General features: G+C 39.3%; 54 protein-coding genes, 1 tRNA gene and 6 pseudogenes (1 of these 61 running past the window's edge). 18 read left to right on the plus strand and 43 right to left on the minus strand.

Going from position 1 to position 57,671, the window contains the following annotated elements:
* Positions 1 to 446: helix-turn-helix domain-containing protein (locus HT693_RS02795; protein WP_172924786.1), on the minus strand; the 446-nt coding region annotated here is incomplete at its 3' end.
* Between the two features lie 206 nt (positions 447 to 652).
* On the opposite strand from HT693_RS02795, the gene HT693_RS02800 reads away from it, so the two are divergent.
* The 6 genes and pseudogenes from HT693_RS02800 (at position 653) to HT693_RS02825 (ending at position 3,072) form a co-directional block, all read left to right on the plus strand.
* Positions 653 to 847 carry a helix-turn-helix transcriptional regulator gene (locus tag HT693_RS02800; RefSeq protein WP_001082471.1) on the plus strand — a complete coding sequence of 65 codons (195 nt, stop codon included), beginning with the start codon at positions 653 to 655 and terminating at the stop codon, positions 845 to 847.
* Between the two features lie 15 nt (positions 848 to 862).
* Positions 863 to 1,404 (plus strand): annotated as a pseudogene (locus HT693_RS02805) (DUF3278 domain-containing protein).
* A gap of 10 nt (positions 1,405 to 1,414) precedes the next feature.
* On the plus strand, positions 1,415 to 1,657 hold the full coding sequence (locus HT693_RS02810; protein WP_000712156.1) for a hypothetical protein: 243 nt from the start codon (positions 1,415 to 1,417) through the stop codon (positions 1,655 to 1,657).
* A 10-nt stretch (positions 1,658 to 1,667) separates the two neighbouring features.
* Entirely contained in the window at positions 1,668 to 1,994 is a 327-nt protein-coding gene (locus HT693_RS02815; RefSeq protein WP_000839388.1) for a hypothetical protein, read from the plus strand.
* A 26-nt stretch (positions 1,995 to 2,020) separates the two neighbouring features.
* A pseudogene (locus HT693_RS02820) lies at positions 2,021 to 2,599 on the plus strand (DUF3278 domain-containing protein).
* Complete coding sequence (locus HT693_RS02825) at positions 2,596 to 3,072, plus strand: glutathione peroxidase (protein WP_138705189.1); 477 nt, start codon at positions 2,596 to 2,598, stop codon at positions 3,070 to 3,072. The pseudogene HT693_RS02820 and the gene HT693_RS02825 overlap by 4 nt, the downstream one beginning before the upstream one ends.
* A gap of 221 nt (positions 3,073 to 3,293) precedes the next feature.
* Here the strand turns inward: HT693_RS02825 and HT693_RS02830 are convergent, their stop codons facing one another.
* The 5 genes and pseudogenes from HT693_RS02830 to HT693_RS02845 all read right to left on the minus strand — a co-directional run bounded on the left by HT693_RS02830 (position 3,294) and on the right by HT693_RS02845 (position 7,926).
* Entirely contained in the window at positions 3,294 to 5,507 is a 2,214-nt protein-coding gene (locus HT693_RS02830; protein WP_138700076.1) for a TIM-barrel domain-containing protein, read from the minus strand.
* 400 nt (positions 5,508 to 5,907) lie between these two features.
* Positions 5,908 to 6,084, minus strand: coding sequence for a hypothetical protein (locus HT693_RS02835; protein WP_000050748.1), 177 nt, complete (start codon positions 6,082 to 6,084; stop codon positions 5,908 to 5,910).
* A 7-nt stretch (positions 6,085 to 6,091) separates the two neighbouring features.
* Positions 6,092 to 6,270 (minus strand): annotated as a pseudogene (locus HT693_RS11845) (helix-turn-helix domain-containing protein); the annotation flags it as partial.
* 45 nt (positions 6,271 to 6,315) lie between these two features.
* Positions 6,316 to 6,816: a DUF4411 family protein gene (locus HT693_RS02840; RefSeq protein ID WP_000281041.1), complete on the minus strand. Its 501-nt coding sequence runs from the start codon at positions 6,814 to 6,816 to the stop codon at positions 6,316 to 6,318.
* Complete coding sequence (locus HT693_RS02845) at positions 6,817 to 7,926, minus strand: ImmA/IrrE family metallo-endopeptidase (RefSeq protein ID WP_172924788.1); 1,110 nt, start codon at positions 7,924 to 7,926, stop codon at positions 6,817 to 6,819.
* A 350-nt stretch (positions 7,927 to 8,276) separates the two neighbouring features.
* Between HT693_RS02845 and HT693_RS02850 the strand changes: the two are divergent.
* Positions 8,277 to 8,426 (plus strand): annotated as a pseudogene (locus HT693_RS02850) (IS110 family transposase); the annotation flags it as partial.
* A 379-nt stretch (positions 8,427 to 8,805) separates the two neighbouring features.
* Here HT693_RS02850 and celB read toward each other — a convergent pair.
* The 9 genes and pseudogenes from celB to HT693_RS02895 all read right to left on the minus strand — a co-directional run.
* Positions 8,806 to 10,152: a PTS cellobiose transporter subunit IIC gene (gene celB, locus HT693_RS02855; RefSeq protein ID WP_000372711.1), complete on the minus strand. Its 1,347-nt coding sequence runs from the start codon at positions 10,150 to 10,152 to the stop codon at positions 8,806 to 8,808.
* A gap of 79 nt (positions 10,153 to 10,231) precedes the next feature.
* The gene (locus HT693_RS02860; RefSeq protein WP_000375180.1) at positions 10,232 to 10,738 is read right to left on the minus strand and encodes a hypothetical protein; all 507 of its coding nucleotides are present in this window, start codon (positions 10,736 to 10,738) and stop codon (positions 10,232 to 10,234) included.
* A gap of 18 nt (positions 10,739 to 10,756) precedes the next feature.
* Positions 10,757 to 11,071, minus strand: a complete 315-nt coding sequence (locus HT693_RS02865; protein WP_001070943.1) for a PTS cellobiose transporter subunit IIA — start codon at positions 11,069 to 11,071, stop codon at positions 10,757 to 10,759.
* Between the two features lie 9 nt (positions 11,072 to 11,080).
* Entirely contained in the window at positions 11,081 to 13,054 is a 1,974-nt protein-coding gene (locus HT693_RS02870) for a PRD domain-containing protein (protein ID WP_000932062.1), read from the minus strand.
* A 123-nt stretch (positions 13,055 to 13,177) separates the two neighbouring features.
* Positions 13,178 to 13,492 carry a PTS cellobiose transporter subunit IIB gene (locus HT693_RS02875; protein WP_001029639.1) on the minus strand — a complete coding sequence of 105 codons (315 nt, stop codon included), beginning with the start codon at positions 13,490 to 13,492 and terminating at the stop codon, positions 13,178 to 13,180.
* Positions 13,493 to 13,621: 129 nt separating this feature from the next.
* The gene (locus HT693_RS02880; RefSeq protein ID WP_000580381.1) at positions 13,622 to 13,861 is read right to left on the minus strand and encodes a SemiSWEET transporter; all 240 of its coding nucleotides are present in this window, start codon (positions 13,859 to 13,861) and stop codon (positions 13,622 to 13,624) included.
* A 51-nt stretch (positions 13,862 to 13,912) separates the two neighbouring features.
* Entirely contained in the window at positions 13,913 to 15,349 is a 1,437-nt protein-coding gene (locus HT693_RS02885; protein WP_000206480.1) for a 6-phospho-beta-glucosidase, read from the minus strand.
* A gap of 189 nt (positions 15,350 to 15,538) precedes the next feature.
* Positions 15,539 to 15,877 (minus strand): annotated as a pseudogene (locus tag HT693_RS02890) (putative quinol monooxygenase).
* A 192-nt stretch (positions 15,878 to 16,069) separates the two neighbouring features.
* Positions 16,070 to 16,823, minus strand: a pseudogene (locus tag HT693_RS02895) (IS630 family transposase); the annotation flags it as partial.
* 145 nt (positions 16,824 to 16,968) lie between these two features.
* On the opposite strand from HT693_RS02895, the gene HT693_RS02900 reads away from it, so the two are divergent.
* The gene (locus HT693_RS02900) at positions 16,969 to 18,177 is read left to right on the plus strand and encodes an ATP-binding protein (RefSeq protein ID WP_119920161.1); all 1,209 of its coding nucleotides are present in this window, start codon (positions 16,969 to 16,971) and stop codon (positions 18,175 to 18,177) included.
* 462 nt (positions 18,178 to 18,639) lie between these two features.
* On the opposite strand, the gene HT693_RS02905 is transcribed toward HT693_RS02900, so the two are convergent.
* A complete protein-coding gene (locus HT693_RS02905) occupies positions 18,640 to 19,503 on the minus strand; it encodes a helix-turn-helix transcriptional regulator (protein WP_172924790.1) in 864 nt (287 codons plus the stop codon).
* Between the two features lie 177 nt (positions 19,504 to 19,680).
* On the opposite strand from HT693_RS02905, the gene HT693_RS12230 reads away from it, so the two are divergent.
* The 7 genes from HT693_RS12230 to HT693_RS12350 all read left to right on the plus strand — a co-directional run bounded on the left by HT693_RS12230 (position 19,681) and on the right by HT693_RS12350 (position 26,359).
* Positions 19,681 to 19,854: a PhrA family quorum-sensing system peptide gene (locus HT693_RS12230; RefSeq protein ID WP_000544605.1), complete on the plus strand. Its 174-nt coding sequence runs from the start codon at positions 19,681 to 19,683 to the stop codon at positions 19,852 to 19,854.
* Positions 19,855 to 20,018: 164 nt separating this feature from the next.
* Positions 20,019 to 20,312 (plus strand): hypothetical protein, encoded by a 294-nt coding sequence (locus tag HT693_RS02910; RefSeq protein WP_000748217.1) that lies wholly within the window; start codon positions 20,019 to 20,021, stop codon positions 20,310 to 20,312.
* Positions 20,313 to 20,318: 6 nt separating this feature from the next.
* Positions 20,319 to 22,520, plus strand: coding sequence for an ABC transporter permease (locus tag HT693_RS02915; protein ID WP_000221426.1), 2,202 nt, complete (start codon positions 20,319 to 20,321; stop codon positions 22,518 to 22,520).
* Positions 22,521 to 22,524: 4 nt separating this feature from the next.
* On the plus strand, positions 22,525 to 23,181 hold the full coding sequence (locus tag HT693_RS02920; protein WP_050208512.1) for an ATP-binding cassette domain-containing protein: 657 nt from the start codon (positions 22,525 to 22,527) through the stop codon (positions 23,179 to 23,181).
* Between the two features lie 113 nt (positions 23,182 to 23,294).
* Positions 23,295 to 25,310, plus strand: a complete 2,016-nt coding sequence (locus HT693_RS02925) for a DUF1430 domain-containing protein (protein WP_000732381.1) — start codon at positions 23,295 to 23,297, stop codon at positions 25,308 to 25,310.
* Between the two features lies 1 nt (position 25,311).
* Positions 25,312 to 25,944: an ABC transporter ATP-binding protein gene (locus HT693_RS02930; RefSeq protein WP_172924794.1), complete on the plus strand. Its 633-nt coding sequence runs from the start codon at positions 25,312 to 25,314 to the stop codon at positions 25,942 to 25,944.
* A gap of 136 nt (positions 25,945 to 26,080) precedes the next feature.
* A complete protein-coding gene (locus HT693_RS12350) occupies positions 26,081 to 26,359 on the plus strand; it encodes a hypothetical protein (RefSeq protein WP_000712962.1) in 279 nt (92 codons plus the stop codon).
* A gap of 508 nt (positions 26,360 to 26,867) precedes the next feature.
* Here HT693_RS12350 and ndk read toward each other — a convergent pair.
* From ndk to rpoB, 3 genes are all read right to left on the minus strand, one after another.
* The gene (gene ndk, locus HT693_RS02940) at positions 26,868 to 27,281 is read right to left on the minus strand and encodes a nucleoside-diphosphate kinase (RefSeq protein WP_172924796.1); all 414 of its coding nucleotides are present in this window, start codon (positions 27,279 to 27,281) and stop codon (positions 26,868 to 26,870) included.
* Positions 27,282 to 27,391: 110 nt separating this feature from the next.
* Positions 27,392 to 31,069, minus strand: a complete 3,678-nt coding sequence (gene rpoC / locus HT693_RS02945; RefSeq protein ID WP_172924798.1) for a DNA-directed RNA polymerase subunit beta' — start codon at positions 31,067 to 31,069, stop codon at positions 27,392 to 27,394.
* Positions 31,070 to 31,101: 32 nt separating this feature from the next.
* Positions 31,102 to 34,713, minus strand: coding sequence for a DNA-directed RNA polymerase subunit beta (gene rpoB, locus HT693_RS02950; protein WP_172924800.1), 3,612 nt, complete (start codon positions 34,711 to 34,713; stop codon positions 31,102 to 31,104).
* 414 nt (positions 34,714 to 35,127) lie between these two features.
* On the opposite strand from rpoB, the gene HT693_RS02955 reads away from it, so the two are divergent.
* Positions 35,128 to 35,198, plus strand: a tRNA-Cys gene (locus HT693_RS02955).
* Positions 35,199 to 35,384: 186 nt separating this feature from the next.
* On the opposite strand, the gene HT693_RS02960 is transcribed toward HT693_RS02955, so the two are convergent.
* The 11 genes from HT693_RS02960 to HT693_RS03010 form a co-directional block, all read right to left on the minus strand.
* Entirely contained in the window at positions 35,385 to 36,716 is a 1,332-nt protein-coding gene (locus tag HT693_RS02960; protein WP_138702136.1) for a hemolysin family protein, read from the minus strand.
* A gap of 261 nt (positions 36,717 to 36,977) precedes the next feature.
* Positions 36,978 to 37,808, minus strand: a complete 831-nt coding sequence (endA, locus tag HT693_RS02965; RefSeq protein WP_001036782.1) for a DNA-entry nuclease EndA — start codon at positions 37,806 to 37,808, stop codon at positions 36,978 to 36,980.
* 38 nt (positions 37,809 to 37,846) lie between these two features.
* The gene (locus HT693_RS02970) at positions 37,847 to 38,035 is read right to left on the minus strand and encodes a DNA-directed RNA polymerase subunit beta (protein ID WP_001036519.1); all 189 of its coding nucleotides are present in this window, start codon (positions 38,033 to 38,035) and stop codon (positions 37,847 to 37,849) included.
* Positions 38,028 to 39,311 carry a UDP-N-acetylglucosamine 1-carboxyvinyltransferase gene (gene murA / locus HT693_RS02975; protein ID WP_000358021.1) on the minus strand — a complete coding sequence of 428 codons (1,284 nt, stop codon included), beginning with the start codon at positions 39,309 to 39,311 and terminating at the stop codon, positions 38,028 to 38,030. Before murA ends, HT693_RS02970 begins: the two co-directional genes overlap by 8 nt.
* Positions 39,312 to 39,334: 23 nt before the next feature.
* A complete protein-coding gene (locus tag HT693_RS02980) occupies positions 39,335 to 39,565 on the minus strand; it encodes a DUF1146 family protein (protein WP_023933289.1) in 231 nt (76 codons plus the stop codon).
* Positions 39,566 to 39,622: 57 nt separating this feature from the next.
* On the minus strand, positions 39,623 to 40,660 hold the full coding sequence (locus HT693_RS02985) for a SepM family pheromone-processing serine protease (protein WP_007284885.1): 1,038 nt from the start codon (positions 40,658 to 40,660) through the stop codon (positions 39,623 to 39,625).
* Positions 40,644 to 41,132, minus strand: a complete 489-nt coding sequence (coaD, locus tag HT693_RS02990) for a pantetheine-phosphate adenylyltransferase (RefSeq protein ID WP_001280764.1) — start codon at positions 41,130 to 41,132, stop codon at positions 40,644 to 40,646. The genes HT693_RS02985 and coaD overlap by 17 nt, the downstream gene beginning before the upstream one ends.
* Positions 41,122 to 41,661 (minus strand): 16S rRNA (guanine(966)-N(2))-methyltransferase RsmD, encoded by a 540-nt coding sequence (rsmD, locus tag HT693_RS02995; protein ID WP_000706960.1) that lies wholly within the window; start codon positions 41,659 to 41,661, stop codon positions 41,122 to 41,124. Before rsmD ends, coaD begins: the two co-directional genes overlap by 11 nt.
* A 64-nt stretch (positions 41,662 to 41,725) precedes the next feature.
* On the minus strand, positions 41,726 to 42,718 hold the full coding sequence (asnA, locus tag HT693_RS03000; RefSeq protein WP_000747993.1) for an aspartate--ammonia ligase: 993 nt from the start codon (positions 42,716 to 42,718) through the stop codon (positions 41,726 to 41,728).
* 111 nt (positions 42,719 to 42,829) lie between these two features.
* The gene (locus HT693_RS03005; protein WP_001016920.1) at positions 42,830 to 43,513 is read right to left on the minus strand and encodes a Bax inhibitor-1/YccA family protein; all 684 of its coding nucleotides are present in this window, start codon (positions 43,511 to 43,513) and stop codon (positions 42,830 to 42,832) included.
* Between the two features lie 54 nt (positions 43,514 to 43,567).
* Positions 43,568 to 44,308 (minus strand): RNA methyltransferase, encoded by a 741-nt coding sequence (locus HT693_RS03010; protein WP_138705181.1) that lies wholly within the window; start codon positions 44,306 to 44,308, stop codon positions 43,568 to 43,570.
* Between the two features lie 33 nt (positions 44,309 to 44,341).
* On the opposite strand from HT693_RS03010, the gene HT693_RS03015 reads away from it, so the two are divergent.
* Together HT693_RS03015 and yidC are read left to right on the plus strand one after the other, a co-directional pair.
* Complete coding sequence (locus HT693_RS03015) at positions 44,342 to 44,620, plus strand: acylphosphatase (protein WP_001174612.1); 279 nt, start codon at positions 44,342 to 44,344, stop codon at positions 44,618 to 44,620.
* 77 nt (positions 44,621 to 44,697) lie between these two features.
* The gene (yidC, locus tag HT693_RS03020) at positions 44,698 to 45,624 is read left to right on the plus strand and encodes a membrane protein insertase YidC (protein ID WP_138705180.1); all 927 of its coding nucleotides are present in this window, start codon (positions 44,698 to 44,700) and stop codon (positions 45,622 to 45,624) included.
* 272 nt (positions 45,625 to 45,896) lie between these two features.
* Here yidC and pflA read toward each other — a convergent pair whose 3' ends face one another.
* The 13 genes from pflA to HT693_RS03085 all read right to left on the minus strand — a co-directional run.
* Positions 45,897 to 46,691, minus strand: a complete 795-nt coding sequence (pflA, locus tag HT693_RS03025; RefSeq protein ID WP_001288274.1) for a pyruvate formate-lyase-activating protein — start codon at positions 46,689 to 46,691, stop codon at positions 45,897 to 45,899.
* 125 nt (positions 46,692 to 46,816) lie between these two features.
* Complete coding sequence (locus HT693_RS03030) at positions 46,817 to 48,067, minus strand: diaminopimelate decarboxylase (protein ID WP_172924802.1); 1,251 nt, start codon at positions 48,065 to 48,067, stop codon at positions 46,817 to 46,819.
* Positions 48,068 to 48,127: 60 nt separating this feature from the next.
* Positions 48,128 to 48,955: a pur operon repressor gene (purR, locus tag HT693_RS03035; RefSeq protein ID WP_007284882.1), complete on the minus strand. Its 828-nt coding sequence runs from the start codon at positions 48,953 to 48,955 to the stop codon at positions 48,128 to 48,130.
* Positions 48,956 to 49,221: 266 nt separating this feature from the next.
* Positions 49,222 to 50,163 (minus strand): 3'-5' exoribonuclease YhaM family protein, encoded by a 942-nt coding sequence (locus HT693_RS03040; RefSeq protein ID WP_138705177.1) that lies wholly within the window; start codon positions 50,161 to 50,163, stop codon positions 49,222 to 49,224.
* On the minus strand, positions 50,153 to 51,409 hold the full coding sequence (locus HT693_RS03045) for a DNA recombination protein RmuC (RefSeq protein ID WP_023941425.1): 1,257 nt from the start codon (positions 51,407 to 51,409) through the stop codon (positions 50,153 to 50,155). Before HT693_RS03045 ends, HT693_RS03040 begins: the two co-directional genes overlap by 11 nt.
* Position 51,410: 1 nt before the next feature.
* Positions 51,411 to 52,073: a thiamine diphosphokinase gene (locus tag HT693_RS03050; protein WP_000006133.1), complete on the minus strand. Its 663-nt coding sequence runs from the start codon at positions 52,071 to 52,073 to the stop codon at positions 51,411 to 51,413.
* A complete protein-coding gene (rpe, locus tag HT693_RS03055) occupies positions 52,036 to 52,692 on the minus strand; it encodes a ribulose-phosphate 3-epimerase (RefSeq protein ID WP_000085007.1) in 657 nt (218 codons plus the stop codon). The genes HT693_RS03050 and rpe overlap by 38 nt, the downstream gene beginning before the upstream one ends.
* Positions 52,693 to 52,702: 10 nt before the next feature.
* Positions 52,703 to 53,581, minus strand: coding sequence for a ribosome small subunit-dependent GTPase A (rsgA, locus tag HT693_RS03060; protein ID WP_172924807.1), 879 nt, complete (start codon positions 53,579 to 53,581; stop codon positions 52,703 to 52,705).
* A gap of 1 nt (position 53,582) precedes the next feature.
* Positions 53,583 to 54,455 carry a 16S rRNA (adenine(1518)-N(6)/adenine(1519)-N(6))-dimethyltransferase RsmA gene (gene rsmA / locus HT693_RS03065; RefSeq protein ID WP_001216829.1) on the minus strand — a complete coding sequence of 291 codons (873 nt, stop codon included), beginning with the start codon at positions 54,453 to 54,455 and terminating at the stop codon, positions 53,583 to 53,585.
* Between the two features lie 130 nt (positions 54,456 to 54,585).
* The gene (locus HT693_RS03070; RefSeq protein ID WP_000333264.1) at positions 54,586 to 54,894 is read right to left on the minus strand and encodes a hypothetical protein; all 309 of its coding nucleotides are present in this window, start codon (positions 54,892 to 54,894) and stop codon (positions 54,586 to 54,588) included.
* Positions 54,887 to 55,528 carry an ABC transporter ATP-binding protein gene (locus tag HT693_RS03075; protein WP_000565529.1) on the minus strand — a complete coding sequence of 214 codons (642 nt, stop codon included), beginning with the start codon at positions 55,526 to 55,528 and terminating at the stop codon, positions 54,887 to 54,889. The genes HT693_RS03070 and HT693_RS03075 overlap by 8 nt, the downstream gene beginning before the upstream one ends.
* A 1-nt stretch (position 55,529) precedes the next feature.
* Positions 55,530 to 57,560 carry a bacteriocin-associated integral membrane family protein gene (locus HT693_RS03080; RefSeq protein WP_172924804.1) on the minus strand — a complete coding sequence of 677 codons (2,031 nt, stop codon included), beginning with the start codon at positions 57,558 to 57,560 and terminating at the stop codon, positions 55,530 to 55,532.
* 103 nt (positions 57,561 to 57,663) lie between these two features.
* Positions 57,664 to 57,671 carry the 3' portion of a lactococcin 972 family bacteriocin gene (locus HT693_RS03085; RefSeq protein WP_000815399.1) on the minus strand. Its footprint extends 289 nt past the window's final position, so the window shows 8 of its 297 coding nt (coding positions 290–297); the start codon falls outside the window, past its right edge — the gene reads right to left on this strand; the stop codon is at positions 57,664 to 57,666.

Genomic DNA, 57,671 nt, shown 5'->3' on the forward strand with positions numbered 1-57,671 from the left:
ACAAGGTTGCTTTTTGAAAATGATTGAGTATCATAATGCCCATTCTCCAAGCGAAGATTTATAGCTTCAGGCCGCTGTTCGATGGATTGACCAGCAGGTTTAAAGTTGGTGCTAGCCTGTTTCTTATCAAGCGAAAATTTTTGGTTATGATAGTGGAGAATCTTTTCCTTTAGTTCCTTGGTCAAGCTTGATTTCTTGACCGAGCGCTTGCGATTGTTTTCATAAGACTGTTGAGCATAGTCGGCAGAATAAACCTCTTTGAAGCACCCTTTTCCAAGACATTGTCGGACTGTCCCACGCTTGATTTCAGTGTGGATAGTTTGAGGAACTTTTCCAAGCAGAAAGGCAATTTCTCTATTTGATTTCCCTTCCTTTTTCCATCGTTCGATTAAGCGACGGTTATCGATTGTCAAATGTTTGGCTTTTGTAGTATAATGGTTTTGCATTTCTGTGCCTTTCTTGTGTTTGTGATTGAACAACAAGTATAACTCAGAGGTGTTTTCTTATGCCTAGAAGAGCTTTCATTTTAATGTGATAATCGGACAAGGAGACTACTATTTCTTCAAAAATATGTCAAAAATACTTGACACTTTATATTTAAAAGAATATAATATAATCAAATATATACGACATAAATCAGAAAGGAGACCAGATGAATCGTGTGAAAGAATTTCGCAAGGAACTGGGCATTTCCCAGCTAGAACTAGCCAAGGATATCGGTGTCTCGAGACAGACCATCAATATGATTGAAAACGACAAGTACAATCCAACCTTGGAACTCTGTCTCAATCTCGCCCGCAGCCTCCAAACTGACCTCAACAGTCTCTTTTGGGAGGATAATTTTTAAAAAAGGAGCAAACTTATGAAAAAAGAAACCTTCACGGAAAAACTGATCAAACGCATTTATGGCATTTCAGGACCACTTGATGAACACAAACGACGCGAGGCTGATCGTATTGGCAATCAAGTCTTTATCATCCTCTTTTATCTGATGACATTTGGAAATCTCATCCCCTTTGTCCTCGCTTATAAATACCCACAAATTGTCGCTATCGGCTATCCTCTTGTGGTATTCGGCATTTCGATGATTTCTGCTCTCTATGTGCTCTCCCAAACCAAAAAAACAGGGATTACAGCTATTGATCCAGATATGCTGAGCGAGAAAGAAAGCAAGCAACTACACTACCCTGGTATGAAAGCAGGTCTACTCTATGGATTAATGAGTTTTTTTCAACCCCTCTTCTCCATATACTGCTAGGTGAGAGTCAGGACTATCTTCAGTCTCTTCTCACTTTTAAAAATATTTTTTCAAGTATTCTCCAATCTTTCTTCTTCGGAGTGATTATACAAATTATCATCTCCCGTCGCATTGCAAAAGCCAAGAAAAATCAGGATAATGATTAGGAGGAAACTCATGAAAAAAGAACAGAAACAGTTACGTTATCCTGGTCTGAAAGCAGGTTCGATTTATGGAACAGTGATATTTTTTATAATTCCACTCATTGATACCCTAACAAGTGAAAATCCAAATTTTATCAGTTCTCTTCTAAATACAAAACATATTTTTAAAACTATACTGGGAGCTTTCTTTTTCGGGGTGATGATACATATTGTCGACTCACTTCGTATTGCAAGAGCTAAAAAAGACCAGGATTAGGAGGTGCCTTATGAAATCACTAGTAACTTTACTTACCTATCATCTTTTGTTCAGTTCCCTGCTCATCTTCATCATCGTTTCAGGGAACTTGCCAATCAGCGAGATATTCCTCGGGCTAGTCTTTATTCCAGCACTTAACAAAGGGCTAACTTATCTAAAGATTGACTCCCAAAAAACACGCATACTCAACTTAGCACTGTACTTTATGATTCTATCTTTACCACAACTGATGCTCATCTCAAGCGGTTGGAAATATTATTTACTGCTGACTATCGCTAGCCTTTCTTCTATCACTTATCTTTATTATCTCTATCAATTCGTAAAAGAAAGTCAGTAAAACCACTCATCTAGGAGATTACTAACATGAAAAAAGAAGACTTCACCACTCGCCTACTTCGAAATCTCTTTCATATCCAAGGCCCTTTTGATGAATGCCGGCAAGAGATTATCTACAAAGCCTGTGCCCGTTCCATGGTCCAAATCGTTTATTCTTCCTTCTTTCTCTTCTTGTTTTATCTGTTATTTGGACGCTTCATAGAAGCCGTTCGCTATGCCATGCCCTACGTTTACTCTGGACTCATTTTTTTCATTACTTTAAAAACTCAAAGAGTCGTCAAAGAACTCCAGCTGGAAAAAGATGACAAGTCAGAAATTATCTTCAAAACCTACAGCAAAGGCCAAATCAAATTCCGAAGCTGGATTGTGTTTATCGGTATTCAGATTGGCCTCTTTACCCTACTCATCTTTCATAAAGTCTTCGTTTAGCAGATGTCCTTTTCAGATTTTGGGAAGTTGCTCGTGCAATTCGATAAAAGTGTTCCTTTCCTAATGTATGGCCTGATTATCGGTAGCATTTTTGGAACCCTGACCTACGGATTTCTATCACTACAGGAGGAAAAAACTCTTAAAAATACCAATCAGAAGGAGAAAAGCAAGCAATGACTTCACTATACGATTTTTCAGTCTTGAACCAAGACAATCAAGAAACTCCACTAGATGCCTATCGTGGGAAAGTTCTCTTGGTTGTCAACACTGCTACTGGATGTGGTTTAACGCCCCAGTACCAAGGACTTCAAGAACTCTATGAACGCTATCAAGATCAGGGCTTCGAAATATTGGATTTCCCTTGCAATCAGTTTATGGGACAAGCACCCGGCAGCGCAGAGGAAATCAACGCCTTCTGTAGCCTACATTTTCAAACCACCTTCCCACGTTTTGCCAAGATTAAGGTCAACGGTAAGGAAGCAGACCCTCTCTATGTCTGGTTAAAAGACCAGAAATCCGGCCCACTAGGAAAACGAATCGAATGGAATTTCGCTAAGTTTCTCATCGGTCGAGATGGGCAAGTCTTTGAACGCTTTTCTTCAAAAACAGACCCAAAACAAATTGAAGAGGCGATACAAACTCTACTATAATTCACAATCTCACTATGATTAGGTTTCCTTTAACCTGATGAATAGTGAGATTTTTTGATTGGCTTTGACTTAAATAGAAAAACACCCCATGATATGAAACATGAAGTGTTGTAAAGTCTATGTTGTAGCTACTTATTTCACATTTTCAATGTGACCAGTGATAACGAATACCATACAGAATCTTCATATACACTAAACAAATGACTTTCTAATTATTTCAATTAGTTTTGGCTAGTAAATATCATTTCCAACAAACGCCCTCTCAATTCCTTATCCTGATGATGCAAGATATTCATTAACTCATGAGAATTTTTCGCATTGATGAATTGATTTAACAATCTATCTTTTAATTCATATGGAAGAGAAGCTGTCTTTAGTAGTCTAAAAACTTCGTCATTTAGGGATGTCCTTTTATTATCTTTCCATTCAAATCTAGCTGTAGTATTCTTATTTGGCAATTCAATGATAGACACATTCGTTCCTTTAAAATGAATTCTATGTTTTCTATTGCTTGGAACGATACTAGAATCTCCTTGTAATGCTAACTCTACTATTCCCATTTCCCAATCGATTGATAATCTTGTTTTATATCTTTGACCATTTTGATCTTCAATCATTTCAAAGGAATGTTGTTTGCCTGGGAATACATACCAATCTACAATTTCAGGTAACTCCACACCCATATCTATCTCAGAACCAACCAAGGGAATGATTGCACCACTTTTTGCAAACACAGGTATAGTCGAAATGTCTCTATAAACACTTAACTTCACACCACCTGTGTACTTTTTCGCTGAAAAGAAGTCATACCATTCACCTTCAGGGAACCATACATCCACTTTTGCAGATCGGAATGCCAAATCCATCTTTTCTACAATGGGAGCCACCATCAGTTCTGTTCCAAAAAAGTATTGGTTTGGGACATTATAACTCTCATCATTCTCTGGGTAGAAATAATACATTGGGCTAATTAATGGGGCACCTTCCTCGTGTGTCTTTACATTCATGGTATATAGATATGGAATCATCTGATGTCTCAAACGAAGGTATTTCTTCATAATCTTAGATGTTGTTTCTGAAAAAAACCAAGGTTCTTTACTATTGAAGGGACTTCTAGAACTATGTAATCGAGTGATCGGACTAAAAACACCAAACTGTAGCCATCTAGTTTGTAGCTCCTCGTCATAATCCCCCAGCATGTGCCCACCGATATCATGGCTCCACCAACTATAACCGATATTTGATGCTGTCGCTGTAAAATAAGGTTGAAATCTTAAGGAATTCCAACTAATAATAGTGTCCCCTGAAAAACCAACAGGGTAGCGGTGACTACCAGGACCTGCATACCTTGATAAAATTAAGCCACCTTCTGCATTTTTACAACTATCCTGATAGTGATAATGGTTTAAAAGCCACAGTGGATCCAAGATACCTTGAGTCCCTTGTTGCCAGTCAATCCACCAAAAATCTACTCCCTGCTTTTCTAGCTCATAATGAACATCTTTAAAGTAGGCTTCTCTAAAAGATGGATTAAAAAAATCAAAAATAGCAGGTTCTTCTAGTTCTACATTTAACCCCAATCGTTTTGCGACTCGAGGATAAGCTTCTTCATAAGCCCGTATACCATCAGCAGGATGGACATTTAAGGAGAGTTTTAACTTTCTATCATGAAGTTGTTGCAATAACTGTTCTGGATTTGGTATTAAGTTTCTATTCCAACTATATCCTGTCCAGCCACTTCCAAAACGAGCTGGAATGTCAGTGATATGCCAATCCATATCTAACACACCGATAGATAATGGAATGTTCTCTGTTTCAAATCTGTCTATTAAATCCAAGTATTCATCCGACGTATAAGGCCAATATCTACTCCACCAATTGCCTAAAGCATATCTTGGCAACAAAGGTGTTGAACCAGTCAAATGGTAAAAGTCTCTGATTGCTCCTCTATAATCATGCCCATAGGCAAAGAAATACAGGTCAATTTGATTTTCTCTCTCAATATAACCAGACTGTTCATCCCAAATAAATCCTTGAGAATCATCCAATAAGGCTATACCATTTCGGCTAATAATTCCATCTTCTAACGAGATTGCTCCATCTGCCTCATCCAGAGTCCGAGCTGTTCCTTTTAACGTTTCAATAGATTCACCAAAATACCAGCGACTACCATATACGGCAAAATTTCCTTTTAATTCTATAAATAAATTTTCGGCGTTAAATTCTCCTTTATTAAAGTGCAGATGAAAATAGTCCGTCATAATATCTAGTACGTTTGATGTCTCGATATAATCTAACGAAACTTGGCCAAAATCTCTATTATAGATAAGTTGTGTCGTTCTATCCTCAAAACTTCCAGTTTGAGAGTATTCTAGCCTTACTAGCTTGTCTGTTAATACAGAGATTCGATAAAACTCTCCCTTAAAAATTTTCACTTTGTTTTCCTCCTTTTATGATAGCATAAAAACAGAACGCACCATTTTTGATGCGTTTTTCATTATTCTGAATGCAATGTTCTATCTGTTATATCTATGACAAATAATAGTCAATTGAAAAAATGTAGTGGACAAAATATCTTTTAACAAACCAAGAGTTTATTAAAGAGTTATCACTTTTCAACTTTTCTAAGCTTATGCAGTTGTGAAACAAACTACTTTTAAACTATTAACTAAGATAGGATTGATAAATAATTTCAAACTCTTACTAGCAATCATACGATATTCAAGCTCACATGCTTTTTTCCTTCCTGCTTATTTCTTAGAACTGAAGAACCCGGATCGGTATATAAATTATCCGGATCAACATAGTCATAAGATTCATAACAGTTGCGCTTCATTAAGTCATCCCCAGAGCAAGAGCTTCATCTCGTAATTTTTCAACATCACTAACCGTAGGTCGCCATCCTTCAATCATATTTGTACTTAAAGCATACCAAACACTCTTAAAAACGGATCTGTTTTCAAAAGCTATTCCCATGATTGTCATCTTTTCTTTATCTATATCTAAGGACATATGCTACCTCCTTATATTTCTTCAAATTCCTCCAAACAGTTGTTTTATTGCAATCTAGCAGATCCATGATTTCCTTATAACTCTTTTGAACAAAAATATAATCTGTAGACGTTTGTGATATTTGGCCTACGACGAATCTCTTAGGAGTTTTTCAATTTTCTGTATTTCTTCGTTTGTAAGATTAATAACTACTAATGTAAGATGTTTTTTGATTTTAGTCTAGTATTAACATCAGATAGATAGGCTAATTTCTTTGAAAAATTGGTTCATTGAAATACATTGAACATTAAGTTTTTCACATACATCTGGAACTTTAGCATTCCTGCTAGGGTTCACATCATTAAGATTGACATTTTTAATTTCATCAGTTACGATTGTATAATTCTCTTTTTTAGCAATAGCAATCAACCATGGATCAGCAATTCTTTCATTTGCCCAGCCTTTTTCCGATAAAAGAGCAGTATCTTTATATAAAGGACTATCTTGAATGTATTGAATTACTTCACTCCACTCTCTAGCATAAGATTTATGATCTATTAAATCTTTTTTGTAGTTTTCCTCTAACCACTCCCTAAACCATGGATTTTGATAATTCTCTGAAACCACTATTCTAGGAACTACCACATTTGAATTTAAAATACTGCCCAACTTAAGCCAGAAAGTTGGGAAAAATTCTTTACGATAATATCTATCATAAAAATTTATGTATATGTTTGAATCTAATAAATACATCTATCCCTCCCCCTTACTCAATATCTTATATCCTTTATAACCTACTCCAACAATATTAAAAGCATCTGTATATGTAATCTTATTTTGTTGAACAGCATTATTCACATATTTAAAAAAGTTGTTGTCAATTCTGAATCTAAGATTATTACTATAATTGCCACCACTAGAAGGTTTTCTATGTTTTTGTATTTGATTAAATTCTTCCTCTAGTTCAAAATTTATAGATTGATAAGTATCTTTGGAAATAATGGAAAAATCATATAAACGCCTTAAAATGACAAACTTACTAACCTCAGTTTTCTTTACAATAATTTCTAAATTATCTTTTATCGTTTTCTCTCCATCAAACATATCTATAATTAAAGATTTTGGAGCTAAAATTTCGGCTGTTATCGAGTTTATTACCGCCTCTTTTTTATTTTGCTTACCCACCTCTTCAGGTTCTAATAAGTCACTATCACCAAACAATACATGAATAAATTCATGTATTAGCGTGAATAATTGACCTGATTTAGAATCTAACTGATTGATAAAAATAATAGGCGCCTTTTTATCAGACAGAACAAATCCTCTAAATTCTTTAACATTTAACGGGCGATGCGTGTTATCCTTATACTTACCATTTAAAAAAATATATATTCCTAATTTACCTAGCACTTTTCTGTAATATCTAAAACGATTTTGAGTAATCTCAGGTCCCAGAAGAGTTCGTGCTTTCTCTATTACTTCTTCAAGTTTACTATTAAAATCAAACATACCTACAAAATAACATTCATCCTCAACTGCATCTCTCAAAAACTCTTGTTTTTCTTGCATTTCAAGAATTGTAGCTTTTAATTCCGAACTCATTTCAGATATACGTTGTGAATTTAAAGTTCTAAAATCAACATCTAAACTAATAGGTATAATTTTTTCTTTGAGTACTAACAATCCAGTAGGAACATTAATAAGTTTCGAAAGTACTGATAATTGATTGAATGTTGGTTCTAAATCTCCAGATAAAAACTTATCTATATTAGGCAATTTTTTACGTATTAATTCAATAGGAGTATTAGAATTATGAATATATGATAATAAAACTTTAGTATTTATTTTTATACGTTGCGTCATAATACACCTCCTCGTAATATATAATCATGGGTATATTTCAATCCCAAGTTTTATTTGTTATCACTTGACTATTGCAAGGTTTTCTAGAACAATAGAGTCATGGAATGGACTCATGGTTTTTCTCCTTGTTGCTTGGACTTCATTAAAAAGTCTGTTACCCAAGCCTTGTTCAAACTTCCAACACACTAGCTGTTTCCACAGCTTGACTTCTGCATCTAGTAGGATGCAGGCGGCTCTGTCAGGCTGTGATAAGGATTCTCTTATGCGAGGATGTTGGAACAAGATGTTTCTGGGAAACCTTACAATAGTCAAGAAAACTTCCAAATCTAATAGAAAGGAGACCTTCCTTAATGAAATGTTTTGTCTGTTTAGACGTGAGCTCTACAAAATTAGATGTGTGTATCATGTTGAGTGATACTAGCACCCCTGTCACAGCTTCCCTCTCTAATGACCTTTCTGGGGCAACAGAGATTAAGAATCATATTCTTGATTTGAATCATGCCTTTAGATACATTATACCATGTTTCTATGTAGCTTTTAAAAATTTTATTTTGTTTGTCATATCTAAGTTTTCAGCACGCTTATCCTATTTTATAAGCCTCAAACCCAAATATAAAACGCATTCTTTTTGCTTTTTTACTATTGTATCGTATTCTACGATAACATACTTTACTGTATTGTATTGTTTTTTTAAAGTAACAGCAGTTCCCTGTTTATCAATTATTCAAACTACTTTCTATTTTGCTTCATACCCTACATAGCAAAAAAATAAAATGAAAAAGCAGAGAAGAATATCTTAAAAAGATCTCTTCACTGCTAATGTTAACACTCATTATTTAAACTATATGGATTTTATCATCGAATATGCTTTTTTACTTATTAAATACTTTGCTCCTCTTTCACCAATTTTTGATCATATACACGGATGAATGGAAGATAGACTAGGAATGCTGCAAATGCACATACTAGAGCAACTAATACAGCTCGAAGATCTGCTGTCCCTAAGAAAGCTCCAATCCCTACTGGAGTTGGCCATGGAACCTGTGCGATAATTGGCTTAATAAAGTTTAGAGAATTCGCTACGTAATAAATAGTAGCAGTAACCATTGGTGCTAAAATAAATGGTATAGCCAAGGCTGGATTATAGATAATAGGTAATCCAAAAATTAATGGTTCATTAATATTAAATAAGGCCGGAACTACAGATGCTCGTCCTATTGCTTTAAGCTGTTCAGATTTAGAGGCAAAAGCAATATATAAACATAGGCCTAATGTTGCACCAGAACCACCTGCAATTACAAACATATTAGAAAATTCACCTGCAACAGCGAAGTGCCCGCCAGCAGCATTTTCAGCCATGTTAGCAAGAGCAATTGGACTAACAAATGCAAAAACAATGTTCGCACCGTGGATACCTACAATCCAAAGTAGTTGAGTCAACAGATAAATAATCATTAAACCAATCCATGAATTAGTCAGATTGGATACAAAACCAAATGGAATTGCAATGACTTTAAAAATATCTGTTCCCATTGCTACAAGAAGACCGTTGATAAAGATAACAACGAATGCAACAACAAATCCTGGAATCAAAGCGGTAAATCCACGAGAAACTCCTTCTGGAACAGCTTCAGGCATTTTAATAACCCAATTATTTTTAACACACATACGATAAATAAGAACAGTCACAATTGCCATAATGATTGCGGTAAAAATCCCTGTTGTCCCAAAACGTGCGACTCCATTTCCCATTGCCCATCCATCTGCAATTACTGCGCCTTCTTTTAGACTTGTCACAGCCTTCATCATTCCACCATCAAAAATGATTTGCGGTACTGTCATGACAAAAGCCATCAAGGCAAGCAAGGCACCATTAAGAGGATTCATATTGAGTTCTTCTTCCTCTGCATAAATTTTTGTCAATTCATATGCAAGTGATAGAACGAAATAAAGAGATAGAGAACCCATAGTCGCATAGTTTGCAACCATGTAAAGTGATGTGAATTTATCAAATGAAGCAGAGAAAATATCTGCCACAATTGGCCAAAATGAGAAAGCTTGTGGCAAAATACTGAATACCAAAAACATTGATCCTACAATAGTAAATGGTACAGCTGCCATACCAGCAGCCGTGATAGCACGTACTACTTTAAACTGGGCAAGTTTGCCCATTGGTTCCATAACATGGTTTTCAAGGAAACCAAACAACCCGTTTTGTTGATCCATAAATAGACCTCCTTAATAAAACATAATAATTTTTACTTTTTGAAGACTAGTTTCAAATACAAATGATACTAGATCAGGATTATAAACGAAGTGAGTTCTTTTCCAATTGGACAAATTGTTGATAAGCCTTATCTGTTCGTTTATAAATTTTTTTAATTCTTCTAATGTCTAACAAACTCAGAACTAAACCTAATAGAAGAACTACAAAAACAAATAAACGTGCTACTTGGTTATTTTCAAAAATCGGAAAAAGATTCGTAAACCAACTTGTCCAAGTTAAAACAAGTAATCCTATTGAAATAAGCATTTGTATTCTAACAAACATTAGTGTTATTCCCAGCTTTTCTTTCCTATTTCCATAGAGTTTAAATTGTTCAATAGTTGCTAAAATAGAAAATACTATGAGCATAATGGGGAAAATAATAATAGGCGAGGGACTAATAAACTGATTCAAAAGCCAATAAATATTCCCAAAAAAGAAGAGTGCTATTGAATAACGTAGAAGAAGATATCGATTAAAAAAAGTATTAGTTAGAGCCATCTCTCGACGTTGTTGTTCAATTTTTTGTCGTTCTTTTCTATCCATATCATTCCCTCCTTATATTTAGTTAACTTTCTTATAAAGAGCTAACATTTCCTTTGCTACTTCTAATAATGTCATAGTGGTCATTAAATGATCTTGAGCATGTACCATGATAATTTCAATTTTAATTTCCACTCCACTTGCGTATTCTTGCAAGAGTTTGGTTTGTGCATGATGCGCTTCAAGAATTATCTCATTTGATTGATTTAATTTACTTTCTGCATCATCAAAACTACCTTCTCTCATTTTTGCAAATGCTTCATGTATTTCTGACCTTGCATTTCCCGAATGCAGGATAATTTCAAATGCTGCAACCTGCAGTTCCTCTTGATTCATATGAACCTCCTATTTTATCTTCTCAAATATGTTAATAAAATCTTCAAAGTTATTGCAAGATATTAGCTGATTTTGCAATTCATCATTCTCTGTCAGAGAGACTATCTTTTTAGTCACAGTTGCCAAACCTTCGTTCCCATATATTGATGGAGATAGAAGAAATACTAGCTGGACATGTGAACTTTGATTATCCCAGAGTAGCGAATCTTTACAAATTGCAACCGAAACCTTTCCCTCTGTACCAAAGGGCTGAATAGGATGCGGAACTGCAATTTTTTCAGAAAAAACAACTGAACTTAATTCTTCGCGCTGTTTAATTCCATAAAGTAAAGATTGTTCAAACTCATTTGATTCACCAACAGATAAACCCTCAACCATCTTTTCAAGTAAATTTACCTTGTCTGATTCAGTACATATTAAAAAATTTTCTTTACTAAAATACTGTCTAAAGCCGTTGTTTTCAAATTTGTTAATCTTTGATGATTGTACATAACTAGAAACTTGCATCTGATCCATAGCTTTTCTAATCATTTCCATCTCATCACTTTTAAGAAACACACTAACTTTAAAAACTGGGATTTGAAAATATAGATTTGATAAATCAACAGCTGACACTATAAAATCTATTCCTTTAAGTTTTTCTTGATTCAATTCATAGTAGCCTATTACATCAACAACTTCTACTCGCTTCCCAAACTCCGTTTCCAAACGATTTCTTAACATTTGGGCTGCACCAAATCCTGTTGCACAAATAGCAAGAATATTAAACTTAGTACTCTCTTTGCTACGTTCCATAGCAGCTAAAAAGTGAAGACTTACATATGCTACTTCATCATCTGATATTGTCCACTCCAAGAACTTGTCCATATTTGCAAGAATTTCTCTAGTCATAAAGAATATATCACTATAATTCTGTTTAATTTCATCTACCAAAGGGTTATTTAAGGTAATCCGGCTTTCTAAACGTACTTGTAGTGTCATTAGATGAGTTATCAATCCTTCAATTAGTTGGAAATCTGAAGAAAAGTTATACATATCATCTAATCCTAAATCCTGAAATGTTTTAAATAAAGATTTTTTTAAAACTTCTTCAGAAATATTCTTCTGATTTTTTTGACATTGTTGACTCTTAGCTAACAAATGCAAAGTAATGTAGTCTATTTCCTGAACTGGAAATTCCTGATTTGTTACTTCACTTACTTTAGAAAGAATTCTTTGAGCAACCTTTCTCTCTATTGCATCATCAGTCATCTGACAGTCTATATTTTTTATTTCAAATCCGGATTTTAAACGAATCATAGACAATGCTATGTGAACTACTAAGTTCTGTAGTACAAAATCAGATAGTTTTAGGTTGGCTTCTTGGCATTCATCCAAAACAATTCTAGCAAATTCTTCTAATGGTACAGTTTGATCAAAAAAGTTAAATTTCACATAACAATGTAATGTTTTAAAAAATTGATTCTCTAGGAAATAATGCATGATAAAACGTCGTTTATCACGTTCCTCGCCTGAGACATAAACTCCTTTATTCGCCCTACTCTCAATAGACAAATTATACTCTGATAACATCACTCGTATCTTTTTGAAATCATGAGATAATGTTGAACGACTAACGTAAAGTTCATCAGCTAAATCATCAAAAAGAACTGGAACTTGCTCAAATAATAATTTATTTAAGATAAATACTAAACGATCATCACCTTTTGAAACCGCAGTTTTCGTATAGTCTTCTTCCAGTTCATAAGTTTGTCTAAACTCCTGGTAAGCGCCTTGATTTTCAAAAAATATTTGATACCCTTGACCTTGTTTTGAAATCAACTGGACGCCTTGAATTATCATGGTCTTCTCAATTAGTTTCAGTGCATTACGAACAGTTCTATCTGAACAGGATAAATATTCTGCCAGTTCTTTGCTTGTAACAAAACGCTCCTTATTTTTTATTAAAAATTGAAGGATATCTTTCTCCTTAATGTTTAACACATTTATTCCCTCCTAAAACGTAGGTTTTCATATATTAAAGCATATTATACACTTAAATCAGTTTATATCAAACTCAAAACAATTTAGCTTAACTTAAATATTTAATGGCATTTTATATGTTTATTAAATATTCTCAAGAATCAAATTGGCCATTTTTTCAATACCCATTGGAATAGGAATATATGCTTGAGGAGGTATTTGTACAACTGGTTTTCCTGCTTTAGAACCAGCCTCTTCAAATTGCTTAAAGTACATTTTTGTTTGAGGGCTGACGAGATATAAATCAAAATCTGCTGCTGCGATAGCTTTCCCTCCTTCAGTAGCACTAACAGCATCAACTACAATATCTTTCCCTTTTCCTTTTAGAAACTCTGTTGTTTTCTGTGCCATAAGTGATGAAGACATTCCTGCTGCACAAATAATTAAAGCTTTTGCCATAATATTTTCTCCTTTTCTTAAATCCAATCAAAGCTGTGCTAAGTTGGCTTATTTGTTATCTAATCTCATTATAAGATAAAGCGTTTCCAATGACAATTCCCTCATTTTCCTAAATGATATGGAAAAAAATTATTTATACTTCAATTTATAAAATAAAATTATTCCTGAAAATAGAAATGAAACACTATTTGCTAAAATCAAAGGTAAATCACCTATACGAATACCATGAGCAAGCCACAATGCAATACCAATAACTTGCATAACATACATGCCTAGAGCAATAGATTCCGTATCCTTTGTCTTAACTACACGAAAAACTTGTGGTAAAAATGCAAATGTTGTTAAAATTGCTGCAATACTTCCAATCATATGTCACCCCAATATGCTAAACAAACTGAGAATAACCTCAGTTTGTTTACACTATTCTACTGATTCGCCGTTAGATGAAATAACTTCCTTATACCAGCCAAAAGATTTTTTCGGGGAACGATTATAACTTCCCTGACCATTATCATCTTTATCTACATAAATAAATCCATAACGTTTCCTCATTTCACCGGTACCAGCCGAAACCAAATCAATACATCCCCATGGAGTATATCCCATTAAATCAACACCATCTTCAACTACAGCTTTTTTCATTTCACGAATATGGGCACCTAGATATTCAATTCTATAATCATCATGTACCATACCATCTGCTGCAACTTGATCTATAGCTCCAAAACCATTTTCAACAATAAAGAGTGGTAAGTGATAGTGGTCTGTAAACCAATTTAACGCATAACGCAAACCTTCTGGATCAATTTGCCACTCCCATTCAGAAGCCTTAACATAATTATTTTTTACTAAATCCTCTGTTTCAAGATAATCAAAATAAGGATTATTTTCACGATGAGAGTCGATAGCAAAGGACATATAGTAACTGAAGCCAATGTAATCTACAGTCCCACCAAGTAAATCTTCTTTATCCTGGGCAGTAAAATCAACTGAAATACCTTTTCGTTCCCAATACTTGAAAATATGTTCAGGATATTTACCTAAAACATGCACATCAGCAAAATAATAACGCTTCTGCATAGCTTTCATTGCCATTAAGATATCCTTAGGATTGCAAGTAGCTGGATAAATTGGACACATCGCAATCATACAACCTATTTGAAAATCTGGATTAATTTCATGACCAATTTTTACAGCTCGTGCAGAAGCAACTAATTCGTAATGTGCTGCTTGATACATAATTGCTTCTCTATTATCACCTTCCTCATATACAATACCTGAGTTAGTAAATGGTGCAAAATCTTCCTGATAATTCGCTTGATTATTGATTTCATTGAAAGTCATCCAATATTTAACCTTATCTTTGTAACGTTTAAATACGACTTCTGCAAAACGAGCAAAGAAATCAATCAATTTCCTATTTTTCCAACCACCATATTCGGTCACTAAGTGATAAGGCATTTCAAAATGAGATAGAGTGATGACAGGTTCAATACCATTCTTTAAGCATTCATCAAAAAGATTATCATAAAACTGTAATCCTTCTTCATTCGGCTCTAACTCATCACCTTTTGGAAAGATACGTGTCCATGCAATAGAAGTACGGAAGCACTTGAATCCCATTTCAGCAAAAAGTGCTATGTCTTCTTTATAACGATGATAAAAATCTATCGCCTCATGATTTGGATAATATTTACCCTCTAAAACTCCCGAAGTAATTTCACGAGCTACTCCATGGCGACCAGCAGTCATAACATCAGCAACACTAATTCCCTTGCCACCTTCTTGCCATCCGCCTTCAAGTTGATGAGCAGCAACAGCACCACCCCATAAAAATCCATCTTTAAAAGTAGTCATCTTTTTTCCTCCTGACTTTGATACTCTTATTATAAACCTCAAACCAAAAGATTAAAACGCATTCTTTTTCCTTATTGTTAAGGAAAGAAGTAATTTCAAATGGAAATAGAACAATATCTTCTTGTATTCTCGTAATGATATCTTTACGATTTGCAATACTTTCAAACTACAAAAACTCTCACAATAATTCTAATCCCCCATGTCTATAAACGACTTATCGCTTTCTGGTATCCCAGAATCATCTTCTATATAACGTTCAACTTGCATCTGCAAGTGATATTTTTTTCTTAAATCTAAGATTTTCTGCATTGTCTTTGATTGATGATGTTTATCTAAAGCTTCTTGATTTGTCCACTGATCAATAAGGAGAATAGTTCACTCTTTTTCAATTGGTAAAAAATATTCGTATTTCAAGTTACCTTTTTGATTTCTAATTTCTTCAACAAGGCCACTATCAAGCATTTCTCTTGCAAACTTTATTTCACTATCTCCATCACCCTTATAATATACATGAATAATCAATGTCATCTCATATCCTCCAAAATCATCCTTCAATTTTTAAAAAACAAGTTTAGATGAGGATCTAAACTTGTTTTTTTATGAACTAATTATCTAACGTTTCGCCATTACTTTCAATCACTTCTTTATACCAATAAAATGATTTTTTCTTATAGCGATTTATAGTCAATTGAAACAAGAGCAGGACAAAAGAGCCCATGTTTTCTCAATAGGATTGTACTCAGGTGAGTAGGGAGGAAGAGGTAAAAGTTTATGCCCAAACTCTTCGCATAAAAGTTCTAGCTTCCCCATTCTATGGAATCTTGCATTATCCATAATAATAACCGATGGTGTGGTTAATGTTGGTAAGAGAAATTTCTGAAACCAAGCTTCAAAAAAGGCACTCGTCATCGTCTCTTCGTAAGTCATTGGAGCGATTAATTCACCATTTGTTAGACCTGCAACCAAAGAAATCCTCTGATATCTTCTTCCAGATACTTTACCTCTTATTAACTGACCTTTTAATGAGCGACCATATTCTCGATAAAAATAAGTATCGAATCCTGTTTCATCAATCTAAACAGGTGCTAGGTGCTTTAAACTATTAAAATTTTTAAGAAATAAGGCTACTTTTTCTGGGTCTTGTTCATAGTAGGTGTGGTTCTTTTTTTCGAGTGTAGCCCATAGCTTTGAGCGCATAGTGGATGGTAGTTGGATGACAGCCAAATTCAGAAGCTATTTCAGTCAAATAAGCGTCTGGATTGTCAGTAAGATAGTTTTTAAGTCTATCTCTATCAACCTTTCTTGGTTTTGTTCCTTTTACTTGGTGGTTTAGCTCTCCTGTTTTCTCTTTTAGCTTTAACCAGCCATAAATGGTATTACGTGAGATTTGGAAAACGTGTGATGCTTCTGTTATACTACCTGTTCGCTCACAATAAGAGAGAACTTTTTTACGAAAATCTATTGAATATGCCATAAAAGATTATACCACATTGTGTACTATTTTTGGTTCATTTTACTATATTTCTAAATACTTAGAAACAATCAAACAAATTAAATATTATTTCTAAATATTTGAAAATAACATCTATTTGTATTATACTATTTTTGAGGTAACCATTATGAACTATATTAAAAGACCACATTATTTAGACTTTCTAAGAAGACATCGTGACCGACAAATCATCAAAGTTGTTAGTGGAGTTAGACGAGCTGGTAAATCTGTTCTCTTTCAACTCTATAAAGAAGAGTTACTAGCAACTGGGGTAGACGAGGATCAGATTATATCCATCAATTTCGAAGATTTGAGTTACTATGATCTGCGACATTTTCAAACATTATTCGCTTATATAAAAGAGCAGTTAGTTGGGGAGAAAACATACTATATCTTTTTAGATGAAATTCAACATGTTGAAAAATTTGAACTAGTTGCAGATAGCCTATTCATCCTACCAAATGTTGACCTCTATTTGACTGGATCAAACGCCTACTTTATGAGCAGCCAATTAGCAACAAACTTAACTGGTCGGTATGTTGAGATAGAGGTTCTTCCTTTGTCATTTGAAGAATATCTATCAGGTCAATCTCTCACAGAAAATCTGAATACAACAGAAATTTTTAACAATTATCTCTTTAGTGCTTTCCCTTACTTATTACAAACATCATCTTACGCTGAAAAAATTGACTATCTCAGAGGAATATATAACTCCATACTGTTAAATGATATTGTCACTAGATTGGGAAATCCAAATCCTACTATTATTGAGCGCATTGTCCGAACCCTTCTCAGTAGTACAGGTAGCTTAATATCAACAAATAAGATTCGTAATACCCTGGTCAGCCAAAACGTTTCAATCTCCCATAATACTTTGGAAAATTATTTGACGACTTTGACAGATAGTTTGCTTTTTTATTCCGTTCCACGTTTTGATGTAAAAGGTCGAGCATTATTGCAACGCTTAGAAAAATATTATCCCGTTGATTTAGGTTTACGACATCTCTTATTACCAGACCACAAGGAAGACATTGGGCATATCTTGGAAAATATGGTATATTTGGAATTAAGACGTAGATATTCACAAGTATATGTTGGTAATTTAGATAAATATGAGGTTGATTTTGTTGTTGTAACTGATCTTGGTCACTACGCTTATTATCAAGTCAGTGAAACAACACTTGCTCCTGAAACACTAGAAAGAGAACTTAGACCACTAGAAGCCATTAAAGATCAATTCCCCAAGTATCTATTAACAATGGATACGATTCAGCCAACAGCCAATTACAATGGAATTGAGAAGAAAAATATCATAGATTGGTTACTAGAAAAATAGATAAATATAAATCATACAGCTAACTAGATTTGTAACAGTCTGTTATCAATGATTCTACTCAACCCCTAACAAGATATAGTGAATTTAGAACACACTATATAGTACAGACACTTGAAAATAGAAATTGGGGATGAAAGGGGATCTATAATTTCTGGAAGTACTATCAAAAATTAATATCATAGTCTTATTAGAGAATAGCATCACCCACTTTCTCAAATAAGATTAAATTATAACTGAATTATAATGAAAAAGAGACTGAGCAATCAGTCTTTAAAACCCTAAAAAACGCATACTATCAGGTGTTGAATGAACTGCACCCGCATAGCGGGTGGTTTTTTTGTCTCGCACCTAACGGAGCGAGACGAACTAATAGTCACATAATCATAAGGCTGATAGTATTAATCTAACTATCAGCCTTACAGGCTATTTAATGTTTAAGTAACACTCCAATATCAAGATAAACTAAACAGCATCTAGTTCCTTCAAATAATTTTCTATCTTCATCAACATTAAAGGATTGTTATAAATCTTGCATAGCTCTCTTGCTTCTATATAATAATTTTTGACTTGTTCTTTGCCAAGGAATTGTGTTCCACAATTTCCAATGAGAACGAGCAGGGGAGCTAGTTGGTAACTTGTTTGCCTCTCTTTACAGAGTTCGATAGTCTCAAGAGCTTCTTGGATGGCTTCATTATATTTTTCCTTTGATACTAGGTAGTGAGCGTAATTGTAACGAACTCTGATGTAGCCAAATAAAAACTCTTGATGCTCAAAATTTTTTGTCTGATATAACTCCATCAAATGAGAGTAGTTTGCCTCATATTCTTGTTCACGACCCACTAAGGAATAGAAATTAGATAGAGTATTCAAGGCCTTTAAATAAATCAGAGTATTTGAAGAGACTTTTAATAATATATTTTCCAATGACGAAATTGACTCACACTTACTGTCGTATTGATAGAAGTCAATTATAGATTTAATCCATTCAAGGTAAGTTCGGTCTTCTAATGTTAGAAAAGTGCTTCGTTCTACCTCTATTTTATAAAGATATTCTAAATCGTCATAATTTCTGTCATCTAATAGGCGAGCAGATAGATGTTTGAAATTAGAGAGGTTAGACTTAACTTCGATTTGTTCATTGAAAAAGTAATCCAAAGGGACTTCAAGTCGTTGAGAGAGTTTGAATAACAAGTCTGCGGAGGGAATAAAATGACCTCTTTCAATTTTACTAATCTGGCTTTGTTCACAAATTCCTTCTGCAAGAGTTTGTTGGGAGAGTCTCAACTCTTTTCTTTTCAATCTGAATTTCTCTGCGAGTGTATTCATTAAAGATAATAAACCTTCCTATTTGCCTAATTTCATTATAAAGTTTTTAGTTCAAAATAGCAAGTTAAAGGAATAAATAATTCTTTATGGTAATAACAAGAAAAAAAAGTTAAAAATTACATAAAAATACTTGACTAAATAAAATATATCTGTTAGAATAAAAAGAAAGGGGTTTCATTGCATGAGAAAAAACGTGGAATTAAAAAATTAGTTACATTTGCATTGCTAGGTGTTTTTATGTTTAGTAATACAATTCCTTACCAACAGTTTATTCAGAAGAATAAACAATTGGAGATTCGAGTGCAATCGCAAAAGAAGTCCAATGGTCTTGATGTTGGGAAGGCTGATTAGTTGATTAAATGATGAAAATACTATTAACTATATAGTATTTCTGTTTTATCTAATTTTTAATTAGAAAGAAGGGATTCCGATGTACTAGGGTATGATTTGTTGATATTTCTAAATGCAGTCATTGTTATTGTTAGATTTTAAGTGAAAGAAATGAGGGCTTTACGATGAAGAAAAGCATAAAAAAAATAATTACAACATCTTTACTTGCACTGACTTTAGCTGGTGCAGGTGGTTCGATTGTTTCAGCTGCAACAGTTTGGTATAAAGGTACTGCAGTTTATTGGGATTATGGTCGTACTGCTGGCCTTTGGAGCTATTCAAATGTTCAGTCTAGTGTTTACGAACACTCAGCAACTGCTAACGGGGCATTCTCAGGCTGGCAATCACCTGGAGTAGAAGCACGTGTTTCTAAATTCATCGGAACTGCTACAGCTGAATGTTACTGGAATTGTAGGTAAGTACCTATGACATACAAAAACATGTTATTAGGTAAAATGAAATACTTAATCCTGTTTTTGATTGCCATCCAGAGTGTCTTACTTGCTCTGGTGGCAATTTTTTTAGCAGGTTTACAGTATCAACAGTCATGGCAGAGTTATAATCATCATTCCGAAACTGTAACAGTTTATCTTCAGAAGTTAACAGAAGAGCAATCACAAGATGTATTTAATTATTTTTTAGAACAGAGTGACTTGTCCATATGGACAAAACGTTCTGAAAGTAGTGATACAGGAGAAGGTCTAAATAGGATTTATATAGACATCCTTGGCAGCTCTGCTGGTTTTTCAGATTTTGAAAGTACGGGTAAAATAGTAGTCTCACAACAACAATTTGCAGATTTATTATCTCATAGTGATAATAGTATGACTATTGGACTTGACAAAGGCTCAAATAATATGCTTTACGAGCTTCCAGATTTATTATTTAGCACACCTGTAGTCATTGAACGATTAGATTATACTTTTCAAAACACTAATACGATCAATGGGATATACCATATCAATGGTCTCCACGATGCTGTCTCAAGAGATAACTTTCTGTTGCATCTTTCAAAGATGTCAGGTATTTCTGTTGAGGATTTGACAAAAGAAAGTTTTGGAAGTAGTACTGATCAGGGAATTTGGGGAATAATACTTGCTATCAGCATCTTAGTAAATGCCTTCATTTTACTGATTCTATTCTTAATCTGTGTTCTTCAATCCTTTAAACATTTCGGAACATTGATTCTTTTAGGATGGGATAGAAAAGAATTATGGTCTGCTTTTTTCAAAAATTCTCTACTATTTTCAATCTACATTATTCCAATTATCTCTTTATGTAGTTGGTTGTTGTCAGGCTGGTCTAGTTTTGGTTTATCATCGTTTATTCTAGTTTTTGCTGGAGTCAGCCTCTCAGTCTTGTTGCTACTATTGATATTCATTATTCCAACGATTATTGTTTATTCGGTTTCTCCATTAGCCGCAATTCATAAACGATTACCAATGAAGCCTTTAATGGTAACCTGCTTGTTATTCTATACCTTGGTAGCTGGTTTGTTAATCGCAGTCAGTTACTCTTTAGATGCTCCAACGAATCAGTTTATTGATAATATGAAAGTATCTAGGGAGTGGAAAAATGTTGAAGATATGTACGTTATCTCCAGCTTTGTTGAGGGAGATGATGTAGGTACATATGCAGGAACTACAAATTCCCTTGAGCGTAGTATGTATAACTTTTACCAGCGTATATCTGAGCTTCCAGGTGTCTATATTGCCCAAGGAAAATTTCTTAATCAGGAGTACCTTGATGCAGTCTATGGGACATACCAACATGTCCCTAAAAAACCATTTTGGTATTTGAAATTCTCCTATAATTACCTGCAAGAGTTAGGTATTCCCCTAAGTGATGAGGAGTTGCTAGAGATGAGGAATGGTACTCGACTTTATCTTCTACCTAACACGCTCAATACAGAAGAACTTGAGGCGATGAAGGCTTATTTACAGGAAAGTGTCACTGTAAAACCGGGAGATTTACAAACTAATTTCACAGAAAATCCGAAATTTATGTTCAAGGTTTACCAACCGTCTCGACCAATATTTACTTGGTCAGATTCCATTTCTTATGGTACAACTAGTGAGAATCCAGTTATTTTTGTCTCAACACCAGAGAATCTATATTTCATGGAGTCGGCAAACTTAGTTGTCAGCGGCTATAATGGTCTTTTGAAGATTCGTGATAGGGAAACAATGGAACAGGTAGTGTCCGTTTTAGAAACAGAATTTCCAGATTTAACGGATAATCGGTTGAGTTTTACAACTGTCAAGAACTTTATCAATGGTCTTCAAAAAGATCTGAGTTATACATTTTATCTTTTCGGCACGATTATAGCGATTATCATCATTACGATGATGGCTATTTTCTGGAGTTTTGTCTTAATGTACCGCTTGTTATTTGAAGAAAAATTGTATGTTCAATACTTTATGGGATTCTCACCATGGAAAAGATATATTGGTGTGGTTTCTCTCATTATTAGTTTTTCTGTGATGGAACTAATCGTTTCTATCTTGGTGGGTTCTAAGTTGGGAATAGTCATGACACTAGCTACATTTGCTTTTCAGATAATGCTTCTTTACTTCAGTTTGTTCCGTAAAGAAGGAGAGAGTATCATACAATCATTTAAGGAGTAATCTCATGTCTAGAATTTCAGTACAAAATGTATCAAAACAATTTGGTTCAAGAGAAATTTTCAAAGACTTAAGCTTTGATATTGAGGAAAATGAATTTGTAGCTTTAGTAGGACCTTCTGGTTCTGGAAAATCGACTATCCTCAATATGATTGGACTATTGGATACTGTTGACAGTGGTAAAATCCTAATCAACGGAAAAGTTTTGCCTAAGGTAAATTCGCAATCAGCAGTTCATTATCGAAGGAATGTCATCAACTATCTTTTTCAATCCAATGCACTCATTTCTACATCTAGTGTGAAAGATAACCTGATGCTTGCCATGACTTTTTCGAATTTCTCTAGACAGGAGAAAGAGCAGAGAATCAAGGAAACGCTAGAATTTGTTGGTCTACAAAATCGGTTAAATAGTAAAGTCAATGAATTATCGGGAGGTGAACAGCAGAGAATTGCGATTGTGAGAGCTATTTTAAAGCCCGGAGATATTGTCCTAGCAGATGAACCAACCGGATCGTTAGATCCTGAAATGTCTCAAAAAGCATTCGATTTGATTCGAACTTTGAGAGATCAATTTAGTAAAACAATTTTGGTTGTTACGCATAACATGGAGCAAGCACGGCAATGTGATAGGATTATTTCACTGGAGTCAGTTCTTGTAAATTAACTCAACCATTATTAGCACTTGATACGGTTACTTCTATCAATAGTTCAGTAAGCTTGTTAGTTTATAGAGGGCAGGAGTATTTCTGCCCTCTGTTTTAGAATAAGGAATGCACTATGAAAAAATTATTTATACTCATATCCAACCTGCTTGCTAGTTTGTTCTTTGTTTGGGTATTTACCATTTGGACTGATACATATGTCTCCCATTATTACCCCAACGTTGTTGTACGTGATTCTTCCCCTGAAACAACTTTTCAGCATGTTGCTACACGCTTGGAAAAACTAGCAGAAGAAACAGATAGCTTTATTGCGATTCAACACCAAGATCCTAACTCAGAAGGTACTACAGTTTTTTCTTATACGACCTTTGGGGACGGAAAGTTGCCTGATGGGCTTCAGGAAAAAAATCTAGAAGATGCTCAAAGTAGTAGTGTTGAAACAAACTATTTTGTATTCGATGGACACCTAGATATTCACTTGCTAAGGGAGGAGCTAAGTCAACTTGGCTTGACTAACATGCACCTGACAATTCCATCTAAACTATCTACGTTAATGGCTATCTTTAGTAACGGATTTCAGTTAATCAGTCTATTGATTTTCATCTTAACCTTTGTAGCACTGACTTTAATTAGTCAAATTAGCCAATTACGGTCATCGGGCATTCGCCTCATTTCAGGAGAGAAACGGTGGTCCATTTTCCTTAGACCAGTTGGTGAGGATTTGAAAGGGATAGCTGTTGGTTTCAGTTTAGCTGGCGTGCTCGCCATTCTTATGCAAAAAATTCTGTCGCTTCCAACGCAATCCCTAATGACCATAGGAGCAGGCTTGCTCAGTTATAATCTCATCTTGTTGTCGATCTCCCTGTTTTTCGCTCAACTCTTCGCAGTTGGGATAAAAAAGATACACCTGATGCAGATTATAAAAGGGCAAGTGCCTGTCAGAGGAATCATTAGTTTGATTTTAATCGGTCAACTGTTAGCGATTATTATTGTAACGCTGGGAATAGGGAGTAGCTTAAAGTATTCCCAAGCCTGGCAACAGCATCGGATTGGACAAGAGGTTTGGAGTCAGGAAAGACAACTGATTACCCTATCAATCAGCCGTGAAGGAACGAGTCCTGGTTTTGATGAACAAGCTCAAAGGAAACTCAGAACTTGGTATCAATTGATGGATCTGGCTGTTTCAGAACAAAAGGCTTTCTTATCTAGACACCAGTTAATTGACCGTACTTTGCAAAATGGCATGGCTTCCTCCAAAAACTTGACAACCTCTACAGAATGGCACGATTACAGCCCGAATGGCAATGTCCTTATCGTCACACCGCATTACTTGGAGCGTCAAAACATTCCTGTAGATACAACTATTAAGCAAAAGATGAATCACCTTAATGTAGGGGAGTTTGTCTTATTGCTGCCTGAACACCTCCGTTCAGAGGAAGAACATTATAAATCTGTTTTTGAAGACGACTTAACCAGTCGCATGTCTAGTCAAGATGAACGACAGCAAATGACTGCTACGGTAGGTTATTTAGAATCAGGTCAGGATCGTTTTGTGTATAATACGACCCCTATTTCTTACCAGCAGTTTTTGAAAGATCCAATCATCATTGTTATAACACCCCAATCAACTGGTCCACAGTCCATTTTGTTTTGGATAGACGCAGTACAGAACTACGTTCTCTTTAATCAATTGTCTGATGCCCAGGAGCTTATCCAGAGACAAGGCATTGAAAATTGGGTCTCAGAAATGCAAACAGGTTACCACAACTACATCACATTATTGGATAATATCCAGAGGGAACGTTGGGTAATGCTAGCAGGAGCTGTGCTTGGGATTGCAACTTCAATCTTGCTGTTTAACACTATGAATAGGCTCTACTTTGAAGAATTTAGACGTGCCATTTTTATCAAACGCATTGCAGGTCTCAGGTTCTTAGAAATCCATCGCACTTATCTCTTTGCTCAACTGGGTGTGTTTTTACTGGGATTTGTTGCGAGTGTATTTCTTCAGGTAGAGATAGGAGTTGCTTTCTTAGTCTTGTTACTCTTTACTGGTCTATCTCTTTTACAGTTACATGTCCAAATGCAGAAAGAAAACAAGATGTCCATGCTTGTTTTGAAGGGAGGTTAATATGATTGAACTTAAACAGGTGAGTAAATCTTTTGGAGAACGAAAGTTATTTTCGAATCTTTCAATGACATTTGAGGCTGGAAAAGTCTATGCCTTAATTGGTTCAAGTGGTAGCGGAAAAACAACCTTGATGAACATGATTGGGAAATTAGAACCTTATGATGGGACGATTTTTTACCGAGGTAAAGACTTGGCCAATTATAAATCGAGTGATTTTTTCCGTCACGAATTGGGCTACCTCTTCCAGAACTTTGGCTTAATTGAAAACCAAAGTATTGAAGAAAACCTTAAGCTAGGTCTCATTGGTCAAAAGTTGAGTCGGTCGGAACAGCGGTTGAGGCAGAAGCAGGCTTTAGAACAGGTCGGCCTGGCTTATCTTAACCTAGATAAGCGCATCTTTGAGTTATCGGGCGGAGAATCGCAACGGGTTGCCTTGGCAAAAGTTATCTTAAAGAATCCACCCTTTATTCTGGCAGATGAGCCAACAGCTTCAATAGACCCAGCAACTTCTCAGTTGATTATGGAGATTTTGCTATCTCTTCGAGATGATAATAGGCTAATCATTATCGCAACACATAATCCGGCAATTTGGGAGATGGCTGATGAAGTGTTCACGATGGATCGTCTGAAATAAAAATCCTTGTTTTTAATTGCACGATGAGTTACTGAAATATTATCATGAATCAAGAATTGGAGTTAATTTAGAATTGTACTTTATTAATATTGAGGTAACTTTTTCTTAAGGAAGAAATAGTAGAGAGGAAGTTAGAATGAAAAAATTCGACAATTATATTATTGAGAAGCCTTGCGATTCTAATTCAGATAAACTGCAAAAAATCTTAATAATTGAAAATTTGGTAGATGATATTTTGCAATTTCCTCTCAGAATCAATAATAGTGTAGGAGAGATTTTCCTCCTACAACCGTTTCAAAAGAAAACTATCTTTATTCCATGTTATTTTGAGGAAGATATTGTGAAAGTCAAAGATGATGATAAAGTTGAGTGGAATTTGTTAGAATTTCAAAAATTTAGAGCATTTTTGGCTTAGTAATCTGTGTTGAAGGCTCAAAACCTATGGTAAAAAAGTCGCTTTGAAAACGTATTGCCTCCAAAGATTTAGTTAAATAATGATTTAACACAAAAAGAAATTATTGAAGTTCTGGAAAGATATTGTTTCAGTATTGAGAAAAGGTGGGAAAAACTTGCGATTTTCACAGAGAAAGGAAGAAAAAGTATAGAAATATAGTCAATTGAAACAAGAACAGGACAAAAGAACCTTTTGTGCCATATTTTTCTCCTTTCGCTTTACAATTGGCTTGAACACCTTTATTGTATCGCGTTTGGAGTTTTTTTGGTATAACCTTCGACGCGCACCCGCATAGCGGGTGTTTTTTTGTCTCGCACCTAACGGAGCGAGACGAACTAATAGTCACTTAATCAAAAAACGCACCATATCAAAAACTAAAAAGTTTGATATCATGCGTTATGTCTTAAACTAATTGACTATACTTTCTATTCAAATGAGCTTTTAACCAATTGATTGAGCCAATCCACTCTTAAAACCAAAGAGCAATTTCTCGCTTAGCTGACTCTTCTGAATCTGAACCATGTACAACATTTTGGATAACCTCATTTTCTCCAGCAGCTTTTGCAAAGTCACCTCGAATAGTGCCTGGTAAAGCTTCTTCTGGACGAGTTGCACCCATCATGGTCCGCCAAGTTTCGATTACTTTGGGATCAGAAATGATACCTACAAGAACCGGTCCTGAAGTCATAAATTCACGAATCGGTGGGTAAAAACTTTGACCAACCAAGTCCTGATAGTGCTGGTCAATTAACTCTTCTGAAAGCTGTGTACGCAACTCCAATTTTTCAATTGTAAATCCACGTTGTTCGATACGTTTCAACACTTCACCCACTAGTCCTCTTTTTACACCGTCTGGTTTAATGATAAAAAATGTTTGTTCCATACCCGTCTCCTTTGTCAGCTTCTTTCTTTTATTTTACCATATTTCATGGAAAAATGGAGAAAGTTTTCAGAAAAGAGAATGAGAGAACCCGAGGGCTCTCTCATTCTCTTTTATTCTACTGTTTCTTCCACAGTTTCAACGGCAGTATCCACAACTACTTCTGTTGTTTCTTCGTTTCCTTCTTCCTCTACTGGAGGATTAAGGTATTCTTCTTCGTTGATAGCATGTGGTTCAAGGTTACGGTAACGGGCCATACCAGTACCAGCTGGGATGATCTTACCGATGATAACATTTTCTTTAAGTCCAAGGAGATGGTCTTTCTTACCACGGATAGCCGCATCTGTAAGGACACGAGTTGTCTCCTGGAAGGAAGCCGCTGACAAGAAACTGTTGGTTTCAAGTGAGGCTTTGGTAATTCCCATAAGGACTGGTCGACCTGTCGCTGGAACTCCACCTGCGATCAGGACATCTTTGTTGGCATCTGTAAAGTCATTGATATCCATGAGGGTACCCATGAGAAGATCTGTGTCACCTGGATCCATGACACGGACTTTACGAATCATTTGACGAACCATTACCTCGATGTGTTTGTCACCGATTTCTACCCCTTGGCTACGGTAAACTTTTTGTACTTCACCGAGAAGGTAAGTTTCAACTGACAAGACATCACGAACTGCAAGGAGACGTTTTGGTTGGATAGAACCTTCTGTCAGAGCAGCACCACGCGCTACTTGGTTCCCAACTTCAACACGCATACGAGCTGTAAATGGAACAACGTACTCACCTTCGCCAGTTTCACCTTTAACAAAGACTTTCTTGGTACGAGTTGATGCATCTTCTTCGATAGCGGTAACTTGTCCTTTAACCTCTGTGATAACCGCTTCCCCTTTAGGATTGCGGGCTTCAAAGATTTCTTGGACACGAGGAAGACCCTGAGTGATATCGGTATTTGAGGCAACCCCACCCGTGTGGAAGGTACGCATTGTAAGCTGTGTACCAGGTTCCCCGATAGATTGGGCAGCGATTGTTCCAACTGCTTCACCAACTTCAACCGCATCACCAGTCGCCAAGTTGATACCATAACAGTGACGGCAGACACCGTGACGAGTGTTACATGTAAATACAGAGCGGATAGTCACTTCTTCCACACCAGCATTGACAATTTCACGCGCCTTGTCTTCTGTAATCAACTCATTTGGACCGATAATAACTGCACCAGTTTCTGGATGTTTAACAGTTTTCTTAGTGTAACGACCGTTGAGACGCTCTTCGAGAGACTCGATCATCTCTTTTCCTTCTGCGATAGAACAGATCAAGAGACCACGGTCAGTTCCACAGTCGTCCTCACGGATGATAACGTCTTGGGCAACGTCGACCAAACGACGAGTCAAGTAACCTGAGTCAGCTGTCTTAAGGGCCGTATCGGTCATACCTTTACGAGCACCGTGAGTTGAGAAGAACATTTCCAATACCGACAAACCTTCGCGGAAGTTTGAAAGGATTGGCAATTCCATGATACGTCCATTCGGAGCAGCCATCAGACCACGCATACCGGCAAGCTGTGAGAAGTTTGAGATGTTACCACGGGCTCCAGAGTCCATCATCATAACGATTGGGTTCTTAGGATCTTGATTAGCAATCAAGCGTTTCTCAAGTTTTTCACGGGCAGCACGCCATTCAGCTGTAACAGCATTGTAACGCTCGTCGTCTGTGATCATACCACGACGGAATTGTTTGGTGATTTGTTCGACACGTTTGTGTGATTCTTCAATGATTTCAGCCTTGTCATCAACGACTGGGATATCGGCAATACCCACTGTCAATCCTGCAAGAGTTGAGTGGTGGTAACCGAGGTTCTTCATGCGGTCAAGTAGGGCAGAAGTTTCTGTCGTACGGAAACGTTTGAAGATTTCAGCGATGATATTTCCAAGGTTTTTCTTCTTGAATGGAGGGTTGAGCTCAAGATTGCTGATTGCTTCCTTGATATCTCCACCAAGTGGCAAGAAGTATTTAGCTGGAACACCTTCTGTCAAGTTGGCATTGTTTGGTTCTTGCAAGTATGGTAGCCCCTCTGGCATGATATCGTTGAAGAGAATTTTACCAACTGTTGTAAGCAAGACCTTATGTCTTTGCTCTTCTGTCCAAGGCTTGTTGAGGCTGTCTGTTGCGATACCAACACGTGAGTGGAGGTGAACATAACCATTGCGGTAAGCCATAACCGCTTCGTCACGGTCTTTGAAGACCATTCCTTCACCTTCGCGACCAGCTTCTTCCATGGTCAAGTAGTAGTTACCCAAAACCATGTCCTGAGATGGAGTAACAACTGGTTTACCATCTTTCGGGTTCAAGATGTGCTCAGCAGCTAGCATAAGGATACGAGCTTCTGCTTGGGCTTCTTCTGAAAGCGGTACGTGGATGGCCATTTGGTCCCCGTCAAAGTCGGCATTGTAGGCTTCACAGACAAGTGGGTGCAAGCGAAGGGCCTTACCATCAATCAAGACTGGCTCGAAGGCTTGGATACCCAAACGGTGAAGGGTCGGTGCGCGGTTCAAAAGCACTGGGTGTTCTTTGATCACTTCTTCAAGGATATCCCAGATACGCTCATCTCCGCGTTCCACCAAGCGTTTAGCAGCTTTGACGTTCTGCACGATATCACGAGCGACTATTTCACGCATGACGAATGGTTTAAAGAGCTCAATCGCCATTTCACGTGGCACACCACATTGGTACATCTTAAGAGTTGGACCAACGGCGATAACGGAACGTCCTGAGAAGTCAACACGTTTACCGAGCAAGTTTTGACGGAAGCGTCCTTGTTTACCTTTAAGCATGTGACTCAATGATTTAAGAGGACGGCTACCTGGTCCTGTGATTGGACGACCACGACGACCATTGTCAATCAAAGCGTCAACTGCTTCTTGAAGCATACGCTTCTCATTTTGAACGATGATACCAGGCGCATTCAACTCAAGCAAACGAGCCAAACGGTTGTTACGGTTGATAACACGGCGGTAAAGGTCGTTCAAGTCAGATGAGGCAAAACGGCCACCATCCAACTGCAACATTGGACGAAGATCTGGTGGAATAACTGGAAGGATGTTGAGAATCATCCATTCAGGTTTGTTTCCAGACTTGTAAAAGGCATCCAAAACATCCAAACGACGGATGGCTTTGACACGTTTTTGTCCAGTTGCTGTTTTCAACTCTTCTTTGAGTTCAGCAATTTCTTTTTCAAGATCTACTTGTTTCAAGAGGTCTTGGATGGCTTCGGCACCCATCTTGGCAACGAATGATCCATAACCATACTCACGCAAACGCTCACGGTATTCGCGCTCTGTCATGATAGACTTGTGCTCAAGTGGTGTATCCTTAGGGTCAATCACCACATAAGCCGCAAAGTAGATCACTTCCTCAAGGGCACGAGGGCTCATATCAAGGGTCAAGCCCATACGGCTTGGAATCCCCTTGAAGTACCAGATGTGAGATACAGGAGCTTTCAATTCGATATGTCCCATACGCTCACGACGAACTTTTGTACGCGTTACTTCAACCCCACAGCGGTCACAAACAATCCCTCTGTAACGAATGCGTTTGTACTTACCACAAGCACATTCCCAGTCTTTTGTAGGACCAAAGATAACTTCATCAAAGAGTCCTTCACGTTCTGGTTTCAAGGTACGGTAATTGATTGTTTCAGGTTTTTTAACTTCTCCATAAGACCATGAACGGACTTTGCTTGGAGAAGCTAGGGTGATTTGCATACTTTTAAAACGATTTACATCAACCACTATTTCTTCCCTTTCTATTCTAAGTGAACTGCTTATTCTTGTTCAGCAGCTTCTTCTGTTGCTTCCGCTTTTGTTGCTTTCTCAGCTTCTTCAGCTTCAAAGGCTGCTTTAGCCTCTTGTGCTGCTTTTTCGCGGGCTTTTTCAAGGTCATCTACGTGGATGACATCTTCGTCCATTCCTTCATCCAAGTCGCGAAGTTCCACTTCTTGGTCATCTTCGTCTAGGACACGCATGTCAAGACCAAGAGATTGCAATTCTTTGACAAGAACTCGGAAGGATTCTGGAACACCTGGTTTTGGAATTGGTTTTCCTTTTGTAATAGCTTCATAAGCTTTCAGACGTCCATTGATATCGTCAGACTTGTAAGTCAAGATTTCTTGAAGGACATTTGACGCACCGTAGGCTTCAAGAGCCCAAACCTCCATCTCACCGAAACGTTGTCCACCAAACTGAGCTTTACCTCCGAGTGGTTGTTGGGTAACGGTTGAGTATGGTCCGACTGAACGTGCGTGCAATTTATCATCAACCATGTGGTGGAGTTTGATCATGTACATGACACCAACTGACACACGGTTATCAAACGGTTCACCAGTACGTCCATCGTAAAGGATTGTTTTGGCATCGCTATCCATACCAGCTTCTTTAACAGTTGACCAAAGGTCTTCAGAACTTGCTCCGTCAAAGACTGGTGTTGCGATGTGAATACCAAGAGTACGAGCAGCCATACCAAGGTGGAGCTCCATAACCTGACCGATATTCATACGTGATGGCACCCCAAGTGGGTTCAACATGATATCGACTGGAGTTCCATCTGGAAGGTAAGGCATGTCTTCTACAGGAACGATACGAGAGACAACCCCTTTATTTCCGTGACGTCCGGCCATCTTATCTCCGACCTTGATCTTACGTTTTTGAGCAATGTAGACGCGAACCAGCATGTTGACACCTGATTGCAGCTCATCTCCATTTGCACGTGTAAAGATCTTAACATCACGAACGACACCATCGGCACCGTGTGGTACACGAAGAGAAGTATCACGAACTTCACGTGACTTGTCTCCGAAGATAGCGTGCAAGAGACGTTCTTCAGCTGAAAGGTCTTTCTCACCCTTAGGTGTTACTTTACCTACAAGGATATCACCTTCTTTAACCTCAGCACCGATACGGATAATCCCCATTTCGTCAAGGTCTTTGAGGGCATCTTCACCAACGTTTGGAATTTCACGAGTGATTTCTTCAGGCCCAAGCTTTGTATCGCGCGTTTCTGATTCGTATTCTTCAAGGTGGACAGATGTATAAACATCGTCTTTCACCAAGCGTTCGCTCATGATAACGGCATCCTCGAAGTTGTAACCTTCCCAAGTCATGTAGGCAACGATTGGGTTTTGTCCAAGCGCCATTTCTCCATTTTCCATAGAAGGTCCGTCAGCAATGAAATCGCCTTTTTCAACGACATCGCCAACTTTAACAAGCGTACGTTGGTTGTAGGCAGTACCTGAGTTTGAACGACGGAATTTTTGGATGTGGTAAACGTCCAATGAACCATCTTCACGACGAACTTCTACCTTGTCAGCATCTGCGTAAGTAACTTTACCATCATACTGAGCAATCACAGCCGCTCCAGAATCGTGGGCTGCTTGGTATTCCATACCAGTACCAACGTAAGGTGCTTGAGGATTGATCAATGGCACAGCCTGACGTTGCATGTTGGCTCCCATGAGGGCACGGTTGGAGTCATCGTTTTCCAAGAAAGGAATACATGCTGTCGCAACGGCAACTACCTGTTTTGGTGAAACATCCATGTAGTCAACAATATTAGCTGGATACTCTTGGTTAACCCCTTGGTGACGTCCCATGACAATCTTCTCAGCAAATGTTCCATCTTCATTCAGACGAGAATTAGCCTGTGCTACAGTAAATTCATCTTCTTCATCGGCTGTCAACCAAACGATTTCGTTCGTAACAACACCTGTTTCACGGTCAACTTTACGGTATGGTGTTTGAACAAAGCCATACTTATTCAAGTGTCCGTAAGATGACAAGTTATTGATCAAACCGATGTTAGGTCCTTCAGGTGTCTCGATTGGACACATACGGCCATAGTGAGTGTAGTGCACGTCACGTACTTCATATCCAGCACGGTCACGTGTCAAACCACCAGGTCCTAAGGCTGACAAACGGCGTTTGTGAGACAACTCAGAAAGCGGGTTGTGTTGGTCCATGAACTGTGACAACTGTGATGAACCAAAGAATTCTTTCACCGCAGCTGTTACAGGACGGATATTGATGATTTGTTGTGGTGTCAAGACTTCGTTGTCCTGAACAGACATACGTTCACGGACATTACGTTCCATACGAGAAAGTCCAAGACGTACTTGGTTAGCAAGCAATTCACCAACCGCACGGATACGACGGTTTCCAAGGTGGTCGATATCATCTACACGTCCAAGCCCTTCCGCCAAGTTGAGGAAGTAGCTCATTTCAGCAAGGATATCTGCAGGAGTAACGATACGAACCTTGTCATCTGGATTAGCATTACCGATGATGGTTACAACACGGTCTGGATCAGTTGGAGCAACAACCTTGAATTTTTGAAGAACAACTGGCTCAGTCACAACGGCTGCATCATTTGGAATATAAACAATCTTGTTCAAGTCACCATCCAAATGGCTTTCAATGCTTTCAATCACACTACGAGTCATAACAGTTCCAGCTTCTACCAAGATTTCTCCTGTTTCAGGGTCTACCAATGGCTCAGCAATAGTTTGGTTAAGCAAGCGTGTTTTAACATTGAGTTTTTTATTGATCTTGTAACGACCAACTGCTGCTAAGTCATAGCGACGTGGGTCAAAGAAACGAGCCACAAGCAAGCTACGTGAGCTTTCAGCTGTCTTAGGCTCACCTGGACGAAGGCGTTCGTAGATTTCTTTCAAGGCTTCGTCTGTACGAGAGTCCATTGGATTCTTGTGGATATCTTTTTCAACAGTGTTGCGAACCAATTCGCTATCACCAAAGATATCAAAGATTTCATCATCACCTGAGAAACCAAGCGCACGAACCAAGGTTGTAAATGGAATCTTACGAGTACGGTCGATACGAGTGTAGGTAATGTCTTTTGAGTCGCTTTCAAGTTCCAACCAAGCTCCACGGTTAGGGATAACAGTTGAACCATAGCCCACTTTACCGTTCTTATCTACTTTGTCATTAAAGTAAACACCTGGCGAGCGAACCAACTGAGATACAATGATACGTTCACCACCATTGATAATGAAAGTACCCATTTCTGTCATGATCGGGAAATCACCAAAGAAAACTTCTTGGGTCTTGATTTCGCCTGTTTCTTTATTGATCAAGCGGAAGGTTACAAAAATTGGTGCTGAGTAGCTAGCATCGTGAATACGAGCTTCTTCTAGCGTATATTTGGGTTCCTTGATTTCATATCCAACAAATTCCAACTCCATTGTGTCTGTGAAGTTTGAAATTGGCAATACATCTTCAAACACTTCCTTAAGACCGTGGTCTAGGAAATCTTTGAATGAGTCAGTTTGAATTTCAATCAAATTTGGTAAGTCAAGAACTTCTTTGATTCTTGAAAAACTACGACGGGTACGATGTTTCCCGTATTGAACGTCATGTCCTGCCAAGATGATTCTCCTTTGTAAATAAGTTCCAAGCCTTGTCAATCAGGCTTTCTAATCGTCATATGGTTGTAAAACCCCTATCACCGTGTCCCTTTGATGAATTTTCAGAATTTTTAAGTCTTTATTACAAGTACTCAAAATCCTGAAAAAAAGCACAAAAAGAGCAGCTAAATCTGACTTTTTCAGAAGATTTAACTGCTGTGAGCCTTGTCTGGACAATATTTCAGACAAAACCTACGACAAATGATTATTTATATTATACCCTAATTAGCTAGATTTTTCAAGGGGATTCAGTAGATTTTTGGTAATCTTTTTCCCATAGAAAACTTAGCATTACATTCGAATCACACTATGGTACAAAAAACTGAAAAAGCTATTGACTGAAAATCATTTTCAAGGTATAATAAGAAACGTTAAGGCGGTATAGCCAAGTGGTAAGGCACGGCTCTGCAAAAGCTTGATCGTCGGTTCAAATCCGTCTACCGCCTTCTATAACTTGATTTATCAGGTTTCAAATGAACAGAAAGCCCAATTTGAAGGGCTTTTTTATTTTTCTTCTGATAAATACGGATAATTTTGAAAAACTTTTGGGGCAAAGTTCTTTCCATGACATAATTCCCTCATGAAATCAACTGAAAAAAGCTTCGTCACACCTGGTGACAAAAGCCTCTAGTTTACTCTGTTTCTTCTTCTATTTCAACTTCGGTAATTTGGACTTTTACCTTGGTAACACGTCCATTTTTCACTTTATCATTGGTTAAGATAAGTTGTTTGTTTTGGCTGACCAATTCATAGCTAAGTTTCTCAGTCGTCGGAATGGTCCCCACTCCTGTCAAATAGTAACCAGCAATGGTATCAACGTCATCACTTTCCAGTTCAACATCAAAGTAATTATTGAAATCATTGAGGGTCATTGTTCCTTGAACAATGTAGGTATCCTCGCCAATCTGATGAACATCTATTGCTGCTTTGTCCGTTTCATCATCAATTTCACCAACAATTTCCTCTAAGAGGTCTTCCAAGGTCACCAAACCAGCCATACCACCGTATTCATCCAGCAAGATTGCCATTTGTCTTTGGGTATTGCGCAATTCTTTTAGCAAGTCATCCACAAAAATAGTTTCAGGTACAAAAAGTGGATCTTGTAAGATTTTCTTCCAAACAATATTGTCAAAACCGTCCACAAAACCAGCCTTAAGGAGACTCTTGGTGTGAATGATTCCAATCACATTGTCCTTATCCCCATCGTAAACTGGTATACGGGAAAAGTTTTGTTTTAAAATACTTTGGATAATGCTTTGACTATCATCCTGAATATCCACCATAAAGGCATCCGTCCGAGGAACCATAACCTCTCGTGCCATCAGTTCATCGAGCGAAAAGACACCTTGTAGCATCTCAATCTCATCAGCATCCAATGTTTCTTCACTATTTGTCAGCATATAGGCAATTTCATCACGGGTCATCTTTTCATCCGCATCATCGAATGACATAGGCGTCAAATGGCTCAAGAAATTGGTCGAAGCAGCTAAAAGCCAAACAAAAGGACTGACTAGTTTTCCGATCCCAATGATAACCGGCGCTGTACGAATTGCCAAGGCATCCTTTAGATTAAGAGCGATTCTCTTAGGATATAATTCCCCAAAAACGATGGAAATATAGGTCAAAAATGCCAAGGATAGAAAAGTTGCCACGGCTTGTGCTGTTTCGCCATTCCCAAGCCAAGAGGCAATCACACGTCCTAGAGTATCAGCTAAACTCGCCCCTGATAAGATTGTAATCAGGGTAATTCCTACCTGAATGGTTGATAAAAAGTGGTTAGGATTTTCTAGTACCTTCAGCAGGCGGATGTAGCGTCTGTCTCCTTCTTCCGCCTTTTGTTCAACCCGCGCACGATTAAGAGAAACCATGGCCATTTCTGTGGCTGAGAAAAAGGCATTTAATACCGTCAAGATAAACAATAAAACAAATTGTAGCAACAAATTCTGACTACTTGGGTCTTCCATAGTTCTTCTCCTAAAATAGTATCTTATCCTTCATTATATCACAAAATTTAATCCAATACATATTATTTTTTTCTTAGTACCTACTCTAGCCCTACTTAAACTAGAAAAAAGAACTCCTACATCCATAAGTGATATAGGAGTTTATCTTATCTTTTACTGATACTCTTCGAAAATCTCTTCAAACCACGTCAGCTTTATCTGCAACCTCAAAGCTGTGCTTTGAGCAACCTGCGGCTAGCTTCCTAGTTTGCTTTTTGATTTTCATTGAGTATGAGTTACAGTTACTTCTCCAGTTCGGTAATCCAGTTGAAGCCCCTTTTGAACATTGGGAACTAGAACATTAAATTCCAATTCTCCATCTGAAGACTTGGCTTCAATCTGTGAAGCTGAAGGAACTAAATCCTCGTTTGAAGCGTAGTAAAGGGTTACACGGTAACGGACACGCTTGTTTTGGTCCAAGGCTTTACGCACCTTACTTTCATAGTAGTTTTGACCAGTCGAATCCTCGGCCTGCGCCTGATTTGCCCAGGCTGTCTGAACAGCAATGTTTTTAGGATTGCTTGTCGAGGCATCAAAACCATCCAAACCACCGATTAAGGCATAGCCTAACAGATGACCTCTATCGACTGCATGGGTATAAGAGCCCTTTAGATTCTTGACCTGATGCCAGCCTGGAGGAGTCCATGAAGTCGAACCATTCCCAGTTTCTTCACGATTCTTGTACTGACGAGTAGCCTTAGACAAGAGGGCATTAGCCACGGTTGGTACGGTCTCCTTGCCCACCGTCTTTGTTTTATTATCAGCGTAGGGCTTACTTGAAACCTTGGCATTTAGGTTTGTTTTATTACCATTGACGATAAAAGCACCTGATCCGTTCCACTCCAGACTCCCTTTTACTTGGTTTTTGACTGCGTCTGTTAAGACACTCTCTGCCAATGCTTGACTAGGAGCTTCAGACGCTTGTTTTTTCTGACTAAGCTTGGTTTTAGGACTATTAGGTGCCGACTGCATCTGCTTGATATAATAGCTCCCTGTAGACAAAAGCAATAACACTAGCAGTCCGATTAGTGTCTGTCTTGTTTTTTTGTTCATATTTCTCCTTATCTTTAGAAAAAGGCTGGTTCTCCAGCCTAATTTCCTGTAAATTTATGAATCAATTCCTGCCATTTTGCTGGAGACAGGATAGCCCATGGATCTTGACCCTTGCCCAAGATTCCATAACCTACCATTAAACCGATTCCTAGAGCCAGAGTACCTAAAATCAGTACTATGATGACTAAAAGTAAACGCTTGACTACGTAGCTTGATTTCTTATTCATCTTCATCACTTGCCTCAATCCGCTGAATCTTAGCACCTAGCTGCGCCAACTTCTCATGGAAACCGTAGTAACCTCTATCCAAGTGAACCAATTTACCGACCACAGTTTCTCCCTGTGCTACCAAACCTGTCAAAATCAAGGCTGCACTGGCACGAAGGTCAGTAGAAAGAACTTCCGCTCCCTGCAAAGGTTGACCACCAACAATACGAGCTGTATCACGGATAATCTCAGAATGCAAGCCCATGCGACGCATTTCTTCTAGATGTTGGAAACGATTTTCGAAAACTGTCTCCACCATAGTTGATTCCCCTTTTGCGACTGTCATCAAGGCTGTAAATTGAGCCTGCATATCTGTTGGAAATCCTGGGTGGGGCAAGGTTTTCACATGAACAGCTTTTAGATTTTCTAGTTGAGAGCGAACGCGAATTCCTTCCGTCTCCTCCGTCACTTCCACTCCCATTTCAAGCAATTTGGCAATCAAGGGACGGTTGTGCTCCCAGACAGCATCTTTAATCAAGACATCACCACCAGTCATGGCAGCAGCTACCATAAAGGTTCCTGCTTCGATACGGTCTTGGACTACATTGTGAGTCGTACCATGAAGTTTCTCAACACCGGTAATGGTAATGGTCTCTGTACCAGCACCCTTAACCTTAGCTCCCATTTCATTAAGGAGAATGGCTAGGTCAACAATCTCAGGCTCACGCGCAGCATTTTCAATCACTGTCATCCCATCAGCTAGGGTCGCTGCCATCATCAAGTTCTGCGTTGCACCAACACTTGGAAAGTCCATATAGATATGAGCGCCATGCAAGCGTTCTGCCTTGGCTTCGATGTAACCAGCTGTCTGACTAATCTTAACCCCCATAGCTTCCAGACCTTTCAAATGAAGATCAATAGGACGGCTACCAATGGTACAACCACCTGGCATGGATACCTTGGCATGACCCACACGGGCAAGGATTGGCCCTAATACAACGATGGAGGCGCGCATCTTGCTGACATACTTGTAAGGGGCTTCCTCAGTGATGTCGCCAGTAGCATCCACCTCAACAAGATGGGCTTCCTCATCAAAGTCAACCTTGGCATTCAAACCACCAACCACCTGATTCATAATAAAGACATCCGACAAGATCGGTACATTCTGTAAGACTGTCTTTCCTTCACTTGCTAGAATAGTCGCTGCCAACAAGGGCAAGACTGCATTCTTTGCTCCTTCGATGGTTACACTTCCTACCAGACGATTATCGCCACCTTGAACAACAATTTTGTCCATACTCGTTTCCTTTACTCTTGATTTTATAATAATCCTCTAAGCGCTTCTTGCCACAAATGATACAGGCTGATAAAGAAAGAACTCAAGATATAGCCCATTACAATGCTGAAAAAACCTACTAATAAACGAACTTTTCTTGTATTCTCAGCTGTCACTTTTAAAACCTTTTCCCATCTAACAAGATCCTTTAAAAGGTAAAAACTCACATAAATAAAGAGCATGTGACTGCTTAGAGTGAATAATAATTGAACCATTTGACTATTATACCATCTTCTCTGTTTGTGCGCTAGTTTGGAAACTTCACTTAAAAACTAGGGATTGTTTTTCAAGTAATCAATTGCATCTTGTAGGGTTTTAACGGGCACGATTTTCATATCTGTCTTGATTGTTTTGGATGCTTCTAGGGCTGTTTGGTAGTTGTTTTTTGCATCCGGGTGTGCTTTTTGTTCTTCTTCGCTAACAGGATTATCAGGGGCAAAGAAAATAGCGGCACCTGCCCTAGCCGAAGCTACAACTTTTTTATCAATGCCTCCAATATCCCCCACATTCCCATCGCGGTCAATGGTACCTGTACCAGCAACAATACGACCATTACGAAGATCTGGGTGAGCTATTTGAGTATAGATAGCTAGACTAAACATGAGACCAGCACTTGGGCCGCCAATACCAGCTGTTGAAAAGCTAATTGGGACATTGCTGATTACCTCTGTACGATCAATCAAGCCGATTCCAATCCCATTTTTTCCATTTTCCAAGGTGATAATCTTTCCTTCTGCAGACTTGGTTTGCCCATCCTCTTCATAGGTGACCTTGACGGAGTCCCCTAATTTTTGAGAACTGACGTAATCAATCAAGTCTTTGGAACTATCAAAGGTCTGATCATTGACTGCTGTGACCGTATCAGAGATATTGAGAATCCCTTTAAAGGTTGAATTATCCGTCACATTCAAAACATAAACGCCAAAGTACTTGAGTTCGATATCCTTACCAGCTGTTTTTAGTCCTTGATACTTGGCCATATTTTGCGATGTTTGCATGTAGAATTGATTGATTCGCATAAATTCAACATCGGAAGAACCACCTGTAGTCTCCTGAGCACTACGAATATCTGTAAAAGGTGTCAACCAAGCATAAATCATATGAGCTAAAGTGGCATGTTGAACACCAACCGTAACGAATTGATAGGCACCAGCTTCCTTATCTTCTGTGTCATTTACTTTAAGGACTTGGCGAATATCTTCCGAACCACCTGGAACCTCTATATAATAAGGCAAGGGCACTACAAATGCCAAGAAAGTCACAATCAAGGCCGCAATGACGTATAAGGGCCATCTAATCTTTTTTTTCATTTCTTATTTCCTCCAAAATACTCTCGGGAACATAGCAGGCAATATCCTGACCAAACTTCAAAAGCTCTCTAACGCCTGATGAACTGATATAGAGATGTTCAGGTCGACTATGTAAATAAATAGTCTCTATATCAGGAGACAGCTGATGGTTGTAGTAATCAAAACTGGCTTCGTATTGCAAATCCGACGCATTTCTCAAGCCTCGCACTAGGCAAGTAGCCCCCAGTCTTTTTGCGACATCGACCACCAATTCATCATGAGAAGACACGACTTTAACATTTCCCAAATGTTTCACAGCCTTTTCTAACCCCCGTTTACGATTTTCGATAGGAAGAAATCCTTGTTTGTGGGGATTAAAAAAAATACCGACATAGAGCTTATCAAAGAGTCTGCTCGCCCGTTCAATCATATCCAGATGCCCATTTGTCATCGGATCAAATGAGCCTGTGAATAAGCCAATCTTATCTGACATAGACTGTCACCTTACTAATTCCATAAATCTTTTCCTTCCAGATACCCAGACAGGCAATCTCTTCTGGAAGTTCAACGGCCTTATCCGTCTCGCACACAACCATAACATCTTCAGAAAAAAGCTCTCTCTCAGCCATTTTTTCAATATCTGCTACGATTTGTTCCTTGGCATAGGGAGGGTCTAAGAAAACGAGGTCAAATTCCCCAGATACCTGTTCCAATGCCCTCTCTGCATCCATCTTGAGGAGTTGAAATTTTCCAACTTCCTTGGTCATCTGGATATTTTCAGCCACGATGGTCTGAGCCTTACGGTCTCGCTCCACCAAAACAGCACTGGACATGCCACGCGATACTGCTTCGATAGATAAACCACCACTACCTGCATAAAGGTCCAAGACTCGTCCCCCTTCAAAGTAGGGACCAATCATGTTAAAAATGGCTCCCCTAACCTTATCCGAAGTAGGTCTTGTTGTCTTGCCTTCTAGTGTCTTGAGGGGACGTCCCCCATAGATTCCTGATACGATTTTCATACTGTTTATTATACCAAATTATAGACAAAAAGAGAAAGAAAACCGAACCTTGCGGTTCGATTCTCTACAAAATATTTTCGTAAGTATCGCGGACTTCTTGAGGCCAAACACTTGTTTGCACTTCTCCGATGTGTCTCTTGCGAAGTAGGAACATGGCCATACGAGATTGTCCAATTCCTCCACCGATTGTCAATGGGAATAGGCCATTCAACAAAGACTTGTGCCATTCCAATTCCAAGCGGTCTTCATCACCTGTAATTTCCACCTGACGTCTAAGAGTTTCTTCATCTACACGAATTCCCATAGAAGACAACTCAAAGGCTCCACCTAAAGACTCATTCCAGACAAGAATATCACCATTTAGACCCTTGTAGCCATTCTCAGACTCGCTTGTCCAGTCATCATAGTCTGGTGCACGTCCATCGTGCGGTTTACCATCTGGCAACTCGCCACCGATACCAATCAAAAAGACGGCTCCAAATTCTTTACAAATCGCATTTTCACGTTCTTTAGGTGTCAAGTCTGGGTAGCGTTCTACCAATTCTTCTGTATGGATAAAGGTGATTTGTTTTGGCAAGATAGACTCGATGTCATAGCGAGCTTCAACAGCTAGCTCAGTCAGGCGAATAGCCTTATAAATCTTCTCAACTGTTTCTTTTAGATAAACGATGTTACGCTTACCATTTGGGATAACCTTCTCCCAGTCCCACTGGTCAACATAAACAGAGTGGGTTGCATCCAAGGAATCCTCATCTGGACGAAGGGCTTTCATGTGGACAAAGAGACCCTCTCCTTCACCAAAGCCAAAACGAGCCAAGGTGTGGCGTTTCCATTTAGCAAGTGAGTGCACCACTTCATAAGTAGCATCAGGGATTTGGAGAACCTTGACCGATACTGGATTTTCCACACCAGACAGGTTGTCCTGCATTCCGTCACCGACCTTACTCAAGATAGGACCTTGAACTTCGACAACTTCTAGCTTATCTTTCAAATACTGGGTAAAAGTGTTTTTGACAAAGGAAATTTCTTCTTGTTGATGGATAAAACTTTTCTTCATAGACAACTCCTCAAAAATTTAATAAACATATTATACACCTATTTCCAAGAAAAGAAAAGAGAAAATTTTAAAAAAATCAGTGTCACTCAAAACACTGATTTCATAGACCTTTTAGTCATTGCGACCAAAGATACGTAGAATACTTAGGAAAAGATTGATAAAATCAAGATAGATGCTGAGAGCCATTGACACCACCCAGCCTGTCGCTACACGACCTTGTGATTGTTCATAGGCGAGGCGAATCTTTTGGTTATCCCAAGCAATCAACCCTGAAAAAACCAAAACCATGGCTACGCTAATCATATAATCAAAGAAACCACTAGACAAGAAAATATTGACTATCATAGCAATAATCAAACCGATCAGAGCCGCCATCATAGCTCGACCAAGACCGCTCAAATCTTTCTTGGTGAAGATACCAACTGCAGCCATGACAAAGAAGAGAAGGGAGCTCGATACAAAGGCAGATAAAACTGTACCCGGAGTATAGAAGGCTACCACAAAACTAAGGGTAAAACCGTTTAAAACAGAGTATAGCAAAAATACTGGAAGAGCAGCTGGACTATTTCTTGAAGCCATGCTACTGGCAACGAAAACCAAGGCCAATTCTGCAAAGGTTGCAATGGTCAACCAGAGACGCCCCTGCATCAAAAAGTAAACCAACTGAGACTGAAAGACCGTCAACATAAGGCCTGATACCAAAGCAGATAGTCCGATTCCCAGACCAACAAAGGCATATACCTTAGCGTAAAATTGATTGAGACCTACACGGTCATGTATAATAGTGTGATTCATCTTTTCTCCTTTTCTATGAACATCTTTCCTTGATTATAACAAAAAAAGTTAAAATTAGCTTAAATGGAAAATCAAAATACCAGCTGCAATGGCAACATTCAAACTCTCCGCCTGCCCCTTCATGCTAATATGGACCAACTGGTCTGCACTTTCAGCCATAAGGGGACTAATTCCTTGGCCCTCATTTCCCATGACTAGTACAAAATTTTCTATAGGAGGCAGTTCTCTGTAATCAACAGAATCTTTAGATAGGGTTGTTGCTAGCACTGGGATAGCTACCTTTTTAGTTTCGTCAAGAAGCGCTTGACTAGTCATCCGGTAAATGGGCAGATGGAAATGACTACCTTGCATGGAACGTAGGGTTTTGAGACTGTAGATGTCTGCCGACTTTTCTGAAACAATCACTCCAGTAAAACCTGCTGCATCCGCAGTTCGAATGATAGTTCCTACATTACCAGGATCTTGCACATCTTCCAAAAACAAGAACTTGCCCTGACTCAAATCAGCTTGTCCTACTTCTTCTTTTTGAACCACCGCAACAATTCCCTGTGGGGTCTGAGAATCCGCCAAATCTAGCAAAATATCCTCTGACACCCAGACAGTTTGCGGAAAATCATCTAACTGATCTCGGTAATTTTCTAGGGCAAAGATTTTCTCAATCGTCACTCCAGCTTGGACAGCTTCTTCAAACAAGTGCCAGCCTTCAATCAAATAAGCAGACTTGCGGTATTTTTTTTGGTGTAATTTCTTGGCATTTTTTACCACCGAATTGGCTTTTGAGCTTATAATAGTCATAGAAATATTATAACACAATCAAAGGGGTTTGGTATGCAAAAGGTTAGAATGATTGCCCAAGGTAGGGTGCAAGGAGTCGGCTTTCGTTGGGGTGTTTACAGCTTGGCACTTGAAATTGGTGGCATCACAGGCCGAGTATGGAATAACGACGACGGAACAGTGGAAATCTTAGCCCAAGCAGACTCATCTGCTATCATGGCAAAATTTATCCAAGAAATCCGAAAAGGACCGACACCTTTTTCAAAAGTAAGCTACTTAGATGTCAAACTGAGCAACTTTCCTCCCTACCCTGACTTTAAAATCGCAAATTAGGTCTCCAGAACTATTGTATATTTTGTAAAAAAACAGTAGAATAGAAAGGTATAATTTTTAAAGAAGGAATAAAAACAGTGAAATCTATTAAACGTTTTGCACTCTCAGCTATGGGAGTGGCTATGTTGCTAGTCTTAACTGGCTGTGTCAATGTCGATAAAACCACAGGTCAGCCGACAGGATTTATTTGGAATACGATCGGAGCGCCTATGGCTGAAGCTATCAAGTACTTCGCTACTGATCAAGGTCTAGGCTTTGGTGTCGCTATCATCATCGTAACCATTATCGTGCGCTTGATTATCTTGCCACTTGGTATCTACCAATCATGGAAGGCAACGCTTCACTCTGAAAAGATGAATGCCCTCAAGCACGTCCTTGAGCCACACCAAACTCGTCTCAAAGAAGCAACTACTCAAGAAGAAAAACTCGAAGCCCAACAAGCTCTCTTTGCTGCTCAAAAAGAGCATGGCATCAGCATGTTTGGTGGTGTAGGATGTTTCCCTATCCTCCTTCAAATGCCTTTCTTCTCTGCTATCTACTTTGCTGCCCAACATACTGAAGGGGTTGCTCAAGCAAGCTACCTAGGCATTCCTCTAGGTTCTCCAAGTATGATTTTGGTTGCCTGTGCTGGTGTCCTTTACTATCTTCAATCACTCCTTTCACTTCACGGAGTAGAAGATGAAATGCAAAGAGAACAAATCAAGAAAATGATTTACATGAGCCCACTCATGATCGTCGTCTTCTCCCTCTTCTCACCAGCTAGTGTCACACTTTACTGGGTTGTCGGTGGTTTCATGATGATTCTCCAACAGTTTATCGTCAACTATATCGTTCGTCCAAAACTTCGCAAAAAAGTCCGTGAAGAACTAGCCAAGAACCCACCAAAAGCAAGTGCTTTCTCAACACCAAATGGACGAAAAGACGTTACCCCTGAACAACCAACTGCTATCACAAGCAAGAAAAAACACAAAAATCGCAACGCTGGAAAACAACGTTCGAGATAAGAAGAAAAAGGCTTAGCTGGTTTGCTAAGTCTTTTTTGCAAGTTATACTCTTCGAAAATCTCTTCAAACCATGTCAGCTTCGCCTCGCCGTATGTATGATTACTGACTTCGTCAGTTCTATTCACAACCTCAAAACAGTACTTTGAGCTAACTTCGTCAGTTCTATCTACAACCTCAAAGCAGTGCTTTGAGCAACCTGCGGCTAGCTTCCTAGTTTGCTCTTTGATTTTCATTGAGTATCAAAAGCCCGATGTTTCCATCAGGCTTCTTTTCTATCCATGTACACGTTTCGTATAGTCTTGGTAACTTTCGGTATCCATGAGTTGTTTAGCGTTCTTAACGCGGTCTGCTGTTGGTGGTTTAACCCCTTCGAGGGAATAGGGAATTCCCAATTCACGCCATTTAAACTCACCCATGGTGTGATAAGGCAGAATTTCAAACTTATCCACATTTTTAAGAGTCTTGACGAACTTACCAAGTTCAATCAAGTCATCGTCTCTGTCTGTCAATCCTGGAACTAGCACGTGGCGAATCCAGACAGGTTTTCCAATATCTGATAGATACTGGGCACAGGCCAAGATATTTTTATTGGTTTGGCTAGTAACAATCTTGTGCTGTTCTTCGTTGATTTCCTTGATATCTAAGAGGACCAAGTCAGTGACAGCCATGAGTTTGTCAAACTTTTCAAGGTAACGTGGTTTATTACGGAAAGGAAGGGCACAGGTGTCCAAGGTACAGTGGATTCCTTGTTCCTTAGCCTTGGTGAAAAGGGCAATCAGGAAATCAATCTGCAAGAGGGCTTCTCCTCCACTGACTGTAATCCCGCCCTTATTTCCCCAGAAACCACGGTAGCGCAAGGCTTCTGTCAAGACATCATCTACCGTCCGTTCACGTGATTTATTGGACTCCATAGCCCAAGTATCTGGGTTATGGCAATACTGGCAACGCATGTGACAGCCCTGTAAAAAGACAATAAAGCGAATACCAGGGCCATCTACCGCCCCAAAACTTTCTGTCGAATGCACCATTCCTGTCACTTGTCCATAATCAATTGTTTCTTCAGACATATCGTTACCTTCCTTGAAAACGTTTTATAGTTTTATTATATCACGACTTGAAGGAAAAACAAGATTTTTACCTATTTTTTAGAAAGCAATCTGTTTTTCAATTTCATTTTCAATCTATTCTCAGATTATTCTTCAAAATCAAAACCATACAAGGTTGCAAAATAGTCTTCAGGGCGCTCTGCACGGCGGATTTGACGGGCTTTGCCTTCTTCAGTATAAAGGATTTCCGCAGAACGAAGTTTGGCATTGTACTGGTAGCCCATTGAAAAACCGTGGGCACCTGTATCATGAATGACCAGCAAATCACCGATTTCTGTATAAGGCAGTTCGCGATTGACTGCAAATTTATCATTGTTTTCACAGAGTGAACCAACCACATCTACCACTTCAGCTGATCCATCTGGATGAGTCATGTTGCTAATATGGTGATAGGCTCCGTACATAGCTGGACGCATGAGGTTGACTGCTGATGCATCCACACCTAGATAGGTACGGTAGGTTTTCTTCTTATGAGTGACTCTTGTGACTAAAGCACCGTGAGGTGCCAGCATAAAACGACCCAATTCGGTGAAAATCTTGACCTGACCAAGACCTGCTGGCGTAAGAACCTCTTCATACACCTTACGAACTCCCTCACCAATCAAGGCGATATCATTTGGCTCCTGCTCAGGACGATAGTTGACTCCAATACCCCCGGAAAGATTGATAAAGTCTAGTGAAATACCCAGCTTTTCCTTGATTTCAACAGCCAATTCAAAAAGCTGACGCGCCAACTCTGGATAATAGAGATGGGTGACAGTATTGGATGCTAGAAAGGAGTGAATCCCAAAAGTCTTGGCTCCTTTTTCCTTCAAGATGGCAAAGGATTCAAAGAGTTGGTCCTTGGTCATACCAAACTTAGCCTCCCCAGGATTATCCATAATGTCTGTCCCCAGTTCAAAAACGCCTCCAGGATTATAACGACATGAGATGATTTCTGGAATGCCTGCTGCTCGCTCCAAATGTTCAATATCTTCAAAGGCATCCAAGTTAATGATCGCACCCAATTCACGCGCATAGGCATATTCCTTATCTGGCGTATTGTTTGAAGAGAACATAATCTCAGAACCAGGGAAATCCAGTTTATGGCTCATCAAAAGCTCTACGTAACTAGAGCAGTCCACACCACAGCCTTCCTCTTGGATAATTTTCAAAACAGCTGGGGTTGGAGTAGCCTTAACTGCAAAATATTCCTTAAAGCCCTTGTTCCACGAAAAGGCTTGGTTGACGGCTCTTGCCTTCTCACGAATTCCCTTCTCATCATATAAGTGAAAGGGAGTTGGGAACTCGGCTACAATCGCTTCTAAGTCTTCTTTATTAATAAATGGTGTTTTCATAAGTTTCCTTCTATTCTATTTGCAAAGAAAGGCTGGGACAACCGTTCCAACCTTTATCCTTTATTCTTCTGTGTCAAAAATATTACCAATCTCAACATCGATGGCTTGGTTCTTGACATCAATATTGGTTACCTTCAAGAGTGACTTGTATTCAAACTGCTTTTCACGTTCTTCTTGGGCATTGTCCGCAAAGACCGCTACACCTGCCAATTCTGAGTCGAATTCGCGCAAGAGACTAATCATCCCATTGACAGTTCCGCCGCCTTTCAAGAAGTCATCCACAATCAAGACACGGCTACCTGCCTTGAGACTCCGTTTTGAAAGGAACATTTTCTCGATACGGTCACCACTTGAACCGGATACATAGTTGACGCTAACCGTTGAACCTTCGGTAATTTTCAGGTCACGGCGCACAATGACAAAAGGGACATTGAGGACATTGGCAACTGCATTTGCAAGTGGCACACCCTTGGTTGCTACTGTCATAACCGCGTCAATTTTTTGGTCCATAAAGCTCTTGGCAATAATGCGACCAATATTTTTCAAGATGGCTGGTGTGCTAAGTAAATCAGACAGGTAGATGTAGCCACCTGGCAAGATACGGTCACTTTCTGACAACTTGGCACGCAAGTCTTCAACCATTTCCTTAGCATCATGGTTTGAGATTGATGGTGTAAAGATAACACCTCCGCCAGCCCCAGTCACAGTCTGGATGTGACCGATTTCGATTTCCTCAAAGGCGCGTTTGATAATGACGATATCTTCTGAGATGGATGATTTAGCAGATTCATACTTTTCAGCAAAAGTATTGAGACTAGTTAGTTTATAAGGATGATTAATCAAATAGTTGGAAATGACAACCATCCGATCACTTCTTCTTAATTTCATTTCTATTTCCTATTCCATTTTTATTCAAAAAATCAAAAAGCAAACTAGAAAGCTGGTCACTGGTGATTCAAAACACTGTTTTGAGATTGTCGATAGAACTGACAAATCCTGTAATATACCTGCATATATACATACGACAAGGCGATACTACCCTAGTTTGAAGAGATTTTCGAAGAGTATTCATTTTTGTCTTTTACTTATTATACCATATTCACATAAAAAAACGAACATTCTTATCCTAAAAAATGCTCATTTTTCTTAAATTATTAATCTAAATCTGGTTTATAGAAGGAACGATTATCCATAGCGAAGATTTTATTGGTCATCTCTCCTTTATCCACCAAAGCAAGAGCTGTTGACATCATCATCATGCTGGCATCCAGATTGTCAATCATATGGATAATCTCTGCTTCCATAATGCGTGGACGGACTGGGCTTCCATACTCAAGTAAGCCGTGGTGACTAAGGATGACGTGACGAAGCAGAACGACTTCTTCCTTGGTATCATCGATACCGAGTTCCATCACTGTCTTAGTAATTTCGCTATCAATTAGAGCAATATGCCCAAGGAGATTACCTCGTACTGTATACTCAGTCTGGTCTGGTCCCGTCAACTCGATGACCTTAGCCAAGTCATGCAGCATAATTCCCGCATAGAGCAGGCTCTTATTGAGCCGAGGATAAATATTGCTAATGGCATCTGCCAAGCGCACCATGGTCGCCGTATGATAGGCCAAGCCTGTTTCAAAGGCATGGTGGTTGGTCTTGGCTGCTGGATAGGAGTAGAATTCCTTATCATACTTGGTGTAGAGATTTCGGACAATCCGTTGCCAGACAGGATTTTCAATTTTGAAAATCATTTGCGACATGTAGTCACGAATTTCCTTGATATCAACCGGTGGCTTGACCTTGAAATCAGCTGGGTCATTGGGTTCACCAGCTTGCGGCAGGCGGAGAGTGATTTGATTGACCTGTGGAGTGTTGTTATAAACTTCTCGGCGCCCTTTCATGTAGACAACCCTACCTGCGGTAAAGGCCTCAATGTTATGAGGTTGGGCATCCCAGAGCTTCCCCTCAATCTCGCCACTATCATCTTGGAAGGTAAAGGCTAGGTAGTTTTTCCCAGCTCGAGTTTGCCTCAGGTCAGCTGATTTGATTAAGTAAAAACCTTCAAACAGCTCATCTTTTTTCATGTGACTAATCTTCATATTCTTCCTCATTTTCTTGGAAATGGAGTAGATCAAGCGCAGGCTCACCTTCTGACAACTCAATGTGACGGAGCGTCCGCTCGATAGCTGTGGTACGACGGTTTAATAATTCATCAATATTGCCAGAGGCATGTTGGAGATGTTTTTGTGCCTTTACCAGAATACCACCAAACTTGCCAAACTCGGTCTTGACGCTGGCAAGAGTCTTACTGATATGGTCGGCACTCTTTTGGATATTGAGAGTTTTGAATCCAACTGATAGGGAGTTAAGAAGGGCTGATAGGGTACTTGGACCTGCAACAATAATCTGCTCTTCCCGCCTCAAATCATCAAAGAAGACAGGATTGCGGACAATTTCTGAGTAGAGACCTTCTGTCGGGACAAACAAAACTCCAAAATTGGTCGTCCGAGGTGGTGCTATGTACTTGCTCTTAATATCCTTTGCAAAGCGTTTGACGCTGGCTAGGAGCGACTTACGACAGCGTTCGATTTCGTCCTTGTCACCTGCTTCATAGGCTTCTTCTAAGCGATAATAATCTGCCAGTGGAAACTTAGAGTCAATCGGTAAGTAGACATATTCTTGGTCGCCTTGTCCGGGTAACTTGATGGCATACTCCACTCGTTCACTGGAGTTTTCAACTGTTGCGTATTCTCGTTCGTACTGGGCAGGGGTCATGATATCCTCGATGATTTGCCCCAGTTGCAATTCTCCCAGAATCCCTCGTGTCTTGGTTCCAGAGAGAACCTTGTTGAGGGCGCCGACATCGCGGGCAACTGTCTGCATTTCCCCCAGGCCACGATTGACCGACTCCAGTTGTTTGGAAACTGTCTCAAAGGAAGCCTGCAAGCGTGTCTGCAAGGTCTTTTCTAGTTTTTCCTCGACTGTCTGGCGCATTTGTTCCAAACGTTGCTCGTTTGATTCCTGCAAGGCTTGGAGACGTTGGTCGGTCTTATCTCTGGTTTGGAGGAGATTATCTGTCATTTCTTGACGGACTTGCGTCAGACCTTGGTGCAATTCGATTCGCACTTCTTGCAAACGGTCGCTGACAGCTACTTCCAAGTCTTTTTGATCTAACTGCCTGGCTTGTCTGGCTTGTTCAAAACGGTAATCCAACTGGTCTGACAAGTGATCTGCCTGATCCTCCAAGCTCTTGCTGAGATGTTTTTCCTGCTTATCTTGTCTTTGCCAAATCAGAAAGAGGCCAGCTAGGTTGGCAATCAATAATAGAACAAGTAAACTTTCCATCCTACCTCCTGTCCTTACTATGCAGCACGACCACATAGCCATCTGGGCAAGTCACCGAAACTTCCCTATCTATATATTCGTTAGAAGCGTACACTTTTTTAAAAAAAAAATTTTCCTCTGTCAACTCATACTTGGCACCAATAATAGTCAGCTGGCTATCCCGAACTGGCATAAAGGCTAGGTAGTCATAGTCTGAACGAGGTTCTAGCTGACTGGTCCCTTCTGGACAATAGGAAATCAAGTTTTGTCCATCTTCAATCGCTATCTGGCGCATATAGGGCGCCAACTTGGGATTACTAGGCAGAAAGACATTAGCCAGCATATGGTCAATACGACCACCCAAAGCACCGAAAATAGTGACCTGAGCCTGAGGATTTTGCTCAAAGATAGTCAAGAGAGCCAATTCCAAATCAGTATCATCTTTTTCTGGTCGGGCTTGAACAAAATGCTGGGCACGTTTTTGAATCACCTGTCGCTCTTCTTCGGTCACAGAATCAAAATCCCCAACCGCTAGAGCAATAGGAAGGTTTTCTTCCAGGACCCATAGCGAGCCCCGATCCACACCAACAAAACCATCAAAGTCCGTCCGATAATGACCACGGTCTCCGCCTGCAAAAACGGCAACCCTAGTCCAGTTGTTTTCTGAGAGTTTGTACTCGCTCATTGACATCTCCCTTAAAGACATAGGAACCTGCTACAAAAACGGTCGCACCAGCTTCTTTGGCTTGAGCAATCGTTTTATCATCAATCCCACCATCCACTTCAATCTCAAATTTCAAACCTTTTTCCTGACGAAGAGCAACCAACTCACGGACCTTATCCATGGTCTCTGGTAGAAAGGCTTGCCCACCAAAGCCTGGGTTAACTGTCATGACTAAGACTTGGTCAACTAGGTGAAGGACGTGCTTAATAGCCTCGACAGGCGTACCAGGATTAATGACAACCGAAGGTTTGACACCTAGTAAGCGAATTTTTTGGAGGGCCCCATGAATATGAGGCGTTGCTTCCACATGGATGCTGATGATATCCGCACCTGCACGCGCAAAGTCTTCCAGATGATGTTCAGGATTAGCTATCATCAAGTGGCAGTCAAAGACCATCTTACTATGAGGACGAAGGCTCTCGACCACACCTGCACCAAAACTGATTTGTGGCACAAAATGACCATCCATGATATCGATATGGGCATACTCTGCCCCAGTTGCTTCTAGGCGCTTGATTTCACGTTCAAAGTTGGCATAATCTGCTGCCAGAATTGACGGAGCAATCTTGTATTGAGACATAGGTTTCTCCTTATTTTGGAATTTTTTTGCTGACTTTTTTGTAGGTTTCTCTACGATTTTCAATCTCACTGAGGAATTGCAGGTAGTTGTCAAAACGGAAGGTTGCAATAACACCCTCTTCAACAGCTGGTTTGACGGCACAAGACGGCTCATGGGTATGGGTACAAGTACGGAACTTACAATCTCGGCTAACAGTAGCAATCTCTGGGAAAGCCTGATTGAGGTCTTCAGCCGTTGTTACTTCATAATCCAGTGATGAAAAGCCTGGTGTATCTGCGATTTTACCCCCATTAAGATTGTAAAAACTAACTGCTCGAGTAGTGTGGCGCCCGCGACCCAGACTGTCTGAAATTTCTCCTGTTTCAAGATTGAGGTCTGGTGCGATTTTATTGAGAAGGGTTGACTTACCAACACCTGTCTGCCCCATAAAGACTGTAATCTTATCTGTTAACAAAGGCAGGAGTTCCTCTTTACTGGTCACAAAGTCATAGCCGATGTCACCATAAGTCTGTTTATAAAAATCCAGTTCTCCCCCATCTTCCAACAAATCCATTTTGGAAATATAGACGATGGGATGGATGCCCTTGTGTTCCAAAAGAACCAAGAAACGATCCAGCAAATTGCTGTTAAAATCAGGTTCCTTGACGGACATGATTACTACAGCTTGATCGATATTGACAATAGGCGGACGAACCAGACTGTTTTTCCGTTCGTGAATTTTGAGGATATAGCCTTCTGAATTTTCCTCGGCAGAGAAATCTACCCAGTCCCCAACATAAGGGGTATGGCCTTTTTTACGGAAATTCCCACGCGCGCGTGTTTGATAAACCTGGCCATCACTCTCCACATAGTAGAAACCTGCCAAGGCTTTAATGATTTGTCCCTGCATCTTAGAGCCCTTGCCCTTTAAGTGCATCTGCTAGACTGGCAAACTCTTCCAAGCTGAGAGCTTCCCCACGCACACTTGGTGACAAGCCTGCTTGATCCAAAGCCTTGGTCAGCTTGTCCTTGACTTCCTCAGTCTTGCCAAAGTAACCTGTCAGGTTATTCCATAAGGTCTTGCGGCGATGGGTGAAACTAGCCTTGGAAACCTTAAAGAAGAAGTTCTCATCTTCTACTTCTACAGCTGGCTCTGGACGGCGCACCATTTTCAAAATAGCAGAGTCCACGTTTGGCGCTGGCACAAATACCGTACGAGGCACGATAAAGGCAACCTTGGCTGTCATGTAATACTGCACCGCAATCGACAAGCTACCATAAGCCTTGGTATTTGGTTGAGCGGAGATGCGATCCGCCACTTCTTTTTGCATCATGACGACAAACTCACTAAAAGGAATGCCACTCTCAATCAAGTGCATGAGAATAGGCGTCGTGATGTAGTAGGGCAAATTAGCCACTACCTTGATTGGCAAGTCAGGATTTTTAAAATTCTGGATATATTTCGCCAAATCGACCTTGAGAATGTCCTCGTTGACCACGGTCACATTATCAAAATCACGCAAGGTATCTGCCAAAATTGGCACCAAACGGTGGTCAATCTCAAAAGCCATGACTTGGGCTGCACACTCAGCCAGAAACTCCGTCAAGGCACCAATACCTGGCCCGATTTCGATGACATTGACCTGGTCATCAATTTCAGCCGTATCCACAATTTTTTGAAGGATATTGGTATCCGTCAGGAAATTTTGCCCGAAGGACTTTTTAAAGGTAAAACCGTGACGCTCCAGCACTGCCTTGGTCACACTATAATCTGCAATTCTCATCTATTCTCTTTTCTATTATCTGTTACTACTATTGTAACACATTCCCCTTGTATTTTGGGGGTGAAAATCATACCAAAAAACTATCTTTCCTCATGAAGAAAGATAGTCTTGGAAATCTTTAAAAGTGGCCTTAGCGGTTCTCTCGAAACATACGTTCAAAAAAATCAGCTTCTTGATAACTTCGATTTTCAGGTAGGGTCAAATCTACATCCTCCTCCACATCGTCCACTGTCAGTTCAACCGTTTGAGGTAAATTTTTCAAACGATAATGCTTTTGCCTTTGCCCTTCAATACTAGCAAAATCAAGCAAATAGCCATTCACTCGGATTTGAACCAAAAGGAGATGATTGGTCATATTTTCCATGATGAGAATATCTTCTAAACCACCTCTGGCACTAGGATAATCAGATACCCTGCGAATACGGATTTTTTCACACATGAGCAAGTTCCCTCATATCAATGATTTCATCGGCCTTATTCCAGACTAGGGGATTATGGGTCGCAATGATGATCATTCGATTTTCATCTTTCAAGCCCACCAAGAGATTCATAACCTCCTCTGAATTTTCAGGATCAAGAGCTGCTGTTGGTTCATCTGCCAAAATCAAGGGTGGATTTTTCAAAATAGTCTTCGCAAGGGCAACTCGTTGAGCCTCTCCCCCAGATAAAGTATAAATTTTTTGTTCTAAATCCAAATACCCTAGATTAACTTTTTCTAAAGCCTCCACTTGCCTTTCCAAACGTTCTACTTTTGAGATTTTCTGACCGACAAAGCCCAAATCCAAATTCTCTTTGATTGATTGGTTTTCTAAGAGGCCAAAATTTTGAAAGAGATAGCCCATCTGGTCTCGAAAATACTCACGAGTGGGAATGGTTTTTAAATCTTTCCCCTGATAGAGAACCCTTCCACCATCTATCTTTTCTAACTTTCCTAAGATGTTCAGCAGCGTCGTCTTTCCGCTTCCACTCTTTCCGATTAAGGCATAGACCTTGCCCTTCTCCAGCTTGAGATTTAAACCAGAGAAAATCGCGCGGTCATTAAACTTCTTTTCCAATCCTTGAATATCAATCATCTTATTTTCCTTTCAATACTGCCATGCTACCAGCTTCTTCTTTTTTGTCCTGCCTTACTAAAATCAAGAGGGAGTTAAGCGTAAACAAAGCTACAACTAGAGCGCTGATCAAACCATCTCCTGTCAAAATACTAGATAGAACCAGGCCAAGCAAGAGAACTCCTCCTTGCGCCAGCAAGTACTTGCCATGAAGTTCATAAATTGTCATACCAGAAAGACGTTTAATCATAAGCTCCCGTCTGAACTGCTCAAAATAGAGAAGATTCATGGAATCAAATAACAAGATAGCCGTAGACAGGGTCAAAATCGTCCCAATAAGGAGAGAGTAAAACTCCACCCGTTTGTCATTTAGTACCTTGGCAAAAAATAGCTGGCTTTTTACCAAGTAAGAGACCTTGTGATACAGACCTTGCTCTTTTAGAGCTGTGATGCTGTCTCCATATCGATCTAGTTTCAAGGTACTATTAGCCGTAGTTCCCCACAACATCCCTGCAACAGGTCTTGTTCCAGTCGCTTGCGGCGTTAGAACTACAATAATCGGATCTTTTAGGTACTGACGTGTCGTCTTGTACCCATCGTTATAGAGGAAGCGTTCCTGTCCTGTTTCTGTAAAATCTAGCCTTAGCTGTGGGAGGTAGTGTTTCTGACTCGTCACTTCTACACTTTCAGATGAAAATCTTTGCAGGTAATCTGTAAATAATCCTTGATAGTAGGCAGACTGCTCTCGCAAGCTCTCAGGCAAGATCAGCCCAAACTCTCCCTCAGACAAGTTTTGCATCTTGTCCATAAACTCTGAAGAAACGGTAATCTTTTCTTCTATCAGATAGCGCGGTGAGACATAGATAACATTCCCTGACGGTGTGTAGTCACTGAGACGATTGCCATCTAGGTCCACTTCTGCTCCATCTGAGAAATTGTCAACATTGCTCATGATATAAAAAGAGTCTGTATTGGCTAACCGTTCTTCAGTAAATGTCTGCCACTCACGATTATCCTTACGCATTCCTTCTTCATCGGCAAATGCACTAGACCAACCAAAGGATAGACGGTAACGATCTGAGGACTGACTCCATTTATCGCTAGCTCTCTCCATTTCCTGCATTTCACGGTAGTGGGGTAGGAGAGCAGTCGCACTCGATCCGACCACCAGTACGGCTAAGAGTTGCCCCACCATCATCAATGTCATCATACGTTTGAGAGGGAGTTTCCCTTTCAATAGATCCACCAGACTATTTTCTTGTAAACCAAGTAGATACACGACACTTAGTAAGGTAGAAATCCCTGCCAAGGTCAATCCATAAAGTAGAAGAGCAATGATGACCAGTTGCACCGTTGCCATAAACAAGGCACCTTGATACCAGAGAATCCCCAAGCCCAAAAGACTGGATACCAGTACCGAGAAAATAAGTTGTCTCACATCTTCTAACACCGGTCTGAGAGCAACCCCAAACAAGCTCTCACCAGCTATTAAGCGAATCCCTGCTTGACGAAGGGACTTGATCCGATAAATCAGGGTCAGACTCATAAAAGTCAGCAGAAAAATAGCTAGACTCAGTAGCCCCATTGGGGTAGCAGCCAAGAGGACGACCATCGAAAATGCCTCCGTTCTATTCGAGACAACACCATTATAACCAAGTTCTTGCAGGGCGGTCTGTAAGCTCACTCCATCCAAACTTCCTGATACAATCAAGTAAGACCCTAATAAATCACTCGTTTCTGCACTCTCCTTGGAGGAAATGGTCAAACCTTCTGGAAGCTCTCCCTGACCATAAGTGGCATAGGTAAAGCGTGTTTCTCCAGCTTCATTTGGCTCAACAATCCGACGAGCGATGAGACTATTGTGCTCTACCGCCAAGTGACTCAAAGCCTCTGTCAGTTTTTCTCGATCAGCTACTGATTGGTCTAGCCCAGTACCCATCACATCAACAGAGGGATAGTTACCAAATAAAATCTCTTCTCGATGATCAACGGAATTTATCACCATATAAAGCGATACCAATACCATTGAAATCAAAATAAATAAACGTTTCATCATTTCCTCCAAAAAGTTACTTGGTCACCTGCTAGAGAGATGACCAAGTAAAGCATTGTTATCAACTCACCCAGAAATGTTTTTACTTTCTCGTGTATAATTTTTAATAAT

The sequence above is a fragment of the Streptococcus sp. 2154 genome (assembly GCF_013277255.1).
In the GTDB taxonomy this organism is placed as follows: Bacteria; Bacillota; Bacilli; order Lactobacillales; family Streptococcaceae; genus Streptococcus; species Streptococcus pseudopneumoniae.

Excerpts from the sequence above, each read along its gene's own strand:
- HT693_RS02800 (WP_001082471.1), top strand. The coding sequence starts at position 653 with ATGAATCGTGTGAAAGAATTTCGCAAGGAACTGGGCATTTCCCAGCTA.
- HT693_RS02810 (WP_000712156.1), top strand. The coding sequence starts at position 1,415 with ATGAAAAAAGAACAGAAACAGTTACGTTATCCTGGTCTGAAAGCAGGT.
- HT693_RS02815 (WP_000839388.1), top strand. The coding sequence starts at position 1,668 with ATGAAATCACTAGTAACTTTACTTACCTATCATCTTTTGTTCAGTTCC.
- HT693_RS02825 (WP_138705189.1), top strand. The coding sequence starts at position 2,596 with ATGACTTCACTATACGATTTTTCAGTCTTGAACCAAGACAATCAAGAA.
- HT693_RS02835 (WP_000050748.1), bottom strand. The coding sequence starts at position 6,084 with ATGTCCTTAGATATAGATAAAGAAAAGATGACAATCATGGGAATAGCT.
- HT693_RS02840 (WP_000281041.1), bottom strand. The coding sequence starts at position 6,816 with ATGTATTTATTAGATTCAAACATATACATAAATTTTTATGATAGATAT.
- HT693_RS02845 (WP_172924788.1), bottom strand. The coding sequence starts at position 7,926 with ATGACGCAACGTATAAAAATAAATACTAAAGTTTTATTATCATATATT.
- celB (WP_000372711.1), bottom strand. The coding sequence starts at position 10,152 with ATGGATCAACAAAACGGGTTGTTTGGTTTCCTTGAAAACCATGTTATG.
- HT693_RS02860 (WP_000375180.1), bottom strand. The coding sequence starts at position 10,738 with ATGGATAGAAAAGAACGACAAAAAATTGAACAACAACGTCGAGAGATG.
- HT693_RS02865 (WP_001070943.1), bottom strand. The coding sequence starts at position 11,071 with ATGAATCAAGAGGAACTGCAGGTTGCAGCATTTGAAATTATCCTGCAT.
- HT693_RS02875 (WP_001029639.1), bottom strand. The coding sequence starts at position 13,492 with ATGGCAAAAGCTTTAATTATTTGTGCAGCAGGAATGTCTTCATCACTT.
- HT693_RS02880 (WP_000580381.1), bottom strand. The coding sequence starts at position 13,861 with ATGATTGGAAGTATTGCAGCAATTTTAACAACATTTGCATTTTTACCA.
- HT693_RS02885 (WP_000206480.1), bottom strand. The coding sequence starts at position 15,349 with ATGACTACTTTTAAAGATGGATTTTTATGGGGTGGTGCTGTTGCTGCT.
- HT693_RS02900 (WP_119920161.1), top strand. The coding sequence starts at position 16,969 with ATGAACTATATTAAAAGACCACATTATTTAGACTTTCTAAGAAGACAT.
- HT693_RS02905 (WP_172924790.1), bottom strand. The coding sequence starts at position 19,503 with ATGAATACACTCGCAGAGAAATTCAGATTGAAAAGAAAAGAGTTGAGA.
- HT693_RS02910 (WP_000748217.1), top strand. The coding sequence starts at position 20,019 with ATGAAGAAAAGCATAAAAAAAATAATTACAACATCTTTACTTGCACTG.
- HT693_RS02915 (WP_000221426.1), top strand. The coding sequence starts at position 20,319 with ATGACATACAAAAACATGTTATTAGGTAAAATGAAATACTTAATCCTG.
- HT693_RS02920 (WP_050208512.1), top strand. The coding sequence starts at position 22,525 with ATGTCTAGAATTTCAGTACAAAATGTATCAAAACAATTTGGTTCAAGA.
- HT693_RS02925 (WP_000732381.1), top strand. The coding sequence starts at position 23,295 with ATGAAAAAATTATTTATACTCATATCCAACCTGCTTGCTAGTTTGTTC.
- HT693_RS02930 (WP_172924794.1), top strand. The coding sequence starts at position 25,312 with ATGATTGAACTTAAACAGGTGAGTAAATCTTTTGGAGAACGAAAGTTA.
- HT693_RS12350 (WP_000712962.1), top strand. The coding sequence starts at position 26,081 with ATGAAAAAATTCGACAATTATATTATTGAGAAGCCTTGCGATTCTAAT.
- ndk (WP_172924796.1), bottom strand. The coding sequence starts at position 27,281 with ATGGAACAAACATTTTTTATCATTAAACCAGACGGTGTAAAAAGAGGA.
- HT693_RS02960 (WP_138702136.1), bottom strand. The coding sequence starts at position 36,716 with ATGGAAGACCCAAGTAGTCAGAATTTGTTGCTACAATTTGTTTTATTG.
- endA (WP_001036782.1), bottom strand. The coding sequence starts at position 37,808 with ATGAACAAAAAAACAAGACAGACACTAATCGGACTGCTAGTGTTATTG.
- HT693_RS02970 (WP_001036519.1), bottom strand. The coding sequence starts at position 38,035 with ATGAATAAGAAATCAAGCTACGTAGTCAAGCGTTTACTTTTAGTCATC.
- murA (WP_000358021.1), bottom strand. The coding sequence starts at position 39,311 with ATGGACAAAATTGTTGTTCAAGGTGGCGATAATCGTCTGGTAGGAAGT.
- HT693_RS02980 (WP_023933289.1), bottom strand. The coding sequence starts at position 39,565 with ATGGTTCAATTATTATTCACTCTAAGCAGTCACATGCTCTTTATTTAT.
- HT693_RS02985 (WP_007284885.1), bottom strand. The coding sequence starts at position 40,660 with ATGAAAAAAAAGATTAGATGGCCCTTATACGTCATTGCGGCCTTGATT.
- coaD (WP_001280764.1), bottom strand. The coding sequence starts at position 41,132 with ATGTCAGATAAGATTGGCTTATTCACAGGCTCATTTGATCCGATGACA.
- rsmD (WP_000706960.1), bottom strand. The coding sequence starts at position 41,661 with ATGAAAATCGTATCAGGAATCTATGGGGGACGTCCCCTCAAGACACTA.
- asnA (WP_000747993.1), bottom strand. The coding sequence starts at position 42,718 with ATGAAGAAAAGTTTTATCCATCAACAAGAAGAAATTTCCTTTGTCAAA.
- HT693_RS03005 (WP_001016920.1), bottom strand. The coding sequence starts at position 43,513 with ATGAATCACACTATTATACATGACCGTGTAGGTCTCAATCAATTTTAC.
- HT693_RS03010 (WP_138705181.1), bottom strand. The coding sequence starts at position 44,308 with ATGACTATTATAAGCTCAAAAGCCAATTCGGTGGTAAAAAATGCCAAG.
- HT693_RS03015 (WP_001174612.1), top strand. The coding sequence starts at position 44,342 with ATGCAAAAGGTTAGAATGATTGCCCAAGGTAGGGTGCAAGGAGTCGGC.
- pflA (WP_001288274.1), bottom strand. The coding sequence starts at position 46,691 with ATGTCTGAAGAAACAATTGATTATGGACAAGTGACAGGAATGGTGCAT.
- HT693_RS03030 (WP_172924802.1), bottom strand. The coding sequence starts at position 48,067 with ATGAAAACACCATTTATTAATAAAGAAGACTTAGAAGCGATTGTAGCC.
- purR (WP_007284882.1), bottom strand. The coding sequence starts at position 48,955 with ATGAAATTAAGAAGAAGTGATCGGATGGTTGTCATTTCCAACTATTTG.
- HT693_RS03040 (WP_138705177.1), bottom strand. The coding sequence starts at position 50,163 with ATGAAGATTAGTCACATGAAAAAAGATGAGCTGTTTGAAGGTTTTTAC.
- HT693_RS03045 (WP_023941425.1), bottom strand. The coding sequence starts at position 51,409 with ATGGAAAGTTTACTTGTTCTATTATTGATTGCCAACCTAGCTGGCCTC.
- HT693_RS03050 (WP_000006133.1), bottom strand. The coding sequence starts at position 52,073 with ATGAGCGAGTACAAACTCTCAGAAAACAACTGGACTAGGGTTGCCGTT.
- rpe (WP_000085007.1), bottom strand. The coding sequence starts at position 52,692 with ATGTCTCAATACAAGATTGCTCCGTCAATTCTGGCAGCAGATTATGCC.
- rsgA (WP_172924807.1), bottom strand. The coding sequence starts at position 53,581 with ATGCAGGGACAAATCATTAAAGCCTTGGCAGGTTTCTACTATGTGGAG.
- rsmA (WP_001216829.1), bottom strand. The coding sequence starts at position 54,455 with ATGAGAATTGCAGATTATAGTGTGACCAAGGCAGTGCTGGAGCGTCAC.
- HT693_RS03070 (WP_000333264.1), bottom strand. The coding sequence starts at position 54,894 with ATGTGTGAAAAAATCCGTATTCGCAGGGTATCTGATTATCCTAGTGCC.
- HT693_RS03075 (WP_000565529.1), bottom strand. The coding sequence starts at position 55,528 with ATGATTGATATTCAAGGATTGGAAAAGAAGTTTAATGACCGCGCGATT.
- HT693_RS03080 (WP_172924804.1), bottom strand. The coding sequence starts at position 57,560 with ATGAAACGTTTATTTATTTTGATTTCAATGGTATTGGTATCGCTTTAT.